This is a genomic window from Lysinibacillus sp. RU7, assembly GCF_057837305.1.
This window is the reverse complement of sequence record NZ_JBYQFK010000029.1, coordinates 13654-58490: the sequence shown is the minus strand read 5'-3', so window position 1 is coordinate 58490 and position 44837 is coordinate 13654. Positions and strand designations below refer to the sequence as shown.

The following is a 44837-nucleotide window of genomic DNA, read 5'->3' as shown; positions in this document are numbered from 1 at the left end:
ACGAGCGACGAGGAGGCTGAAGCCATGCCCGTGGAAAGCGAGCCGAATGGAGCGGAAATCAACGTTTCACACGATTCCATTAACAATAAAAGGTAAATCAACACGCTTGAAAAAAAATAAGAAATAACATGCATCATAGGATAATAAAGTTTGTTTAATTTTAAATTTTTTTGTTCTTTAAGTAGATTTTGGCATCGAAGTTGCTTGTTAAATATTAAGGCATTGTCTAGATGTGAAGAGCTAGCAACTGTCAACATACTAAATATTAAGGGGTGGTTTAATGGGGGCGTTACAAAAATCACTAAAGTCACGGCACATTACAATGATTTCGATTGGTGGGGTAATTGGTACAGGATTATTTGTTGGAACAGGTAAAAATATTTTAAGTACAGGTCCAGCTGCAGTCGTATCATATGCCATTGCATGTTTACTCATTGTGTTAATTATGCAGATGGTAGGAGAAATGGCTTCGGGAGAAATAGCGATGGGAGAGAAATCGAATGGTTCTGCCGAGCTCGGTTCATTTGCCTCTTATGCAGGGAAATATATTGGTCCATGGGCAGGTTTTACAGTAGGGTGGCTTTATTGGGCGAGTTGGGTATTTATCGTTGGCTTAGAGGCAGCATTAATTGGTGGTATACTCAACGGATGGTTCCCTTTTATCCCAGTATGGGCAGGCGGCGTCGGCATTACATTGTTAATGACGATTATCAATATATATTCTGTTAAATCATTTGGAGAGTTTGAGTACTGGTTATCGTTTGTTAAGGTGACGGCAATTATTGTATTTTTAGTTGTTGGTACAGCAATGATTTTAGGCATTTGGCCAAACTATGAACCACAAGGATTCGGCATTTTAACAGCATATGGTGGATTTGCACCAAATGGGATTGTCCCAATATTAACGGCTATTGTTTTTGTTATCTTCTCTATTTGTGGGGCAGAGGTAGCGGCAATAGCGGCTGCTGAATCCGAAAATCCAGCAAAAAATATTGTAACAGCTATTCGGAATGTTGTCTTCCGTTTAGGATTGTTTTTCGTAGGCTCTGTTGCGATTATGGTCATGATTTTACCTTGGAATGATATGGACAATTTAGCTGCACCTTATGCCAATATTTTATCAATGGCGGGCTTGCCAATTGCGGCCCAAATTATACAAGTGGTCATTTTCGTCTCGTTAATATCTGTATTAAACTCTGCACTGTATACGAGCTCTCGTATGCTACTAGAAATGTCGAGACAAGGAGATGCACCGAAAATTTTCTCGCAAATTAAAAATAAACGTGGTGCACCTGTCCCAGCAATTATCGGGAGCACAGTCGTTGCATATATTTGTGCTATGTTATACTTTGTTTCACCAGATGTTATCTTCTATTTTCTTGGAAACTGTGTAGGCGGACTAATGATCGCGGTATATATCTTTATCGCGATTTCACAAATTCGTTTCCGGAAACATTATAATCAAGTTTCTGGAAAGCCGTTAGCGATTAAAATGTGGGCATTTCCATACTTATCGTATGTGACGATTGCGCTATTAGCTGTTGTGTACTTATGTCAGATGCTCATTGAATCTTTACGTGCGCAGTTCTATTTAAGTACAGGGGTACTCGTCGGTTCAATCGTGCTGTTTTTCCTTATGAAAAAATTATCTTCTCCTGTTTCTGAAAAATCTGAAAACATAGAGGAGAATTTAACACCTGAATCGAATTAAATTTTAAGAACTGAACTAGATAAATCATGAATACCCTTAGATAGTTTATCTATCTAAGGGTATTCAAATTTTGCAAGATAGGATGTGGCAAAGGTTGAAATCACTAGAATTATATAAAAAGGAACATTTTTTCGTTGTGAATAATGATGAAATTACAATTTCGAGCCAACTTCCACTCGAGTTGATGAACAAAATTGTGAACAATTATAAAAAGGGGATCGAAATATACGAAGCAGAAGGTTACTTAGTGCATGTAGTTGAATCGACAAAAGGCACGCTATTTACTTTAAGGCCTTTGCAATTATTAAGTGATATACACGCTATCACACGATTATCTAAAAACGTGCTGAATTCTATTTCTGAGGGAATCACTATTTGTGATCGCAACGGGAAAATTTTATTTCAAAACGATATTGATATTGAAATAGTAGGCATTAATTTAATGGGTAGGTATGCTAAGGACGTCATTGAAGAAGGGATCATGAGTGATTCTATTTCTTTAAAAGTAATCGAATTACAAGAAAAAGTAACCATTTTGCAAACGTTCATGAATGGTAGATGCTTTTTAGTCACGGGTAAACCGATATTTGATTCGGAAGGGGCTTTACAATATGTTGTGGCGATTACTCGTGATATGACACAGCTAAAGCGTCTAGAGTCAGAAGTACAAAAGCTAGAAATCCAAAATGAAAACTTCAAAAATAAAATACATGCGTTACATCATAAAGAATCAATGAAAACGAGCTTAATTGCGATATCTCCAGCTATGATACAAGTCGTCAAACGAGTAATGCGTGTGGCTGAAGTAGATTCAACCATTTTAATTGGTGGGGAATCAGGGGTAGGAAAAGAAGAAATTACGAAGCTCATCCATGCGAATAGTAGAAGAAGCGATAAGCAAATGCTAACAATCAATTGTAGTGCCATTCCTGAAACACTGCTTGAATCGGAGCTTTTTGGTTATGAAGCAGGGTCCTTTACAGGTGCCGTTAAAGGAGGGAAGCTTGGGCTATTTGAAATTGCTTCAGGTGGAACGATTTTTCTAGATGAAATTGGGGAGATGTCTTTACCATTGCAAGCTAAATTACTGCGGGTGCTGCAAGAATCTGAAGTTCAGCGGATCGGTAGCACAAAGCCGATTCCGATTGATGTTCGGATCATAGGTGCTACAAATAGAAACTTAGAAGATATGGTAAGACAAGGTCTCTTTAGAGAAGATTTATATTATCGATTAAATATTATTCCGATTGACATCCCTCCTTTGCGTGAAAGACGAGAGGATATTATACCGATGATCAATCATTTTTTAGCACTTATTGAAGAAAAATATGGTATTCATCGCATAATCGATAGTAGGGCATTGAAGATGTTAGAACGTTATAATTGGCCAGGTAATGTAAGGCAATTAAAAAATATGGTCGAACGTATTTGTTTACTCGCTACACAACCAGAAATTGGGGTCAATGTGATACAAGAAGAATTAGACAAGAGTATAGTGATTGCTAAAAATATAGAAAATCATAGCGAACGAAACGAGTGCACGGAAAAGCCCATGCTTGATCATTACGCCGGAACATTAAAAGAGCAGGTGGCTATGTTTGAAAAGGAAGTGATTAAAAAAGCGTTATCTGAAAGTAAAAGTGTGCGACAAGCAGCCAAAGTATTGGGCTGTGACCAATCCACTTTAGTTCGTAAAATCCAACGGTATAAATTAATGAAGCAAGTATCGTATGAGGAATGATAAAATGATGCATTTTTACATCATGTATGCGTAACTACATCAAAGAATGCAATTACGCATTACGGATAATGAATTATTACTAATTAATAAGCAAAAATGCATCATAAAAATGGCTCTTCACCCAAATATATACCTGACCGTACATTTCACTACGGGCGGTTGCTTTCCGTTCAAGGTTATCCCGCAGGAAGCTTTGTTCTGTAGCAAAAGGCGAATGTCGTCAGCTACACTTGCTGCCCGTCACTTCATGTGCTTTTAGAGTGCTCCTCTTTTTAATTAAGAACTCATAATGAGCAAATTCTGAAACAGATATTACCATTTAAGTAACCGTTGCTTTCCGCTGCGGCACTCGCTTTCCACGGGCGAGATCAAGCCTCCTCGTCGCTCATGCTTCGCTCCTGCGGGGTCTTGATTGTCTCGCTTTTCCCGTAGGAGTCTCGTGCCTCCGCTACAAGCAACTAGTGTTCAATACAATAATCGGCTGCTAAAAATAAAGAAAGATGCTCATTCATTACAATAGAGGCTTGACAATTATACTTGCAAATAAAGAAAATGATTTCTTTTAGAGAAGATAAATGTTTGTCTAGCATATTAAGAACTATTCACTTTTGCCGTAGCGCGCCATCGCCACAGGAGCCGGAACAGGAGATCCAAACAGGCCACGCCTGTTTTAGCTCCTGTGTAGGCTGTGGCAAAGCGCGGAGGCTACCATACTACTCTCTTACTAATTCTCTAATATGTTTAGGATATATTTTTACTTATTACAAGTATATAAAAGTACAGTTTATTCTTTACAGAAGTAAGTCCCTTTACATTTGCATTTGCGGTTGGCGAAAATGCTTTCTGACTAAGAATAAATAAAAAAAATTCATAAAAAAATCATTTTTATAAACAGTTGGCATGATAATTGCTTCTATAACAATGTAAAAACTTTTTTAGAAAGAGGGTTGGTTACATTGACGATTCAATTAAAAGAAGATTTAAAAAAATTAGATCAAAAGCATTTTCTACACCCGACTACATCTGTTGCACAACAGCAACTAGATGGACCAGCAGCAATTTTTACAGAAGGTAAAGGGATTTATTTGAAGGATATAGAAGGCAAAACGTACATTGATGGGATGTCCTCTTTATGGAATGTCAACATAGGGCACGGTCGCGAGGAAATGGCCGAAGTCGCAAAAGAACAAATGGCTAAGTTAGCATTCAGTTCATGCTTTGCAACATTCAGTAATGAACCAGCTATTTTATTAGCAACGAAAATTGCTGAATTAGCACCAGGTGATTTAAACACCGTATTTTTCACGTCAGGTGGCTCTGAATCAAATGATACAGCGATTAAATTAGCGCGTCATTACTGGTTACTCAAAGGTCAACCACAACGCCAAAAAATTATTTCCCGTACGCATTCTTATCACGGTGTAGCAATGGGTGCAACAAATGCAACGGGATTACAAGCATTTCGTGATTTTACGAATTCACCTGCACCTGACTTCCATTATGTTTATAAAGATTCACCACAGCATTTACGTGAAACAATTGAAGCTTTAGGACCTGAAACGGTAGCAGCGTTTATTTCTGAACCAGTACAAGGGGCAGGAGGCGTAAATGTTCCACAAAAAGATTATTTTAAAGAAATTCGCCAAATTTGTGATGAATACGGCATTTTATTTATTGCGGATGAAGTGATTACTGGATTTGGTCGTACGGGAAAAATGTTCGGCATGGAGCATTTTGGGGTAGTACCGGATATGATGTCATTTGCTAAAGGCGTATCAAGTGGATATGTCCAGTTAGGCGGTGTCATTATTTCCGAAAAGATGCATAAAGATTTTTGTGAATTATCCAAAGGGACATTAATGCATGGTTATACGTATAGCGGGCATGCCTTAGCTTGTCGAATTGGGCTAAAAAACATTGAAATTGTTGAGCAAGAAGGATTAGTTGAAAATGCAGCTAAAATGGGCGACGCATTGCTCGAAGGCTTTAAAATGCTCCAAGAAAAGTATGATTTTATTAGCGGGGTACGTACGTTTGGCTTACTAGGCGCAATTGAATTAACAAAGAGTCGTGAAACGGGCGAGTTATTTGATACGCCACTAAGCCCGATTTTTGTACAGGAAACGATGAAGCGCGGGCTCATTTTAAGAACGGTCACATACGATCAGGACACAGTCGTATTCTCTCCACCGTTAATATTATCAAAAGCAGAAGTAGATGAAATGTTACGTATATTAGATGAAACATTTGAATATGTACAAAAAAATTATGTTCAGAAAGAGGCGAAGGTTAAATGATTATTGGAATCCCTAAAGAAGTTAAAAATAATGAAAATCGAGTGGCGATGACACCAAGTGGAGTTTTTGAATTAGTAAAAAACGGTCATACGGTAAAAGTGGAGACAGATGCAGGGCTTAGCAGTGGCTTTACGAACGAAGCGTATCAAGAAGTAGGGGCTGAAATTGTGGGCTCGGCTAAGGAAGCATGGGATGTAGAAATGGTCATCAAAGTGAAAGAGCCGTTACCAGAAGAATATGGCTTCTTTAAGAAAGATTTAATCGTATTTACGTATTTACATTTAGCACCAGAGCCAGAGTTAACAAAGCAGTTAATGGAAAAAGGCGTTACAGCCATTGCTTATGAAACAATTCAATTACCAAACGGGGCGCTACCGTTATTGATGCCAATGAGCGAGGTAGCAGGTCGTATGTCGGTACAGTTAGGGGCTCATTTTTTAGAGAAGCATGAAGGTGGAAAAGGGATCTTGTTAGGGGGAGTGCCAGGTGTACCGCCAGCGAAAGTAGTCATTGTAGGTGGCGGAATTGTTGGAACGAATGCGGCTAAAATGGCTGTTGGTGCAGGAGCAGAGGTCACAATCTTAGATACAAACATAGAGCGTCTTCGCCAATTGGATGATCAATTTGCAGGCCGTTTAAAGACGCGCATGTCTAACACATTTAATATCGCGGAAGAAGTGAAAGAGGCTGATTTATTAATTGGTGCTGTATTAATTCCGGGAGCACGTGCACCACGTTTAGTGACAGAGACAATGGTGCAAGACATGCCAAAGGGATCGGTCATTATCGATGTTGCGATTGACCAAGGTGGCTCGATTGAGACGATTGACCGCATTACAACACATAGTCATCCGGTATATGAGAAACACGGTGTTCTTCATTATGCCGTAGCGAATATTCCGGGTGCAGTAGCTCGCACTTCCACGATTGCTTTAACGAATGTCACGGTACCTTATGCATTGCAAATCGCAAATAAAGGGTATAAAACAGCGGCCATGGATAATGAGGCGTTAGCGAAAGGAATCAATGTCGCGAGTGGAAAAATCACATGTGAAGCTGTAGCGAAAGCACATAATTTGCTATATACACCATTAAAAGAGTTATTACAAACTGTAGCAGTGTAAAGGAGGAGTTTTATGACTACGATTGTGAAAGAAATTCGTCAGCAATTTAATCCTGCGCGTCCATCTGAATGTGTAGGGCAAGTAGAGCTCATGTCAATTGAGGAAACAAAGGCAGCTTTAACTTCGGCTCAAGAAGCATTTGAAGGATGGAAAAATACGTCATCTGTTGCAAGAGGAGAAATTTTGCGTGTGATGGCACAATTATTGGAAGAAAATATAGATATCGTTGCAGAAACAGCCTCTAAAGAAATGGGAAAAACAAAAAATGAAATGATCGGAGAAGTAAAACGTGGCGCTTCGATTTTACGTTACTTTGCCCAAGAAGGGATGCGTTCTACAGGTGAAGTACTGCCATCTGTAAGTGAAGCGAAGCTATTATATACAAAACGTGTACCACTGGGCGTGATTGCAGCCATTACACCTTGGAATTTCCCTGTAGCAATCCCGCTGTGGAAAATTGCACCTGCGCTCGTATATGGAAATACGGTTGTATGGAAGCCTTCTATTGAAGTGGCGTTAACAGGAAAGCTACTCGGCGAATTATTTGAGAAAGCAGGCTTGCCAAAACATGTTCTTCAGGTCGTTCAAGGCCGGGGTTCGACAGTAGGGCAAGTGTTAGTGGAAGCGTCTGAAGTAAAAGCGATTACATTTACTGGTTCAAATGGTGTAGGGCAAAATATTTTAAATACGGTAGGTCATACAAAGAAAAAAATCCAACTAGAGCTTGGTGGGAAAAATGCCGCGATTATTTTAGCGGATGCAGATTTAGACGTAGCTGCTCGTTTAACAGTAGAGGGCGCGATGAAGCAAACAGGTCAGCGCTGTACTGCTACGAGCCGGGTGTATATTGAAGAAGCGGTGTATGAAAAAGCGTTAGAAAAAATAATAGCAGAAGCGAAAAAAATTGAAGTCGGCGTAACAATGGGCCCTGTTTCATCGAAAGAGCAGTACACTAATATTTTAGCTGCTATCGACAAAGCAAAAGAGGAAGGAGCCACATTAGTAGTAGGTGGTACTGCTACTAAAGGAAAGGAAGAAGGATACTTTATTGATCCGACGATTTTTACAGATGTTAATCATACGATGTCTGTCGCATGCGAGGAAATTTTTGGCCCTGTGTTAGCTGTGATGAAAGTAAAGGATTATGAGGAAGCAATCAAGCTATCGAATGATACAGAGTTTGGGTTAAGTGCTTCCATCTATACGACGAACATACAAAAGGCATTTGATTTTATAGAACGTAGTGAAGTAGGCCTTGTGCAGGTGAATGATGAAACAGGTGGTGCAGAACCACAAGCACCATTTGGAGGCATGAAAAATTCAAGTACTGGGGCACGCGAGCAAGGGCAAGCTGCAAAAGAGTTCTTTACAGCGATTAAGACAGTAACGATTAATACGCGATAAAGTATAGCCTTTGAATATATAATAAAAACTCATAATGAGCAAATATCAAAACATATATTACCATTTGAGTAACCGTTGCTTTCCGCTCCGGCACTCGCTTTCCACGGGCGAGATCAAGCCTCCTCGTCGCTCATCCTTCGCGCCTGCGGGGTCTTGATTGTCTCGCTTTTCCCGTAGGAAGCTTTGCTCTGTAGCGAAAGGCGCAGGCCGTCAGCTACACTCTCGCGCCTGCGCTACAAGCAACTAGTGTTCAATAAAAAATGAGTTGCTAAAAAATAATGAAATATCCTCATTGATTATAGTAGAAGTTAGGCGACGATATGTGCAAATGGAAAGAAAATGGTTTCTTTTAAAGAAGATAAATGTTTTTCTAGTATATTGAGAAGTATCCACTTTTGCCGTAGCGCGCCATCGCCACAGGAGCCAAGATTTTCTTTGCGACGAAAGCGTAGCGTCAGGAGCAGGAACAGGAGATCCAAACAGGCCACGCCTGTTTTAGCTCCTGTGTAGGCTGTGGCAAAGCGCGGAGGCTACGATACCACTTTAGCTTAATATCTTTTATTACCCTAATGGTATTTTTGCTCATTACCAGTAAAAAGAAAAAACAGTTGGGAGCTACCCCCAACTGTTTTTATACATATTTAATAAGATTCAACAACAGAACCTTCTAGTAAAGCGATAAACTCCTTCATTAAACCTGGTAAATCAGGCCAAGCATGACCACTTACTAAATTTTCATCAACATGCAGATTTGTGTCGATATACGTACCGCCAGCGACTTTTACTTCTGGCTTACAAGCGATATACGCTGTGAGCTCACGGTTATTTAGTACTTCTGGAATCGTAGCGAAAATTTGGGCTGCATGGCAAACGGCTGCAATCGGTTTATTGGCCTCGAAGAAATGCTTGACGATTGCTGGTACATGCTCATTTAAACGAATATATTCAGGTGCACGACCACCTGGGATAATGAGCCCATCATATTGTTCTGGCTTAATGTTTTCAAATGCTTCATGTGCTTCAAGCCCATATGCTGGACGTTCAATATAAGTATCCATACCATCCACAAAGTCATGTAAAACAGTTTGTAGCTTTTTTACTGAAGGTGCAGCAATTGTTACATCGAAGCCTGCTTCTAAGCAGCGGTAATATGGATAATACACCTCTAGTGCTTCTACTGCATCGCCAGCAATAATTAAAACCTTTTTACTCATCATCTACGCCTCCCAATAATATGATACGCTATTTAACTTCTCCATATAATGGAGTAAATCCTGCTGAAATGGACAGAAAATGAAATAAAACTCATGGCGAGTAAATATATTACCATCGAAGAGAACCGTTGCTTTCCGCTCCGGCACTCGCTTTCCACGGGCGAGATCAAGCCTCCTCGTCGCTCATCCTTCGCTGCTCCTGTCGCTGCGCTTTCGTCGCAAATAAATTTCCTGCGGGGTCTTGATTGTCTCGCTTTTCCCGTAGGAAGCTTTGCTCTGTAGCGAAAGGCGCATGCCGTCAGCTACACTCTCGCGCCTACACTACAAGCAACTAATGTTCAATGCAATAATCGGTTGCTCAAAAATAATAAAAGAATTCTCATTCATTATGGTAGATGCTGGGTAATTATACTTGTAAATAGAAAGAAATAGATTTCTTTTAGAGAAGAGAAATGTCTTTCTAGTATATCGAGAAGTATTCACTTTTTGCCGTAGCGCGCCATAGCCACAGGAGCCGGAACAGGAGATCCAAACAGGCCAAGCCTGTTTTAGCTCCTGTGTAGGCTGTGGCAAAGCGCGGAGGCTACGATTACAATATCTTTTACTATTTACCTGGTGTTTTTAGGATGTATTTTTGCTCATTATGAGTTAAAAATTCCATGTGAATGGGTTTGACGAAGTGAAGAGATACTAACGAGGTGATGGATTTCGTTAACGTACAATACAAAATGCTTGTCCTATACGGATCAATTTAAATAGACTAAAGAAAAGGTAGCTATTCGTGTTAGCAGAAAAGAGGATTAAATGACAAATAAAGAAAAAAGTATTGGTTGGCATTTTGACAACAGTTATGTAACATTATCAACGTTTTTCTATTCAAACATCGCGCTAAATCCTGTATCAGCACCATCATTAGTTGTACTGAATGAAGCGGTAGCAAAAGAACTTTGTCTTGATCCTATGCAACTGCAAACAGCAGAGGCAGCCGCTATTTTGGCAGGAAATGAGATGCCAAAAGGCGCCGCGCAAATTGCACAAGCATATGCAGGGCATCAATTTGGTCATTTTACGATGCTTGGGGATGGTCGTGCAGTGTTAATAGGAGAACAATTAACACCAGAAGGAAAACGTTTCGATCTTCAATTAAAAGGTTCGGGGCGAACACCGTATTCGCGTCGCGGGGATGGTCGCGCAGCATTAGGACCGATGCTGCGAGAATACATTATTAGTGAAGCGATGCATGCGCTAAATATTCCAACAACACGTAGTCTTGCCGTAATCGCGACAGGTGAGCCTGTTTTCCGTGAGCAAGAGCTTGAAGGGGCTATTTTAACAAGGGTCGCATCAAGTCATCTTCGTGTTGGAACATTTGAATATGCGGCGAAGTATGGAGAAGTAGAAGATTTACGGAAGTTAGCGGACTATACGATTGCCCGCCATTACCCGGACCTTGCTCAACGTGAAAATCCGTATTTGGCGTTGTTTGAACAAGTGATGCAGCGTCAAGCAGAGCTCGTTGCAAAATGGCAACTTGTCGGGTTTATTCATGGTGTGATGAATACGGACAATGTGACGATCAGTGGTGAAACGATCGACTATGGTCCATGTGCTTTTATGGATACGTATCACCTCGATACGGTTTTTAGCTCAATTGATGCACAAGGGCGTTATGCATATGGTAATCAACCACAAATCACTGGCTGGAATTTAGCGTGTTTTGCGGAAAGCTTATTGCCAATAATGCATGATGATATCGAACAGGCAGCTGACATGGCCCAAAAAAAGCTAGACAACTATTCAAATTACTTTTATACAATGTGGCTTTCAGGAATGCGTGATAAGCTAGGGCTTACGACGGAAGAAAGTGAAGATGCACAATTAATAAAATCGCTATTAGATGCGATGCAAACATATGAAGCAGATTATACAAATACATTTCGTGCATTAGCAGAAAATCATCGTCCTGCTACACCCTTTTTCGTATCCGATGAATTTTTAGCGTGGGAGCAAACGTGGCGAGAACGTCTAACAAGACAAAATACAACGTTTGAAGCAGTTCAAGCAGTAATGAAGCGCAGTAATCCAGCCGTAATCCCTCGCAATCATCGCGTAGAAGAGGCGCTGACAGCTGCTGTTCACGACGGTGATTATACAGTGATGGATAAGCTGCTCGAAGTCTTATCCAATCCTTATGAACTATCGAAAGAAAATGAGCGATTTGCAGCGCCACCTCATACAGATGCAGGTCCGTATCGAACATTTTGTGGTACGTAATTTGATATAGCTAGACAAATGAAGAAGGTTCCGTCTGAAAAACATTTTGAGACCGAACCTTCTTTTTATGTTGTTCTATTTCAATCGATTTGCAAATTTTTGTACTCTAGAATTTCACTAATTGTAAGGCGACTGATGAGATTCGCTAAGTAGTGAATAGAGTAAGGGGTATCTCTCGTTAACCATTCCATAATGGTGCCGACCGTACCATAAGCAATATGGTTTGTCATAATACGCGGTAGTCCATTCCCTTTATGAATAAAATTTGAAAGAATGTTCGTAAATTGCATTTGGAAATGGTGTTGCTTCAGAAGTACAGCATAGAAGTCAGCATTGGCATGAATGTGTTCTAAAAATTGAACGGTAATATCGAGTGGTTTGTTTTGATAATAGTAATCTTTTAGTAACTTTTTAAAGGAATATATATTAGCTCGTTCTAATGTTGTGGAAAGCTCCAACAATAAATCTGCAGCGATGGCATCGTATAAATCGTACTTGTCTTGGTAATGGAGATAAAATGTCGAACGATTAATGAGTGCCTTATCTACAATTTCATGCACTGTAATGTCCTCAAATGACTTCTCCTTTAACAATGTAATGAGTGCGTATCGAATTAATGGTTTTGTAACCGTCTTTTTTTTCATCGTTTTTCTAGACATTATATTCTCTCACTCCTCTAAAACTGTCTATGTATCTTCTTTATATAGACAATTATAAACATTCTGTCTATTTAAAGACAAATATTATGTTATTGATGTTTGAAGAAAACTTAATTTACTGAATATAATGAATTTAGAAACTTGAATGTTACGAAAATATGAACAAATGGGAGGTTTTTCTATGTGGAATCTATCAAGTAAATATGCAATTGCTGGAGTTGGTGAAAGCGAACGCTCTAAAAATTCTGGGACAACGCCTCTTCACTTAGCATTACATGCATCTCGTAATGCACTGGCCGATGCAGGCTTAGAAGCAAAAGAAATTGATGCTGTGATGAGTTATTCAGAGCATGATTCCTGTACATCACATCAAGTAGCTACATACTTAGGTGTCCGTCCACGTTACGTGAAAGACATTGTTGGGGGCGGTAGTAGCACGGAGTTATTAATTGGTGATGCGATTGCATTAATTGAAGCGGGACAAGCGAACACAGTATTAATTTTCCGTGCGATGAACGGTCGTTCTGGTATACGTATGGGTGGAGGCAACTGGAGTACCGATTTGCTGCAAAATGCGATTGACGGGGGAAGCTTCATTATCCCATACGGCATGGCAAGTCCATCTCAGTGGTTTGGGATGTTTGCGACACGCCATATGCATGAGGCGGGTCTTACACAAGAGCATTTAGGGCATGTATGTGTGAGTTTTTATGAGCATGCACAACGTAATCCGAAAGCCATGCTACATGGGAAGCCACTCACGATGGAGCATTACTTACAAACAGCACATTTAAGTTATCCATTTACAAAGCATGATTTTTGTTTAGAAACAGACGAAGCAAATGCCATTATCGTCACAACAGCAGAGCGAGCGAAAGATTGTAAATCGCGCCCTGTCTATATTAAAGGGCTAGTAGCACGTGAAATGCATCCACGTTCACACTATTGGGCTGATTTAACGCAAGTTGCAGCAGATTATGTGGGTGAACGTATTTATGAAAGTGCGGGCATTCAGCCGGAAGATTTAGATGTAGCTTCAATTTATGACTGTTATAGCTGGGTAGTGCTTCGTCAGCTTGAAGCCTATAAAATCGCACCACGTGAAGGCTTAGGGGAGTTTGTGGCACAAGGCAATTTAAAAATGGGCGGTAAACTGCCATCGAATACAGCGGGCGGTATGTTATCAGAAGGTTATACACATGGCATGAATAATGTGTTAGAAATCACGCGCCAATTGCGTCATGAATACAAAGGAACAGACCGCCAAGTGGAAGGGTGCGAACTCGGTTTATGTACAGGATGGTTAGGACCAGATGGCGCGGGTGCGTTAATTTTAAGTAACTAAGGGGGAAAACACAATGACGATTGAAAAAACGAGCACGAAATATGAAAAACCAATTCCGTTAAAAACACCTGATAATCAGCCTTATTGGGATGCAGCGGACAATCATGAACTGGCGATTCAATGTTGTGGGGATTGTCAACAGTCCATTCATCCACCTGGCCCAGCTTGCCCACATTGTGGTTCGCCAACACTGGAGTGGATGAATTATGGCAATGACATTACGGGGGAAATCTACTCCTTTGTCATGACATACGTACCGATGTTACCAGGCTTTCAACATGATTTACCAACGATTATTGCACAAGTAGCGGTGGATCAAGTAGAAGGCGTCCAAATTACAGCGAATATTATTAACGCCAAGCCAGAAGATATCGCCATTGGTAAAGCGGTGAAAATGGCATGGCTTGATATAACTGAAGATCGTGCTTTACCGCAGTGGGAGTTAATCGGATAACAAGGAGGGGTTTTCATGGATTTTGCATTTACAGAAAAAGAAGAAGCGTTTCGTTTAGAGATTCACTCATGGCTTGAAGCAAACTTACCACCAGGATGGTTAGATGGCACATATAAACAACCAGAAACAGAAGAAGACCGCATTCAATTTTTAAAAGATTGGCAGCGCAAGCTTCATGAAGGCGGTTTAGCTGCCATTGCTTGGCCAGAACAATTTGGTGGGCGTAATGCGACATTGATGGAAGAAATTGTTTTCCAACAAGAAATAGCGCGTGTCAAAGCGCCTCCACTCATCAACTATGTAGGTACACATATGGTAGGCCCTATATTAATGCAATTTGGGACGGAACAACAAAAGCAAGAGCATATTGAAAAAATTTTAACAGGTGAAACCATTTGGTGTCAGGGCTATTCTGAGCCGAATGCGGGTTCCGATTTATCCGCCCTTCAAACACGTGCTGTCAAACAAGGCGATCAATGGCTCATTAACGGTCAAAAAATTTGGACGAGTTTTGGACATGTGGCTGATTATTGCTTCTTACTCGCGCGTACAAGCAGTGTGCCCGAAAAAAAACATAAAGGCATTACTGTATTTTTAGTAGACATGCATCAGCCAGGTATTGAAGTTGTACCGATTATTTCGATGAACGGTGAACACGATTTTAATGAAGTGTTCTTTACGGATGTTGTAGCGTATGATCATCAAATTGTCGGGACAATTGATGAAGGTTGGGGTGTTACGATGTCACTGCTTATGCATGAACGTACGGGGATTGGCGGTCAACTCTTCACATTACAACAGCAGTTCGAAGATTTTGTGAAAATGGCCAAAACAACGCCTGCCATTATTGAAAATCCGATTGTGCGTCAAAAAATGATTGAGTTATATGCGAAAACGAAAGGTGCCTTATTTGGTTACTATAAAAACTTAACGAAGCAGTTAAAACAAGGGTATCCAGGTGCGGAAAGTTCAATGGATAAGCTCCTTGTAGCAGAGTTAACGAAGGAATTATTTGCGTTTATTCAATCCGTACAAGGTCCAGAAGCTGTACTTTGGAAAGAAAGTGCACCATATGATACGTATTGGCAAAATGGTTTCTTAACATCATTCGGCATGACGATCGGTGGCGGAACGAGCGAAATTCAGCGCAATACGATTGGGGAACGCATTTTAGGATTACCAAAAGATATAAGCCGTGAAAAAGCAGGCAATCAGGTCGGATAAAAGGGGGGAATGGATATGGATTTCTCATTAACAGAACAACAAGAAGAATTCCGTAGCTATGTGCGGAAAGTATTAACACAAGAAAGTATTACACAAATTGCCCGTCATTTTGCAAGCGGTGATGAAACGACACTCACAAAGGCACACGATAAATTAACGGAGCTCGGTGTCATGGGCATTTCGATTCCTGAAAACTATGGAGGCATTGAACTAGGTGTCATTGACTTGATTCCTGTAATGGAAGAGTTAGGCCGTGCCGTTATGCCTGATATTTATGCAGAGACATTAGCATTTGCCGTGCCGGTATTAGTGGAGCATGGAACAGAGCAACAAAAAGAAAATTATTTATCATCGATTGCAGAAGGTACTAGCTTACTAGCTCTTGCTTGGCTCGAGCCGAAAGGGAAGTATTCATTTGATACAGTGAAAACAACTGTATCAAAGACAGCAAATGGTTTCGTTTTAAATGGAACAAAATCACTTGTCCGTCATACAGCTCAAGTGACTGATTTTATCGTACTTGCGAAAGATGATCAAGATGAACTACGTATGTTTATCGTCCCGAAAGAACAAGTGACGAAAATCGAAGAGCAACAGAGCTTTGATGAGACACAACGATTTGTCCAATTAACATTTGATCATGTCACCCTCTCAGCAGAACAGCAACTGGCGGCAAATGTGAATGCGGAGGAAGTAATAGAAAAAGCGCTAGTATCACTGCTTGTCGCTATCAATTCGATGATGATTGGTAGTATGGACCGCTTAGTCGATATGGCAACAGAGTATGCCAAAATCCGCGAGCAGTTCGGTCAACCAATCGGGCGCTTCCAAGCGATTAAGCACCGCCTTGCCGACTTAAAGGTCATGCTAGAAACTGCACGTGCATTAAGCCATTATGCAACATGGACAGTTGAAAATGGAAGTGAGGACTGCGTAGAAGTTGTGTATAGTGCGAAGGCATTGCTAACAGATAGTTATATAAAAATTGCAGCTGAAAGTGTACAAATTCATGGCGGTATCGGTTTCACAGAAGAATTAGACTGCCATTTATACGTAAAACGTTCACGTGTTTTTGAAAACTATCTAGGTTCTCAGTATGATGTTCGCGAGCGTGCAGCTCTTGCGTTAGGTTGGTAGTTTTGTAGACTTTGCTGCATCGGTTTTGGCAGGCATTTTATGAAATGGAGTGGATAAAATGGCAGGACAAAAGGATCCGAGATTTTTTAATAATGCGCTTCCGGAGAGGATTGATATACCGGAAGTACCAATCGGCAATATGTTAAAAGGAGCTGCCACGGAATATGCAGATCACTGTGCGCTTATTTTCCATGATGTGCGAATTTCATATAAAGAGCTATATGCAGAGTCTTTAAAGCTTGCAAATGCACTACACGATCTTGGATATGACAAAGGCGATGTCATTTCAACGTATTTACCAAATAGCATTCAATACGTGATTGCTTACTACGGTATTTTGTTGTCAGGTGCAACGTATTCTCCGATTAATCCATTCAATCCAGCAAGCGAAGTAGTATACCAAATACAAGATACCAATGCAGTGGCAGTGATTGCACATGAATCTTGTGCAAAAAATTTACTCGACAAAACAGTACAATTGAAGTTAAAGGATGTCATTGTGACAGGTGCAGATGAAATCGATGGCATCAATGGACGTACGGATATCAGCCCATTTAATACAAATTGGTATAGCTTAAACGAATTGAAATCACGCTACGAAGCACGGGAATTACAAGTGGCGATTCAGCCAAAAGAAGATATCGCTACGATTTCGTATACGGGTGGTACAACAGGGAAATCAAAAGGTGTACTAAGTACACATTATAACTTTGTCAGTAGCTGCTTAGCCTCGAGTGCAAGTATGGGGATGTTACCACATATCGATGCAGATGGTGGCGTAACGGTAAAAGCGTATACAGCAGAAGAGGAATTTGTCAAAGAATATCCGATTGTACCAGGTAAAAGCGTCCTGATGAGTCCTGCTCCTCTCTACCATGTTTCAGGTTTAATGGGTTCTATCGGAGTTGGGACAGTACAGGGCTGCACAGTGATTTTAATCGATCAGTTACATCCTGTAACATTCATCGAGAACATTGAAAAATATAAAGTAACACAGGTGGCAGGCGCACCGCAGTTATTTAATGGATTACTATTTATACCACAGCTACAAACAACGGATTTGTCGTCCGTTAGAAATGTTGGTTCGGGCGCAGCACCGATGTCTGCTGAAATGCAGCGTAAACTTCAAAAGTTATTTAAAAATGCCATCGTTTCGGAAGGGTATGGCTTAACAGAAGCTACGGGTTCCTGTGTGCAAACGGTTGCATTTAAATCGGGAGTTCGTAAGCCCGGATCAATTGGTCTACCGATCGTGAATACGGAAGTGAAGCTCGTGCCAGTAGATGGCAGTAGTGAGGAAGAAGTGCCAAGAGGTGAGAAGGGCGAGTTATGGGTACGAGGTCCGCAAATAGCAAAAGGATACTTAAATGACCCTGAAGCAACGACGAAGACATTTAGCAATGGCTGGCTTCGAACAGGCGATATTGCGGTGCGTGATGAAGACGGTATTCTCACGATTGTGGATCGCAAAAAAGATATGCTTATTTATAACGGCTATAATGTGTATCCACGTCAATTAGAAGAATTATTATATGAGCATGAGGCTATTCAAAGTTGTGTCGTCATTGGTGTACCAGATGACCGAGTAGGCGAGACAACAAAAGCTTTCGTTGTCTTAAAGCCTGGTGCGACGGCTTCACTGACAGATATTCAAGAGTTTGTGAATAGCCGTGTTGTACACTATGCAAAAATCCGTGAAATCGAGCAGTTAGATGCATTACCAATGACGGCAGCAGGGAAAATTTCGCGCATTGCTTTACAAAAGCTAGAGGCGTCAAAAGCGAAATAAGGGGGAACAAGTATGGACGTGACAAAGGAACATATCGGTCTTGCAACCGAGCGTTATCAAGTAGAGATTGAAAAAGGTCATATTCGCCGTTTCTGTCAGGCAATCGGCGATACAAATCCACTCTTTTTAGATGAAGAGCACGCTTCGCAAAGTGCCTATGGGGGGATGATTGCACCGCTCACATTTCCGGTTGCTCTAAGCGATGAATCTGCACAGTTACCACTGGAACTAGATTTCCGTCGTATGTTGCACGGGGAACAGGAGTTTATTTATTATAAACCGTTGCGCCCAGGAGAATCATACACAGCGCAAATGAAAGTAGCGGATATATATGAGCGTGAAGGAAAAAGTGGCACTATGCAATTTATCGTATTAGATACGGAACTGCGTGATGCCGATGAGGAACTCGCAGTTGTGAGTCGTACAAATATTATTTACCGTGCACTGTAAGGAGGGGACGATATGGCAATTACAGAACAATCGATTGAGGTTGTCGTTTTTGAAGGGTTACAAGTAGGTCAATTATTACCGAGTTATCAAAAACCACCAATTACGAAAGTGCAACTTGTCAAATATGCAGGAGCATCAGGTGACTTTAATCCGCTGCATACAGATGATGCCTTTGCGCAAAAAATCGGGATGCCAGGTGTGATTGCACACGGTATGCTCGTAATGGGCTTTTTAGGTGAGTATGTAATGAAGCTAGCGGGAGACGTCGCACAAGTGAAACAGTTTTCGATGCGCTTTGGTGCGATGACACTACCAGGGGACGCCATTACATGTATCGCGCAAGTAAAAGAGATACATGAACGTGAAGTGGTATTAGAGCTAACCGCACAAAAGCAGGATCAAACAGTAGTCGGTTCAGGTAAAGCGACACTGTGTTTTTAAAAGAAATCCATGCCGTACAAATGTACTAGTTTGATAAGAATAGAGCCTTCTCTTCAACAAAAAATCATCTTCACAGTCATTTGAGTGAAGATGATTTTCTTTTTAGTTTTGTTCAATTATTTGAGTAATTATCTTAAAACGGTCGACATTGAGCACTCAAAACAACCTGGAGCGAGCAAAACTTTACCGTATCCGAGCAAAAGCCCGCAGTGAACGGTCAAAAAGCTGTCGTATCCGAGCAAAACATCGCTGTATCAGGTCAAAACAACCCAGCCCGAGCAAAACCCTTGAATGCGCGTCTACCCGTAGCGGAATATGCGGTCGAGTACATATCTTGGTGAAGGCCTCATGATGATAAACATTAGTTTAAAACCATTACAGTTGTCATCTGTTTTTAGTGACATGTGGCGGTACTCTGATTCCGCGCATTTTTGCATACTATATGTAAGAGGTGATAGACGATGACACAAGCAATCGTAATGGAATCAGGGTATAGCAGAAAAGAGGAGTTTTGGAATGCTATAACACATGGCTTAGGTTGTATATTAGCGATACCTGCAATCGTACTGTTAATTGTAAAAGCGAGTGGCAACGGATCAGTCATTGAATTGGTCAGCTATATGATATTTGGTATCTCCATGTTACTGTTGTTTTTAAGTTCTACGTTATATCATAGTATTCCAGTGAATAAAAATTTATTTAAAAAGCTTGATCATAGTGCCATTTTTTTATTAATCGCAGGCACATATACACCAATTGCTCTTATTGCGATTGGCGGAAAGCTTGGTTGGACAATTGTAGGGATTGAGTGGGGCTTAACGCTAATCGGCATTATTTTGAAACAATTTTTTGTACATCGTTTTAAAGCCGTATCTTTACTTATTTACATAGGGATGGGATGGCTTGTGATATTTGCGTATAAACCAGTGCTTGCCCATATTGGAACAGAAGGCTTTTTAACATTATTGGCTGGCGGTATTTTTTATACGCTTGGTACGTATTTTTATAAAAATAAACGAATCCCATATAATCATGCAATTTGGCATTTATTTGTCCTTGCGGGTTGCGTGGCAATGTTTATGAGTATTTATCTTTATATTTAATCGAAGGGCTGTTTTGTAAGTATCTACTTACAGGACAGTCGTTTTTATTTTAACTGTCATTTGTTAAAGGGAGTTAGACTATGAAGTTATATTTTGCTTTATAATAGAATGTACATATAACGCAGTATAAAAAGTAGGTGAATTTTATGTCGTTTTTTAAACGTTTGTTTCAAACGCCAGAGGAAGAACTATCGTTTATGGATTATTTAGAGAAAATCGATGCTTTAGTAAGACCAAGCATTAACCCAAAGGATTATCAATATAGTGAATTTTTCTTGCGCAATGATTTTAAATTTCATACGGAGCATGGTTATTCATTGGAGCAAATGCGTGAAAAAACATGGATCACATCACTTGTCATGTATAAGAAAAAGCGGGGTGGCATCGTGTGGAAAGGATCTATTAAAGAACTTCGTGATGTTTATGCGTCGCCAATCATTCAGTTTGCGATGAATGAACTAACGCCACTATTGCAAAAAATGAAAACAACGAAGCACGATATAGAGCATTTTGAAAGTGTAATTGAATACGAGGAAACAATTCAAAATATTTATCATGTGCTAAATGAAGCGGAACAGAAAGAAGGCGCTAACGCCGTATTCATGAAGTCGATTGAATTACTTCAGTATGTGATTCGTACTATCCAAGCAGAGTTCCGTCAATTAGAGCAAGAAGAAACAAATGAATTACTCGAACGTCTCACATTAGAAGAAAAGTATATGAACCGAAATGATAAATAATGAGGAAGCTAATGCAAAAGGAACTAAATTAGAGGGAATTTCTCATCTATTTAAGTGCGAACAATAGTTAGCAGCTACTATTGTTCGCTGAATGCTGTAGGAGGCAAAATTACAGCATTCTTATGTTCCATTTTAGCTTCCTCATCTACTTATACAGCTGAAGCTTCTTGTAATTGTTCTACTTGCTGTTTCTTTTTAGCGACATCACGACGAATCCATAATGAAATGCATAGGGAAATCGCAATTAAAACTGAGAATGTATAGAACACTGGTGTATAGCTATTTGTTGCATTGCGAATCGTTGATACAATGAGTGGACCGAAAATGCCACCAAGTGACCATGTTGTTAATAAGTAGCCATGAATAACACCAAGTTGCTTTGTACCAAATAAGTCACTCGCAAAAGCAGGCAAGTTGGAGAATCCGCCACCATAACAACTAACAACTAAGAAAATCAATGCTTGGAATACTAACACATTCGTTGTAAATGGTAATGACACGAATGCAACGAGTTGAATGATAAAGAAAATAACAAATATATTATGACGACCGATATAGTCTGAAGCCGCTGCCCATAATAAGCGACCACCACCATTAAATAGACCCATTAAGCCAACCATTGCTGCTGCTCCTGCAACAGATAAACCAACAACTTCTTGCGCCATTGGAGAAGCTACTGAAATCATCATGAGCCCTGCTGTTACATTAATTAAGTGCATTGCCCAAAGCATCCAAAAATGTTTTGTACGAACTGCTTCACGAGCAGATAGTTGTGCAAGTGCTTTGCCTGTTGTACTGTATTTCGATACGTTTAATGCTCCTTCTTGCTTTGGTGGTGCAATATATAAAGCACCTAGTAACATTAATGTAAAATAACTAATTCCTAAAATAAAGTATGTGTTTGAAATACCGAATTGTTCCATTAAACTTGTTGCCACTGGTGCTGTAATCAGGGCCCCTGAACCAAATCCTAAAACGGCCATTCCTGTCGCTAAACCACGGCGATCTGGGAACCACTTCACAAGCGTTGATACAGGTGAGATATAACCAATCCCCATCCCAAGACCACTTAGTAAGCCGTAAGTACACCAGTAAAGTACAACGGAATCAATCGCAATCGCTACACCAGCTCCTGCTTGCCCTAAACCAAATAATACAGCAGCAAGCATTGCAGATTTTCGAGGACCTTGTTTTTCAACGAAGCTACCAAATAGAGCAGCAGAAAACCCTGCAAGTCCCATCATAATTGTGAAGGCGATTGTTACATTTGTTTCGCTCCAACCCATTTGTGTTGTAATTGGATTTTTATAAACGCTATATGCATAAGCCCCACCGATTGACAAATGGATGGCGATAGCCGAAAGCGCAATTAACCATCTATTTTTATTCATAATTTCTCGTTTTCCCCTTTATTTTATAGTTGCCTGAATTTTTTCGCGAATAATTCTAGATATCAAGATACCATCAAGTGTAATAATTGCGCAATAGTTTTTTTACATAAAATAGTTTCGTGGAATAGAAAAAAATGATCTTTTTGTAGAATAATTTGAGTGTCTAGTTGTTTTATAACAGAATAGATACAGGGCTTTAAAATGCTGAATTTAAAAGGGTTTAGTTGTTACATAGGGGGTATATAACAGAGGTGGTAATAATAAAAAAACAAAAAAATGGAACGAAAAAAATTTTTTCTGAATAAAAGAGAAAATAATGTCTTTATATAAAAAATAAATTTTTTTTAAAAGGTATAGGTAGGAGAGACATATAAGTAAGATGAAGTTTATAAAAGGTTGTGTATAAAAATGCGTTAACAGAAAACTGTAAAAAATTTCGAAAAGAATTTGAACAATTTTTTTGATTATGATCGTCTAAGCAGTAAAAGCAAAGGTGGTGACATGATTTGAGAGTGCTAATCGAAGAATATGGTGAGTATATTTATCACCTTGCTTACCTATATGTAAAAGATAAGCAAGTCGCAGAAGAGATTACCCAAGATGTATTTTATACATACAGTGTGAAAAGAAATCAGTTTCGTGGGGATGCATCGATTAAAACATACTTAACGCGTATGGTGATCAACAAAAGTCATGATGAATTGCGGAAGATGAAAAGACAAACCGTGCTACAGGCTATCTTGCCATTTATGAAAACTGCGCGTTCAGCAGAGCAAGAAGTATTAGCCAAAGTTCAGGGGGAGTCATTAAAGGAAGCGGTTTGGAATATGCCTGTGCATTATAGAGAAGTAATGATTTTTTATTATTATGAGGACTTTACGATAAAGGAAATAGTAAGTCTACTTGGCATTTCAGAAAATACGATTCGGACGAGGTTAAGAAGAGGGCGCAAGCTATTGAAGCAACAATTGACAAAAGAAGGGGAAGTGTTACTAGATGGGCAATTTTAAAGAACAGTTACGCCATGAATTGCGGCAAGATGCCCCATTTACAGAAGAAGTAAAAGGGCGAATCCTGCTGAGAAAGCCACTACGAAAACGTAGATGGCATATTCCAGCGGTTTCCTCTATGTTTATCGGAGTGATTGCTCTATTTATTTTCCTTACGATTAATCGGCAACCAGTCACACCGTATACTGTTTCAGCACTACCTAGTGACATAGGTGAACTGGTGGGGTTATTAAAGAAAAACGAAACTATTCTTCCATATATGGAAGAAACTTATAATAAGGAAGTAATCACACCTGTGACCTCCTATATAAATGGTTATCAGCAAAAGTTTGGACATTTACCGATGATGGTAGAAAGGTCGTTAACCTATAAAATTGGTGACTATGTGATGTTGGACGAACAGGGAATGATGAAGGTAGCGCAAATCGTTGGAACAGCTGGAGATACAGTGACATTGGAAGAAGGGCGGGTAATCGTGAATGGTCAACCACTTGCTTTGCCGAATCTAGTGGGAAAAGTTTCTTATGAAAAAGAGATTACAGGAACAGAATGGCATGTTTATTTAAGTCCGTTAGCTTCTATAAATGAACAGCATGTAACTTTTGACAAATTAGCGAGCGATGAATTCGTTATTGTAACAGATAGAACATTAGAAAAGTGGACATTAAATCATGTGAAAGGGAAAGTTGTAGCCATTCAGCAAATTACACCAACGTATACACTAACAGCAGAAGAGCAACAAATTTATACACAATTTAAAGAAAGCCATCAGCTTGAATTATTACGTGATATGTCTCCTCTTACTATTGCCAAAATGCATATCATTGCTAATTCAGAACACGATTGGAGAACAAATTATGCATTGTTGCAAAATAAAAAAGGAGACTTTACACAGTGGCTAGAGGAGATTGTGGGGCCTGATGAGGGTCGACCGCTCTTTAGTCCACTTGAGACAAAACTGTCGAATGCGTATAAATATAATGGACTAGAAAATGGGAAGTTCAGTGAGGCGAAATATGGTCACGGCTATATTAAATTCACACCAGCTTATAACGCTCCTGGACAAATGAGTCTTCATATGATGCAAAATGAGGATGGAATTTGGCAGCCAACTTTTATGCCGTAGTCATCATAAAGAAGTTGCGTAGAATTTCTACGCAACTTTTTTAATGTTTCTTCGTACACTAAAGATGTACTTTTCTAACCTATTAATATCACGTTATAATAAAATAATTAGATTGTTTGATAGACGGAAGGAAAGGAAATCAACGATGAAAAGATTTGCTACGATTTTATTTTTAGCGTTTAGTCGCTGGGGGCTTATTGCATTTACTCTATATTACGCTATATTCTATATAATTATTTTAAACGTATTTCCTTCTCAATTCGTGGACTTTGTGGCAGAGGCGGTTCATCCGTATTATGTGGCGATTCGTTACGTAAGTATAGTTGTAAATATCGTGATGTGTTTCATAGTATTTCGGTTTTTATGGAAGTATTTACAATATCAAAGTTATGCCATTCGTAAAAAAACATTATCATTTGTCATGGCAGCTAGTTTGATTCAGCTACTGAGTTTCTTTTGTTATACAAACATACCACTAGAGGCATTTACCAATACAGCCCAATTAACAAATCTACAACAAGTATTTTTCGGTTATAAATTATACATTGTAGAATTAGTCGCATTATTTTTTACAGGCTATGTATTAGCCTTTTACATCGGTGCATTATCCCGCGTCAAGTTTTTAACGGATGTTATGCTGGCACCGAAGAAACGTTAAGTTGTGTTTTCTTTTTGGTGGGTTAATTATTGTTTGAATGCACGGGTGTAGCGGTGAACCCCGTTTTTGTGCAAAAGCTGATAACTGTTTTATATATAAAATACACGTTCATTGTTAAAAACGTTTAACGATGAGCGTGTATTTTTTTGGGGGAAAATAACTTATACGTGATAGGAGTACGAAAAACTAGGTCCAATTTCTTTTTCTTATGCATAATGCAGGAGCTTTCATTAAAAAATAGACATAGAGGTCATGAAGTTCTTTCGTTTCATAAAAATAGAAAGAAGGTGTGAAGCAAGTGAAGAGAGCGATTTTTTTAGATCGTGATGGTGTCATAAATGAAGTGCTAACAAACCGAGTAAAATTCGTCAACAAGCCAGAAGATTTGTATTTTTTACCGGGCGTTCCGGAAGCGATAAAAAGGCTAAATGAACATTTTGATTATGTATTTGTCGTGACCAATCAAGGCGGCGTTGGTTTAGGATTTATGAAGGAGTCACAGCTACAAGAAATTCATCAGTTTATGATGGGCCAATTAAAAAAGAAAGGCGCGATTATCGATGAAGCGGTATATTGCCCGCATAAGCCCCGTGCTAATTGCGAATGTCGCAAACCTAAAAGTAAACTCATTGTCGATCTTGCCCAGAAATACGAGGTCGATTTATCGCACTCTTACATGGTGGGGGATACAGATACTGATATTATTGCGGGGAAAAATGCAGGGACAAAGGGTGTGTTTTTAGGAAAAAGTGATCCGCTGGCAGATGCCGTCTTTCCGAGTCTTATCGATGCAGTCGATTGGATGATCGCAGATGCAAAGTAAGTAGCTACTGAATAGGAGTCACACTAAATCGCGAAAGGCCGCTATTCATGTATGCTAGTTGATTTTTGGTATTTCGAATATTATCTCCATGTATTGACAATACTAAAACGAAAATGAATGTTAGGTAGATAATATGGAAAAATCAGTTAAATTCAGTGTGTTGCACGTTATTTTTTTATGTATGACTGTAATTGGGCTAAAAAATCATGTAACCATTTTACCCCCTATTTTAGAACAAGCAAAGCGTGACGGGTGGATGAGTGTCTTAATCGCGGCGGGCATTCTCGTTCCGTGGTTGTTGCTTTTATCGCTCATTACAAAAAGGTTAGAGAATCAATCATTTATGAGCTTGTTAGAAAAAAAAAGTGCGCTTATAGCGGTAGCTATAAAATGGATAATTAGTTTACTCCTCTTACTTTTAGGCGCTTTTACGATGGTGGAAATGCTTCAATGGATCAACACTACATTTTTGCCGACAACACCGATGTTAATTTTATTTGGTGTATACTTTATTCTTTGCATAACACTTGCTACAAGAGGCTTACAAACGATGGTAATCTTAAATGTCGTCGTATTGTTTGGCGTTATTGTATTCGGATTTCTAGTCGCCTTTGTCAATATTAAAGTAAAGGACTATAGCTTGCTGCAACCGATGCTAGAGCATGGCATGGAGCCGGTGTTAGTAGCTGTTGTTTTTCCGGCGGCGGGTTTTACGGAGCTTTTATTGTTAATTTTTATTCAGCACCATGTTAAGACCCAAATCAAGTATAAGCATTTTATCCTGATGTTATTTATCCTTGTTGGTCTTACGATGGGACCATTAATTGGGGCCATTGTTGAATTTGGTCCTGAAGAAGCATCTAAACAGCGCTATCCTGCTTATGAAGAATGGGGATTAGCGAGTATTGGTCAATTTATTAGTCATATGGATTTCTTGTCCGTTTATCAATGGATGACAGGGGCTTTTATACGGATTAGTTTTTATTTATATATTGTGACAGAGCTGTGGGGTGTACAGAAACAAACGAAACAGGTGTGGTATTATATAGCACCTCCCTTTGGTATTGTTTGTCTCATGTTAATGCTCGTAGATGAGCAAACATTTTTAAACATCAATAATTATCATATTTTAATTTCAACCTGTATTTTATTACTACTGCTAGGCTTTATTTTTGCTTTACTTACGAGGCGTAAAAAGGGACGTAGGCAGGAGGATATGAGTGATGCAAAACCAAAACAAGGCGATTACGTTCAATGAGCTGAAGCAAACATTTCAACATTCGGGTGATGTGAAGTTCCAACATTTTGTTTTTCAAAATGAAACCGTGCATATCGTGACGTGTGAAGCAATGATTGATGAACGTTTACTGTACGAATTTGTCATTCCTGAGTTAAAAAAAACGGTAGAAAGTAGTAGCGACCAACAAAATCAATCTACCGCAGAAGAAAGTAATCACAATAATAAAGGCACTCAAAAGATTGAAGAAATACTACCACTTCCTCAATTGCAGAAAGTATCAGATATTGAAAGCTGTATTTCCCTAGTATTTAGCGGGCATTGTTTAATTATGCTGACAAGCAAGCAATTATTATTAGCTACTAACATTGCAAACAAACCAAATCGAAGCCCTGAAGAGACGAATCTTGAAGTAGCAATCAATGGGCCACGGGATAATTTTATTGAAGATGTTGGTACGAATATCGCCCTTGTTCGAAAGCGACTTCCTACCAATTCCCTTGTCGTTGAAAAAGTTCAAGCTGGGGCAAGATCAAAGACAAATATCGCTATCTTGTATTTTGATGATGTGGTCGATAAAAAAATTTTAACAGAAATTAAACAGCAAATACAAAAGATCGATGTAGATGTTATTTTTTCAGGTAATATTTTGATGGAAAGTATTAATAATGGGATGTTTGCTTTCCCGCGCTGTGATTATACGGGTCGTCCGGACTCTGTTGTACAAGCGTTAACAAGGGGGCGCTATATTATCTTCGTTGATGGCACAGCATACGCTATTGTTTTGCCAGTGAATTTTTTCCTGCTCCTTAAATCAGGGGAAGATAATGAAACGACCGTTCTTTATAGCTCATTTGAACGTATGTTACGTCTCATTGGGTTATTTATCGGATTGTTACTTCCTGCTTTTTGGTTGGCACTTACGACATTTCATCAAAATCAAATTCCACTTCAGTTACTAGCGACCATCGTACAAGCAAATACAGGTTTGCCGTTTCCATCTGCCCTTGAAATGCTCATCATGCTGTTATTCTTTGAGTTATTCCGAGAGGCGGGCTTGCGGTTACCATCCGTGATTGGTGGAACGATTAGCGTTGTAGGAGGGTTAATTATTGGAGATGCAGCGATTCGCGCGGGTGTTACGAGTCCTGCGATGGTTGTTATTATAGCCATTTCGACCATTGCTGTTTTTACTCTTTCTAATCAATCCATCATGGCTACGGTAAGTTTGCTGCGAATTGCCTTTGTCATCATTACCGCATTTTTTGGGCTTTTTGGGTTTTTCACTTCGCTGTTTTTTACATTAATGTATGTAAGTCATATTAAGGTATTCGGTGTGCCGTATATTAACATCACAGCAGATTTAAGTATACAGTCCATCGCTAAGTCATTCTTTCGCTTAGGAGCAACAAGCTATAAAAAGCGACCGAGTATGTTAAAGCCAAACGATAGTACGAGAAGCGATGATGCAAAATGAAAAGATGGTGGCTTATTTTTGTCAGTACAGTCATGCTCGCAGGCTGCTGGGACGTAAAAGAACCTGAAACAATGTATTATATTTACGGTGTAGGCGTCGATTATGTTGATAGTCAATATAAAATTTATGTACAGTTAATCGATTTTACAAATGTAGCTAAAAGTGAACAACCTAATCCAGAAGCAACCCAAACGGAGATTGGGGTAGCATATGGCGAAACAATGTATGAGGCGTTTTTTAATTTGTATCATTCGTTGGATCTGCGCTTATTTTGGGGGCATTTATCCTTTGTTGTATTGTCAGAAGCGGCTCTTCAACAAGGGGGAGCGAATACAGTTGTAAATGCCTTCAATCGTTACCGGGAAACAAGGTATCAAATTTGGATATATGGTACAAGGGATGATGTATCAGAAATCATGTTAGTGACACCTGTGTTAAATAAATCGATTTCTCTTTCTAAATTAACGATACCACACAATTCTTTCTCCCAAGAATCCTTTCTTGTACCGATTAATTTTCGGCAATTTATTATGGCGTTGACTGAGCCTAATTATAGTGTAGCTATACCTTATATAAAATTATCTGAAAATTGGGCATCCGAAAAGGGAAAGCAAAAGCAAATCAAGTTTGAAGGGGTTGCCGTTACGGGAAGAGACCGGCTAAAAGTAATTTTTAAAGAGGAAGAAATTGAAGGTTTACGGTTTATGAAGAACGAAACAGAGCGAGGGATTTTAACATATTCCATTGAAAATAAGCCGGTAACCGTAACCGTAGAGAATATTAAAGTAGATGTGAAGGCAACAGCCAAAAATGACAAATTTGTATTTGATATTACGATTAAGCTGAATGCGATTGCAAGTGACTTTCATACAGAAATTACAAAGACACAAATCGAGGAAACGGTCATAAAAGAAATTCGAAAAAAAGTAGAGGAAACATATGAAAACGGGCTAAAAAAGAATATCGATATTTACAATTTATCTAATTATGCGTATAAACAACATGTGAAACAGTGGAAACAAGTAGAAAAAGATGGGCAAGTACCACTTGATAAGGATTCGATCGCCTCGATTGATATATATATTGAAAAGCTTAGCGCAGCACGTAAAGAATTTACAGAAACAATTAAGGAAAAATAAACGTTTTTCGAAGTAATTAATCCAAAAGTTTGTATCGTAAAACAAGATTTCAATTAGGAACAGAGGGTTTATAAGAAACGGACCTAGTATGTTAAAACTAAAAGACTTTATAAGAAGTGATGATGCAAAATGAAGAGATGGTGGATGATTATTCTAAGCATAAGCATACTAACAGGCTGTTGGGACGTGAGAGAGGCTGAAAGAATGTATTATGTTTTAGGTGTAGGTGTAGATTATGTGGACGAAGAATACGTGCTCTATATGCAGTTAGGTAATTTTACGAATGTCGCGAAAACGGAACAGCCTAATCCGGAAGTAGTGCAAAATGAGCGAGGAATTGCTCGGGGTAAAACATTAGATGAGGCGATTTTCAATTTGTATCAGACGTTTGACATGCGCTTATTTTGGGGCCATTTAACCTTTGTTGTATTATCGGAAGCCGCTCTTCAGGAAGCGGGAGCGAATACAGTGGTTAATCTGTTTAATCGGTACCGGGAAACAAGGTATCAAATTTGGATATACGGAACAGGGAGCGACTTAACAGAGGTGATGTTGGCAACACCTGTGTTAAATAAATCGTTTGCTCTTTCTAAATTAATTATACCGCTTAATTCCTTTTCCCAAGAGTCTTTTCTTGTACCCGTCAATTTCCGGCAATTTATTATAGCGCTTAATGAACCGAGTTATAGTGTAGCGATTCCGTATATTAAATTATCTAAAAATTGGAGAACGGAAAAAGAAACACAAAAGGCAATCGAATTCGAAGGTGTGGCGATTACAGCACGAGACGGACTAAAAGGCATTTTTAGACAGGGTGAAATTGACGGTTTACGGTTTATGAAGAATGAAACGAAACGAGGAGAATTAACGTATTTCACTAATGGAGCGCCTGTCACAGTAGTCATAGAAAATGTGAAAGTGGATGTAAAAGCGACAGTGAAAAATGAAAAGTTTCTGTTTAATATTACAATCAAGCTAAATGCGATTGCGAGTGACTTTCATACAGAAATTACAAAGAAGCAAGTGAAGGAAAAAGTGACAGAAGAGGTAGCAAAAAAAGTGAAGGAAACATATGAAAAAGCGGTAGAAAAGGAAATCGATATTTATAATTTATCTAACTATGCATACAAACAACATGTGAAACAGTGGGGAAAAGTGGAAAAGGATGGGCAAGTACCGCTTGATGAAGACTCCATCGCTTCAATTGATGTATACATTGAAAAGCTCAGCGCAGCACGTAAAGAATTTACAGAAACGATCAAGCAAAAGTAACTTTGTTGCTTCTCCTTACGCCAACTGATGATCAATCGTAAAAAATTTGTGTCATGCTCCGTATGTTAACATTCCAAAGGTTTAAGGGGAAATTTTATTGTAAAAAAGACAGCAATAACTGTCACCTGTGACTGCCCCACGACATCCTGCAAGTCTGAGCATAAAGCCGAATAATAACATTAAGGGATAATGGGTTTCGTATAGATGGGGCTATCAAAAAGATTGATGATGTTTAAAATAAAAGCCAATATAAGAAGTGATGATACAAAATGAAGAAATGGTGGAGTATTGTACTAAGTGTAATGATACTGGCAGGTTGCTGGGATGTAACGGAGCCAGAAAGAATGTATTATGTTTTTGGTGTAGGCGTAGATTATGTGGATGAAGAGTATGTAGTGTATATGCAACTAATTGATTTTACAAATGTTGCGAAAACGGAACAGCCTAACCCAGAAGCAGTTCAAACGGAGATTGGGATTGCTCGTGGTGAAACGATAGCAAAGGCATTTTTTAATATGTACCATTCATTAGATATGCGTCTGTTTTGGGGGCATTTATCGTTTGTTGTATTGTCAAATGAGGCACTTAAAGAAGGTAGAGCTAATTTAGTAGTGGATTCTTTTAATCGCTACCGAGAAACAAGGTATGAAATTTGGGTATATGGAACAGGCGATGATTTATCAGAACTGATGTTAGTAACTCCTGTTTTAAATAAACCAATTTCTCTTTCTAAATTAACGATACCACTTAACTCTTTCTCCCAAGATTCGTTTCTTGTACCGATTGATTTTAGACAATTTAATATAGCATTAAACGAGCCAAATTATAGTATTGCGATACCATATATAAAATTATCTAAAGATTGGAAATCTCAAAAGGAAACACAAAAGGCAATCGAATTCGAAGGTGTGGCGATTACGGCACGAGACGGACTCAAAAAAACCTTTAAAGAGGAAGAAATTGAAGGTTTACGGTTTATGAACAACGAAATAAAGCGAGGACAGTTAACATATTCCATTAATGATAAGCCTGTAACTGTAGTCGTAGAAAACATTAAAGTGAACGTGAAAGCAAAGCCCAAAAATGAAGAATTTGTGTTCGATATTACAATTAAGCTAGATGCAATTGCAAGTGACTTTCACACAGAAATTACGAAAAAACAAATACAAGAAACCGTAATACAAGAAGTTAAAAAGAAGGTAGAGGAAACGTATCAACGTGCATTGAAAAGTAATATCGATATTTATAATTTATCCAATTACGCATACAAGCAAAACGTCAAGCATTGGAAACAGGTAGAGAAAGATGGGCAAGTACCGCTTAATGCGGATTCGATTGCCTCGATTGAAGTATATATTGAAAAGCTCAGTGCAGCACGTAAAGAATTTACAGAGACGATTAAAAAAGATTAAAGCTTTTTTGACGTAATTGAATGAAATTTTTACAATGTTTTTGTGCCTACAAGCTTTAATAACAGAAGTAGATTTTGTTACGACCATTTATCGAAACACATGATTTTACATGACATGATTATGGCACATCGCAAAATTCATATACAACTTAATTTTAAATAAGTGTTAAATTAGGTCTATTTACCTAAATGGCGCTTATTCTTAATTAAGTTGTATATCCAAAACGATGAATGTACATTTTAGCGTTTTTTTAAAACAAGTTTATAATTTTTTTTGATTTATTTTAATCGTTATAGAGAAAAGATTATGATTTTAATAGATGCTTGAATTATAAAGGCCTATCTTAACTATGGTGAAGGACGCCGTATATTTCCCAAAAATAGTTTGATTCTTTTCATGTTGCATCCGAAAAGATACTTATTTGCACTGATTTTTCCCTTCCACAAGCGTTCTCTTTTTAGTATATTTCTATCTTTTTTATCATAACAGCTAGTCGTAAAATGGCCTGTTTTTAAATAAAAACGCTCATTTTTAACTAAAACTGAGGTAAATTGGACGGATTTGACCCGCCATTAGTAGGGGAATACAGTTTCTATCGTGATGAAAACTAAAAGGGGGATGTTCCGAAAGTAAAAACTTTCAGAACACCCCCTAATGATCATTCATTAAGAAATATTGCTCCTATGTTAGTCGCAAAATGCCTTTTTAAACGGCAACTGGTCTTTATGAAAGGCGGTTACGATAATCTTCATAGTGGAATGTACGAATGACTTTCATGCCTTCTTCTTCATTGTATAGACAAATACTTGGTAAGTTAACACCATTAAACATATGCGTTTTTACCATTGTATAGTGCGCCATATCTGTAAATACTAAACGATCGCCAGGCTTTAATGGTTCGTCGAATGAATAATCCCCAATTACATCACCAGCAAGACAAGTCATACCACCTAAACGGTATGTATACTTTTTCTCGTTTGGCATGCCAGAACCGATAATCATCGGACGGTACGGCATTTCAAGCGTATCTGGCATATGGCAAGTAGCGGATGTATCTAAAATTGCTAAATCCATCCCATTTTTTATCGTATCAAGCACAGTAGCAACAAGGTACCCTGTATTTAAGGCACAAGCTTCACCAGGCTCTAAAATAACCTTGACATCATATGTGTCCTGAATACGGTTAATCAGTTGGACTAATAATTCTACATCATAGTCTTCGCGCGTAATATGGTGACCACCACCAAAGTTTACCCACTTCATTTGATGTAAGTACTGCCCGTATTTTTCCTCGAAGTGTACTAAAATACGCTCTAGTACATCTGCACCTTGTTCACACATTGCATGGAAATGAATGCCTTCAACACCATCAAGCTCATCAGGGCGAAACGACTCGAACGGAATCCCTAGACGAGAGTTAACATAACAAGGATCATAAAGTGGCGTTTCTACCTCGGAATATCCAGGGTTTACGCGTAAACCAATTGAGATATTTTTTTCATGATTTAAAACTTTTTCTTTATACTTGTTTAATTGGTCGAATGAGTTGAATACAATGTGGTCAACATAAGTTAAATATTCATCAATTTCATGCTCAGCGTATGCAGGTGCATAGGCATGAACTTCCTTACCGAATTCCTCAAACCCTAGTCGCGCTTCAAATAAAGAAGACGATGTAATACCAGCAAGATAATTACGTGCTAGCGGAAAAGTAGACCACATTGAAAAGCCCTTTAGAGCAAGTAAAATATCGCAGCCTGTTCGATCTTGTACAGATTTTAAAATTTCCCAGTTGCGTTTTAATAAGCGCTCATCTACTACGAAAGAAGGAGATGGAGCTGCTTTCCAATCGATTTGCTTCATCTTATTTAGCCTCTTCTTTTGAAGTGAAGTCTAAGTCGACTAGTTCAGGGTTTTCAGTTTCTTGCCATGGTAGACCCCATTTGTTTAACGCATCCATGAATGGGTCTGGATTGAAATCTTCTACATTCCACACGCCAGGTTTTTGCCACTCGCCATTCATCACAAGCATTGCACCAATCATTGCTGGTACACCTGTTGTGTAAGAAATCGCTTGCGAACCAACTTCACGGTAACATTCTTGGTGGTCACATACGTTATAAACATAGTAAGTTTTTTCCTTGCCATCCTTAATACCGCGAACGATACATCCGATGTTTGTTTTACCTTTTGTAAGTGGTCCAAGTGTCGCTGGGTCTGGTAAAACCGCTTTTAAGAATTGAATTGGTTGAATCATTTGACCTTCAAATTCGATTGGCTCAATTGAAGTCATCCCAACGTTTTCTAACACGCGTAAGTGCGTTAAATATTTTTCACCAAATGTCATCCAGAAGCGGATTTGTTTTAAGCCTTTAATGTTTTTCGCTAAAGATTCTAATTCCTCATGATATAGAAGGTAGCAATCTTTTGGACCAATCTCTGGTAAATCGTAGACCATTTTGTATTCTAATGGCTCAGTTTCTACCCATTCGCCCTCTTTCCAGAAACGGCCGTTTGCTGTAATTTCGCGAATGTTAATTTCTGGGTTGAAGTTTGTTGCGAACGGAAGACCATGGTCACCACCGTTTGCATCAACGATATCGATGTAGTGAATTTCATCGAAATGGTGTTTTTGTGCATGCGCTGTGAATACGCCTGTTACACCTGGGTCGAAACCAGAGCCTAAAAGTGCAGTAATACCTGCTTCTTCAAAGCGCTCTTTATAAGCCCATTGCCATTTATATTCGAATTTAGCAGTATCTAACGGCTCGTAGTTTGCAGTATCTACGTAGTGCGTTTTTGTTGCTAAACATGCATCCATAATAGTTAAGTCTTGATATGGTAAAGCTACGTTAATTACCACATCTGGTTTAAATCCATTGATTAGTTCAATTAGCTCGTCCGTATTGTCCGCATCCACCTGTGCAGTATGGATGATTGTTTTACCGCCGTCTAATTTTTCTTTTAAAGCATCACATTTTGATTTTGTTCGACTCGCGATCATAATCTCTTCGAATACTTCAGAGTTTTGCACACATTTGTGTACCACTACGCTAGCAACACCGCCAGCTCCAATAATCAATGCTTTACCCAATTTCTTGTCACGCTCCCTAGTGTGTCAGTATTTAAAACAAGATTGATTATACAGAATACTTACGGTGCTAGCAATGATTTTTTACCAACAAAAAATAGGTGTATTTTTAGTAGTGAAAAGCCAATAATAAAAAGAAAAACAACTGGAAAAATTTTAGAAAAATATTGTATAATACAGAAAAAAACGTACATAAAGAGCGAAAGTGAAAATGTTCGTTTTCGGCTTTTGTATAGTCATATGAGTTGTTGAAAAAAGCAGTAGAGCATAAAGTGTAAAATAGCATGAAAAAGAATACCCCATATGTAACCTATTAATACGAAAAGAAGGTGATGAGGATGTCAAGAGTGTTTATGTTAGGTTTTATTTTAAGTCGAATGCTTAACCCTTTAAGTTACACAGTTTTTATTTTATTTTTTGTCATGGTTAGTGTAAGTACGGGAAATATTATTCCGAAAATAGCACTTCAAGGCTTTGCTGAGGTAATGCATCCCCTGTATTTACCGCTGTTACTGATGAGTATATTAGTACATGTCATTGTCATGATATTAATGGTTAACTTTATTTATCGGGTCATCGTAGAGGGGAAGTATATTGTTAAATTATCAACATTTGGATTTTTAATTGCCCTTTCGACGGTTCAACTCTTTACGTATTTTTGCATGAACGCATTACCGCAAGTAGGTGTACCAGGAAGGGTTGAAAGACAAATTGTAGATTTTGTCCAACACACTGCACTCAGTTATTTTGAACTCTCTTCTCTTCTATTTATGGGATTATTACTCGCGCTATATGTAGGTATTTTAGGGCGTGAAAAATTCAAGAAAAATATTGGCTTTATTGATGATACATTATACGAATAATGATGGATATTTTCTATCTGTCTAAAATTAGGGTGCACTTCGTGATTGAAGTAGCATCCTTTTATTTATCGTGTATTAACGGGTAGCTATTTATTGTAAATGATCGTCTTTTTTCATTACCGCTGTTACAGCAATGTGCAAGTTTGAATTGCATCAGTTTATATGAATGTTTCGAAGTTCTTACTATAATTTAAACATGCCTTTTATACTGACTATTACAATATTACTCGTAATGAGCAAAAATGCATCTTAAAATATCATTTAAATAGTGAAAGGTTGGTATCATAGCCTCCGCGCTTTGCCACAGCCTACACAGGAGCTAAAACAGGCGTGGCCTGTTTGGATCTCCTGTTCCTGCTCCTGACGCTTGCGCTTTCGTCGCAAAGAAATCTTGGCTCCTGTGGCTATGGCGCGCTACGGCAAAAGTCAATGCTTCTCGATGTGCTAGAAAAATATTTCTCTTACTAAAAGAAATTATTTTCTTCCTATTTGCAAGTGTAATTACCTAGCCTCTACCGTCATGAATGAGTATCTTTATTTATTTTTAGCTAGGTGTGTTGATTAACAAAATATTTCCTTTATAGAAGCGTATTTTTAGCAAAACGTGATCAAAAATGACTTGCCAGTTGATTGAAGTGGAATCGGCGAGACTCCTACGGGAAAAGCATGAGCTGAAGACCCCGCAGGAGCGAGGTACGAGCGACGAGGAGGCTGAAGCCATGCCCGTGGAAAGCGAGCCGAATGAAGCGGAAATCAACGGTTAATACAATGGTAATATATGTTTCAGGATTTGCTCATTCTAAGTATATTATTAAAACCAATAAATCCGTAATGTATTGTTTTGCTCCTTCTAATCTCGTAGACTATAGCACAGTAATATTTTTGCCTGTATACCAAATACGAAGCGTTGAGGGAAATAAAAAGAACGAGATTGTGACTAATAATTGTTCAATCGGGCATTCCTTTGTAAAATGGGTACATATAAAGGTCAGGACCGGGAGTGAAGACGTTTTGAAGAAGAAGAAAAAAGGGCTGCAAGTGTTTGAAAATGTCGTAATGTTTCCTGGCACAGTAGAGCAATTGTTGTCACAAGCACATGAATACGTAGAACAATATCAATATGATTTAGCGAACCAAAAATTTGCTGAAGCTTTGCAGTATACGTACGGAGATGAAACGACGTTAAGTGTGTATGCCTATTCATTATATGAGGCGCGTGATTTTGAGAAGGCAAAAGAAATTTGTGAACGCCTTTTAGAAATAGGTCCTTCTATGTACTTTGAGGCGATGGAGTTATACTTAACGATTTGTATGCAATTACGCCAATTTCAACAAGTAGAAAAAATTATTGAATCGTTGTTAGAAGAAGAAGTAATTCCAGACGAACAACTTGACAAATTTCTACGGCTCAAAAATTTAAATGCTGATATTGTGGAAAAGAAGCGCGTGCAAGAAGAACAACTAATCGCGCAAGAAATGATCGACAATGAGTTGTCAACAGCACAATTTCTTGAAAAAACGACCGAGGAACAGCTTGTCATGGCGCAAGAGTTAACAATGATCAATGTTCGACCCATTGCACAGATACTAAAGGAAGTAATTGAACATGAAAAGACCCACCCGTTTATTAAAAGTTTGCTTCTTATTTTATTAGTCGAGCAAGAGGTGGTAATAGATGTGGAGGTTAAAAAGTTTAATCGAGCCCGAATAGTCAATCCAGTTGAGCTTGAATTGCCGACAGGGTTACCTCATTTTCAGGCCATTACAACGATTATTTTAGAAAAATTACATCAAGAGCCATCTACATTAGAACTTGTGCAACATCTCATCACAAAACATGCCATTGCAACGTATCCATTTGAATGGCTCGATTACGATGATGAAGACGTGGCGATAGGTTATATTGATTTTGTTCGACAAATGTTCGGCAAAGTACAGGAGATGGATTATGAGATAATCGACTTTCTCCAACAGTTAGAAAAGTTAACAGAATTACAACATATGTGAAAAAAGTTGAAACTCAGCTCATCTATGTTATACTAAAATGGTTGTCAAATCGTATAAAACGAAACAATTGGTACACAACCTTAAACTTATTTTGGAGGTCATCTATATGTCAGTAAAATGGGAAAAACAAGAAGGAAACCAAGGGTTATTAACAATTGAAGTTTCTGCTGAAGAAGTAAATAAAGCTTTAGACAAAGCATTCAAAAAAATCGTAGTACAAATCAACGAACCAGGTTTCCGTAAAGGAAAAATGCCTCGTCCACTATTCGAGAAAAAATATGGCGTAGAAGCGCTTTATCAAGATGCTTTAGAAATCGTTATTCCAGATGCATACTCAAATGCAATTGATGAAGCAGGTATCGAGCCAGTTGACTACCCAGAAATCGCTGGAACAGAAAACTTCGAAAAAGGTAAAGCATTCACTTTCACAGCGACTGTAACAGTGAAGCCAGAGCCAAAATTAGGCGCATACAAAGGTTTAGAAGTAACAAAACTTCCAACTGAAGTAACGGATGAAGAAGTAGAAGCACAAATTCAAGATCAATTAGCGAAAAAAGCTGAACTTGAAATTAAAGAAGACGGCGCGATCGTAGAAGGCGACACAGCTGTAATCGATTTCGAAGGTTTCCTAGGTGAAGAAGCATTCGAAGGTGGTAAAGGTGAAGATTACGCACTAGAAATCGGTTCTGGTTCATTCATCCCAGGCTTTGAAGAGCAATTAGTAGGTGTTAAAGCTGGCGAATCTAAAGACGTAGTTGTAACATTCCCAGAAGAATACCACGCTGCTGAACTTGCAGGTAAAGAAGCTACGTTCAAAGTAGCGGTTAAAGAAGTAAAAACAAAAGTACTTCCAGAATTAAACGATGAGTTTGCTAAAGAAATCGACCCAGAAGTTGAAACTTTAGAAGCGTTACGTGCTAAAATTAAAGAGCAAACTGCTGAGCAAAAGAAAGCTGAATCAGAAGGTGCATTACGTGATGATTTAGTAGAAAAAGCAGCAGAAAACGCTGAAATGGAAATTCCAGCTGGTATGATTAACACGGAATTAGATCGTATGGTTCAAGAATTCGGTCAACGCCTTCAAATGCAAGGTATGAACCTTGACTTATACTTCCAATTCTCAGGTCAAAATGAAGAAGCTTTACGTGAGCAAATGAAAGCTGATGCTGAAAACCGCGTACGCGTTGCATTAACTTTAGAAGCAATCGCAAAAGCAGAAAACGTTGAAGTAACTGAAGAAGACATCACTGCAGAATTAGATGCAATGGCTACTCAATTCGGTATGACAGTTGAGCAAATCAAAACAGCTTTAGGTGGCACTGCTATCTTAGAAAACGATATCAAAACAAAGAAAACAGTTGAATTATTAGTAGAGAACGCTAAAATCTCTGAGTAATTGATTGGAAATATACGACAGCTAGTATCAAGTTGTATAAAATGGACTTTATAAGTAAAAACAAGGTACGGAGTTCCCGTGCCTTGTTTTATCACATTTATCTTCAATTTTTATACATAATTTTTAACAGTATACATAGAGGCAATGATTTTGACAGTCAATATATTTGATAAAGGTCACAGAATCTTGTAAGATTGTTGCTTGAATAGGGGTGAAACAAATTGTTTAAATTTAATGATGAAAAAGGCAATTTAAAGTGCTCTTTCTGTGGAAAACCACAAGAACAAGTTCGTAAACTGGTTGCAGGTCCAGGGGTATATATTTGTGATGAATGTATCGAGCTATGCTCTGAAATCGTCGTTGAAGAGCTAGGTGTGGAAGAAGAGATTGAGTTTAAAGATATTCCAAAACCAAAAGAAATTCTTGGTATTTTAGATGAGTATGTAATTGGACAAGAACGTGCCAAGAAAGCGTTAGCCGTTGCCGTGTACAATCACTATAAACGCATTAATTCGAATTCAAAAATCGATGATGTAGAGTTATCAAAATCAAATATCGTGTTAATCGGGCCAACTGGTAGCGGTAAAACATTACTAGCACAAACATTAGCACGAATTTTAAATGTACCTTTTGCTATTGCTGATGCAACTTCTTTAACAGAAGCGGGTTATGTAGGAGAAGATGTAGAAAACATCCTATTAAAACTAATCCAAGCAGCAGATTATGATATCGAGCGTGCAGAAAAAGGGATTATTTACATCGATGAAATTGATAAAGTAGCGCGTAAATCAGAAAATCCATCCATTACACGGGATGTGTCTGGTGAAGGTGTACAACAAGCATTATTAAAAATTCTTGAAGGTACAGTAGCAAGTGTGCCTCCACAAGGTGGACGTAAGCACCCACATCAAGAATTTTTACAAATCGATACATCAAATATCCTATTCATCGTAGGTGGTGCATTTGATGGTATTGAGGGAATTATTAAGCGTCGTCAAGGCGAAAAAGTAATTGGTTTCGGATCCAATCCGAATAAGCAAGAGGAAGTAGAAGGTTCATTACTTTCTCAGTTGATTCCTGAAGACTTATTAAAATTTGGTTTAATTCCAGAGTTTATTGGTCGTCTGCCAGTATTAGCTTCTTTAGAGCAGTTAAATGTAGATGCATTAGTACGTATTTTAACAGAGCCGAAAAATGCATTAGCGAAGCAATATCAAAAAATGTTGGAATTAGATAATGTTGAACTAGAGTTTGAAGAAGAAGCTTTAGTAGAAATCTCTAAACTTGCTATCGAACGTAAAACGGGAGCACGTGGACTACGTTCGATTATTGAGGCAACAATGTTAGATGTAATGTATGAATTACCATCGCGTGATGATATTGTAAAATGCATTATTACGGCTGAGACAATTACGAACAAAGCTGAACCGAAACTTCTTTTAGCAGATGGGACAGTATATAAAAAAGATAATGAAAAAACTTCTGCATAAATAAACAATTATGATTTATGCCAATCGATTAGTGGATGGATATGGCAGTAAAAAAGGCAATGCATGAATGCAAAAGTAATTTTACTCCAATCTTTCTTTAAAAAATGGACATTATAAAAAGCTGGCTTCGTACGTGTCGCTTTTAGCACAGTCGACGTCAGCTTTTTGTTAAAGTCCGCTATACATAGTTTGATTATGAAAATCGTATTTACACACATACTACAATTGCGGGTTGTTGCGTATTGATTTTGGATGGAGGTGAATACCCGCGTGAAAAAAATCGAAGAAAATGTTCCGTTACTCCCTTTAAGGGGATTACTAGTATTCCCATCAATGGTGCTACATATTGATGTTGGCCGTGAACGCTCAGTAGCAGCGCTTGAACATGCAATGTTAAACGATAGCCGCATATATTTAGCTACACAACAGGATATGCGTGTAGAGTCTCCGGAGAAAAATGATTTGTATGATGTAGGGACAGTGGCAAATGTAAAGCAAATGTTGAAATTGCCAAATGGTACTTTACGTATTTTAGTTGAAGGCATTGTACGGGCGAAGATGGTAAATTATCAAGACGGAGATCAATTTACATCTGCTGATATTGAACTGTACGAAGATTCAACAACGAAAGATGCAGAAATAGAAGCATTAATGCGTACATTAGGTGGCTATTTCGAGAAGTACGCTAAAATGTCCAATAAGATTACAACTGAAACAATTGAATCTGTGAAAGATATTGAAGAGCCGGGTCGTTTAACAGATGTTATTTCTTCTCATTTACCATTGAAAGTAGCGGAGAAGCAAGAAGTTTTAAGTATTTTTAATATTAAAAAGCGTTTGGACTACTTAATTATTCGTTTGCACGATGAGCAGGAAGTAATGGCGCTTGAGAAGAAAATTAATACAAAAGTAAAGCAAGCGATGGAACGTACACAAAAAGAATATTTCCTTCGCGAACAAATGAAGGCAATTCAACAAGAACTTGGAGATCGGGATGGTAAGACAGGCGAGGTCTCTGATTTACGTAAGCGTATTGAAGCAGCAAATATGCCTGAATCAACACGTCAAGTGGCGTTAAAAGAATTAGACCGCTATGAAAAATTACCAGCTGCAAGTGCAGAAAGTGGCGTAATTCGAAACTATGTAGAATGGTTAGTATCCATTCCATGGGACGTAAAAACAGAAGACCGTTTAGATATCAACTATGCTGAAGAAATTTTAAATCGTGACCATACAGGTTTAGATAAAGTAAAAGAGCGTATTTTGGAATACTTATCTGTACGTCAATTGATGAATTCATTGCGTGGTCCGATTATTTGTTTAGCTGGGCCTCCAGGTGTTGGTAAAACAAGTTTAGCGCGCTCAATTGCGGAAAGTTTAGATCGTAAATTTGTGCGTATGTCACTTGGTGGCGTGCGCGATGAGTCTGAAATTCGCGGGCATCGACGCACGTATGTTGGGGCAATGCCAGGTCGAATTATTCAAGGCATGAAAAAAGTAGGGACGATCAATCCCGTATTTTTACTTGATGAAATCGATAAAATGTCAAATGACTTCCGTGGTGACCCATCAGCAGCGATGCTAGAAGTACTGGATCCAGAGCAAAATAATACGTTTAGCGATCATTATATTGAAGAACCATACGATCTATCAAATGTATTATTTATTGCGACAGCAAATGATTTAAGTACAATTCCAGGCCCACTTTTAGACCGTATGGAAGTCATTTCGATTGCTGGCTACACAGAAATTGAAAAGACAGAGATTACGAAAAATCATTTAATTCCAAAGCAAATGAAAGAACATGGCTTGAAAAAGGCTCAATTAACGGTGAAGGATGAAGCAATCCTTGATTTAATTCGCTATTATACGCGTGAAGCAGGTGTGCGTGGCTTAGAACGTCAAGTCGCAACGGTTTGTCGTAAAGCGGCTAGAATTATTGTGACAGGGGAAAAGAAGCGTATAACGGTTTCTTCCAAAGTGCTTGTTGACATGCTTGGTAAGCATCGTTTCCGTTACGGGCAAGCTGAAACAAAAAATCAGATTGGTGTAGCAACAGGTTTAGCCTATACGACAGTTGGTGGCGATACATTGCAAATCGAAGTTTCGTTAACGCCTGGTAAAGGGAAATTACAACTAACAGGGAAACTGGGGGATGTGATGAAAGAGTCTGCGCAAACAGCTCTTTCGTATGTGCGTTCATTAACAGATCAACTCGGTGTAAAACCAGAATTTTTTGATGAGCATGATTTACACATCCACGTGCCAGAAGGAGCAGTGCCGAAGGATGGGCCATCAGCTGGGATTACCATTGTCACAGCTATCGTTTCAGCTATCACGAAAAAGCCGATTAAACGTGAAGTGGGTATGACAGGGGAAGTGACGCTGCGCGGTCGTGTATTACCGATTGGTGGCGTAAAAGAAAAATCGTTAAGTGCACACCGGGCAGGCTTAACAACCATTATTTTACCAAAGGACAATGAGCGCGATATTGATGATATTCCAGAAATTATTCGCGAGCAGTTGTCATTTAAATTAGTGTCACAAGCGGAGGATGTGCTTGAACTGGCGCTTGATGGAGGGTTTTAGAAAAAATGAAAGTCCATAATGTCGAAATGGTCATTAGTGCCGTTAGACCAGAGCAATACCCTGAAGATGGACTTCCTGAATTTGCGCTAGCAGGGCGCTCTAACGTCGGGAAATCTTCATTCATTAACCGTATGATAGGGCGTAAGGCATTAGCGCGTATATCTTCAAAACCGGGTAAAACACAAACATTGAACTTTTACAAAATTGAAGAACAGTTATTTTTTGTGGACGTACCGGGTTATGGTTATGCAAAAGTATCAAAAACCGAGCGAGCAGCTTGGGGCAAAATGATCGAAAAATATTTTACAGGCCGTGATTTATTAAAGGCGGTTGTACTCATTGTTGATTTACGTCATGAACCAACGACCGATGATTGCATGATGTATGACTTTTTAAAGCACTATAATATTCCATGTATTGTGATTGCAACAAAATGTGATAAAATCCCGAAAGGTAAATGGGATAAGCATAAAAAAGTGGTGCGAGAAACATTGCAGATGGATAAGCAAGATCCATTAATCGTGTTCTCATCTGAGAAGGGGATTGGCTTCGAACAAGCATGGGCTGAAATCGAAGGCCGCATGTAACCTTGAGTTTTTCTTATAAGGAAGTCAACCTAAAAGCGCCACATCCATGTGGCAACGGTTGACTGACTCATATCGTATGAGCCCTCGAACAAGCATGGGCTGAAATCGAAGGCCGCATGTAACCTTGAGTTTTTCTTATAAGGAAGTCAACCTAAAAGCGCC

Annotated in this window: 36 protein-coding genes; 30 read left to right on the top strand and 6 right to left on the bottom strand. The window is 38.7% G+C overall.

The features are described 5' to 3' along the window. The first annotated feature begins 280 nt into the window (after positions 1-280). The 5 genes from AC3II9_RS17955 (at position 281) to AC3II9_RS17935 (ending at position 8277) form a co-directional block, all read left to right on the top strand. Positions 281-1711 carry an amino acid permease gene (locus tag AC3II9_RS17955; RefSeq protein ID WP_489157641.1) on the top strand — a complete coding sequence of 477 codons (1431 nt, stop codon included), beginning with the start codon at positions 281-283 and terminating at the stop codon, positions 1709-1711. Positions 1712-1805: 94 nt separating this feature from the next. Further along, positions 1806-3452, top strand: coding sequence for a sigma-54 interaction domain-containing protein (locus AC3II9_RS17950; RefSeq protein ID WP_489157640.1), 1647 nt, complete (start codon positions 1806-1808; stop codon positions 3450-3452). A gap of 956 nt (positions 3453-4408) precedes the next feature. Then, positions 4409-5749, top strand: a complete 1341-nt coding sequence (locus tag AC3II9_RS17945) for an aminotransferase family protein (protein WP_391369166.1) — start codon at positions 4409-4411, stop codon at positions 5747-5749. Continuing rightward, the gene (gene ald, locus AC3II9_RS17940) at positions 5746-6873 is read left to right on the top strand and encodes an alanine dehydrogenase (protein ID WP_489157638.1); all 1128 of its coding nucleotides are present in this window, start codon (positions 5746-5748) and stop codon (positions 6871-6873) included. The genes AC3II9_RS17945 and ald overlap by 4 nt, the downstream gene beginning before the upstream one ends. Before the next feature lie 12 nt (positions 6874-6885). Beyond that, positions 6886-8277, top strand: coding sequence for an aldehyde dehydrogenase family protein (locus AC3II9_RS17935; RefSeq protein ID WP_489157636.1), 1392 nt, complete (start codon positions 6886-6888; stop codon positions 8275-8277). Positions 8278-8585: 308 nt separating this feature from the next. Here the strand turns inward: AC3II9_RS17935 and AC3II9_RS17930 are convergent, their stop codons facing one another. Continuing rightward, a complete protein-coding gene (locus tag AC3II9_RS17930; protein WP_489157634.1) occupies positions 8586-8765 on the bottom strand; it encodes a hypothetical protein in 180 nt (59 codons plus the stop codon). Between the two features lie 153 nt (positions 8766-8918). Next, the gene (locus tag AC3II9_RS17925; RefSeq protein ID WP_489157633.1) at positions 8919-9491 is read right to left on the bottom strand and encodes a DJ-1/PfpI family protein; all 573 of its coding nucleotides are present in this window, start codon (positions 9489-9491) and stop codon (positions 8919-8921) included. 804 nt (positions 9492-10295) lie between these two features. Between AC3II9_RS17925 and AC3II9_RS17920 the strand changes: the two genes are divergently transcribed. Continuing rightward, positions 10296-11765, top strand: a complete 1470-nt coding sequence (locus AC3II9_RS17920; RefSeq protein ID WP_489157631.1) for a protein adenylyltransferase SelO — start codon at positions 10296-10298, stop codon at positions 11763-11765. A gap of 80 nt (positions 11766-11845) precedes the next feature. On the opposite strand, the gene AC3II9_RS17915 is transcribed toward AC3II9_RS17920, so the two are convergent. Next, positions 11846-12424, bottom strand: coding sequence for a TetR/AcrR family transcriptional regulator (locus AC3II9_RS17915; protein ID WP_489157630.1), 579 nt, complete (start codon positions 12422-12424; stop codon positions 11846-11848). Between the two features lie 181 nt (positions 12425-12605). Between AC3II9_RS17915 and AC3II9_RS17910 the strand changes: the two genes are divergently transcribed. The 9 genes from AC3II9_RS17910 (at position 12606) to AC3II9_RS17870 (ending at position 21107) form a co-directional block, all read left to right on the top strand. Continuing rightward, positions 12606-13769 carry a thiolase C-terminal domain-containing protein gene (locus AC3II9_RS17910; protein ID WP_431027386.1) on the top strand — a complete coding sequence of 388 codons (1164 nt, stop codon included), beginning with the start codon at positions 12606-12608 and terminating at the stop codon, positions 13767-13769. A gap of 13 nt (positions 13770-13782) precedes the next feature. After that, positions 13783-14223, top strand: coding sequence for a Zn-ribbon domain-containing OB-fold protein (locus AC3II9_RS17905; RefSeq protein WP_489157628.1), 441 nt, complete (start codon positions 13783-13785; stop codon positions 14221-14223). Between the two features lie 15 nt (positions 14224-14238). Beyond that, on the top strand, positions 14239-15447 hold the full coding sequence (locus AC3II9_RS17900; RefSeq protein ID WP_489157626.1) for an acyl-CoA dehydrogenase family protein: 1209 nt from the start codon (positions 14239-14241) through the stop codon (positions 15445-15447). A gap of 15 nt (positions 15448-15462) precedes the next feature. After that, positions 15463-16584 carry an acyl-CoA dehydrogenase family protein gene (locus AC3II9_RS17895; protein WP_489157624.1) on the top strand — a complete coding sequence of 374 codons (1122 nt, stop codon included), beginning with the start codon at positions 15463-15465 and terminating at the stop codon, positions 16582-16584. A gap of 58 nt (positions 16585-16642) precedes the next feature. Beyond that, positions 16643-18373, top strand: a complete 1731-nt coding sequence (locus tag AC3II9_RS17890) for a class I adenylate-forming enzyme family protein (RefSeq protein ID WP_489157622.1) — start codon at positions 16643-16645, stop codon at positions 18371-18373. 12 nt (positions 18374-18385) lie between these two features. Next, positions 18386-18823 (top strand): FAS1-like dehydratase domain-containing protein, encoded by a 438-nt coding sequence (locus AC3II9_RS17885; protein WP_391369199.1) that lies wholly within the window; start codon positions 18386-18388, stop codon positions 18821-18823. Between the two features lie 12 nt (positions 18824-18835). Next, positions 18836-19264 (top strand): MaoC/PaaZ C-terminal domain-containing protein, encoded by a 429-nt coding sequence (locus tag AC3II9_RS17880; RefSeq protein WP_489157620.1) that lies wholly within the window; start codon positions 18836-18838, stop codon positions 19262-19264. Between the two features lie 461 nt (positions 19265-19725). Next, positions 19726-20367 (top strand): PAQR family membrane homeostasis protein TrhA, encoded by a 642-nt coding sequence (gene trhA / locus AC3II9_RS17875; RefSeq protein WP_489157619.1) that lies wholly within the window; start codon positions 19726-19728, stop codon positions 20365-20367. A 146-nt stretch (positions 20368-20513) separates the two neighbouring features. Then, a complete protein-coding gene (locus AC3II9_RS17870) occupies positions 20514-21107 on the top strand; it encodes a hypothetical protein (RefSeq protein WP_489157618.1) in 594 nt (197 codons plus the stop codon). Between the two features lie 149 nt (positions 21108-21256). Here AC3II9_RS17870 and AC3II9_RS17865 read toward each other — a convergent pair whose 3' ends face one another. Beyond that, complete coding sequence (locus tag AC3II9_RS17865; RefSeq protein WP_489157616.1) at positions 21257-22498, bottom strand: L-lactate MFS transporter; 1242 nt, start codon at positions 22496-22498, stop codon at positions 21257-21259. Between the two features lie 512 nt (positions 22499-23010). Here AC3II9_RS17865 and AC3II9_RS17860 point away from each other — a divergent pair. The 9 genes from AC3II9_RS17860 to AC3II9_RS17820 all read left to right on the top strand — a co-directional run bounded on the left by AC3II9_RS17860 (position 23011) and on the right by AC3II9_RS17820 (position 32652). Further along, positions 23011-23508 (top strand): sigma-70 family RNA polymerase sigma factor, encoded by a 498-nt coding sequence (locus tag AC3II9_RS17860; protein ID WP_489157643.1) that lies wholly within the window; start codon positions 23011-23013, stop codon positions 23506-23508. Next, a complete protein-coding gene (locus AC3II9_RS17855) occupies positions 23495-24634 on the top strand; it encodes a hypothetical protein (protein ID WP_489157614.1) in 1140 nt (379 codons plus the stop codon). The genes AC3II9_RS17860 and AC3II9_RS17855 overlap by 14 nt, the downstream gene beginning before the upstream one ends. Positions 24635-24779: 145 nt before the next feature. Next, positions 24780-25292: a hypothetical protein gene (locus tag AC3II9_RS17850; RefSeq protein WP_489157612.1), complete on the top strand. Its 513-nt coding sequence runs from the start codon at positions 24780-24782 to the stop codon at positions 25290-25292. A gap of 298 nt (positions 25293-25590) precedes the next feature. After that, positions 25591-26115, top strand: coding sequence for a D-glycero-alpha-D-manno-heptose-1,7-bisphosphate 7-phosphatase (locus tag AC3II9_RS17845; RefSeq protein ID WP_489157610.1), 525 nt, complete (start codon positions 25591-25593; stop codon positions 26113-26115). Between the two features lie 133 nt (positions 26116-26248). Then, the gene (locus AC3II9_RS17840; RefSeq protein ID WP_489157608.1) at positions 26249-27373 is read left to right on the top strand and encodes a GerAB/ArcD/ProY family transporter; all 1125 of its coding nucleotides are present in this window, start codon (positions 26249-26251) and stop codon (positions 27371-27373) included. After that, a complete protein-coding gene (locus AC3II9_RS17835) occupies positions 27339-28829 on the top strand; it encodes a spore germination protein (RefSeq protein WP_489157607.1) in 1491 nt (496 codons plus the stop codon). Before AC3II9_RS17840 ends, AC3II9_RS17835 begins: the two co-directional genes overlap by 35 nt. Further along, complete coding sequence (locus AC3II9_RS17830; RefSeq protein WP_489157606.1) at positions 28826-29968, top strand: Ger(x)C family spore germination protein; 1143 nt, start codon at positions 28826-28828, stop codon at positions 29966-29968. The genes AC3II9_RS17835 and AC3II9_RS17830 overlap by 4 nt, the downstream gene beginning before the upstream one ends. Before the next feature lie 129 nt (positions 29969-30097). After that, positions 30098-31240, top strand: a complete 1143-nt coding sequence (locus tag AC3II9_RS17825) for a Ger(x)C family spore germination protein (RefSeq protein ID WP_489157604.1) — start codon at positions 30098-30100, stop codon at positions 31238-31240. A gap of 269 nt (positions 31241-31509) precedes the next feature. Beyond that, positions 31510-32652 (top strand): Ger(x)C family spore germination protein, encoded by a 1143-nt coding sequence (locus AC3II9_RS17820; RefSeq protein ID WP_489157603.1) that lies wholly within the window; start codon positions 31510-31512, stop codon positions 32650-32652. A gap of 723 nt (positions 32653-33375) precedes the next feature. On the opposite strand, the gene nspC is transcribed toward AC3II9_RS17820, so the two are convergent. Beyond that, positions 33376-34515 carry a carboxynorspermidine decarboxylase gene (gene nspC, locus AC3II9_RS17815; RefSeq protein ID WP_489157602.1) on the bottom strand — a complete coding sequence of 380 codons (1140 nt, stop codon included), beginning with the start codon at positions 34513-34515 and terminating at the stop codon, positions 33376-33378. 1 nt (position 34516) lies between these two features. After that, positions 34517-35746 (bottom strand): saccharopine dehydrogenase family protein, encoded by a 1230-nt coding sequence (locus AC3II9_RS17810; protein ID WP_391369233.1) that lies wholly within the window; start codon positions 35744-35746, stop codon positions 34517-34519. A gap of 335 nt (positions 35747-36081) precedes the next feature. Between AC3II9_RS17810 and AC3II9_RS17805 the strand changes: the two genes are divergently transcribed. The 6 genes from AC3II9_RS17805 to yihA all read left to right on the top strand — a co-directional run bounded on the left by AC3II9_RS17805 (position 36082) and on the right by yihA (position 44675). Further along, positions 36082-36606, top strand: a complete 525-nt coding sequence (locus AC3II9_RS17805; protein ID WP_489157600.1) for a hypothetical protein — start codon at positions 36082-36084, stop codon at positions 36604-36606. A gap of 1011 nt (positions 36607-37617) precedes the next feature. Then, positions 37618-38613 (top strand): tetratricopeptide repeat protein, encoded by a 996-nt coding sequence (locus AC3II9_RS17800; RefSeq protein ID WP_489157598.1) that lies wholly within the window; start codon positions 37618-37620, stop codon positions 38611-38613. Between the two features lie 106 nt (positions 38614-38719). Then, complete coding sequence (gene tig, locus AC3II9_RS17795; protein ID WP_489157596.1) at positions 38720-40009, top strand: trigger factor; 1290 nt, start codon at positions 38720-38722, stop codon at positions 40007-40009. Positions 40010-40230: 221 nt separating this feature from the next. Next, complete coding sequence (clpX, locus tag AC3II9_RS17790; RefSeq protein ID WP_391369248.1) at positions 40231-41499, top strand: ATP-dependent protease ATP-binding subunit ClpX; 1269 nt, start codon at positions 40231-40233, stop codon at positions 41497-41499. Positions 41500-41751: 252 nt separating this feature from the next. After that, on the top strand, positions 41752-44088 hold the full coding sequence (gene lon / locus AC3II9_RS17785) for an endopeptidase La (RefSeq protein ID WP_489157594.1): 2337 nt from the start codon (positions 41752-41754) through the stop codon (positions 44086-44088). A 5-nt stretch (positions 44089-44093) separates the two neighbouring features. Next, positions 44094-44675, top strand: a complete 582-nt coding sequence (yihA, locus tag AC3II9_RS17780) for a ribosome biogenesis GTP-binding protein YihA/YsxC (protein WP_489157592.1) — start codon at positions 44094-44096, stop codon at positions 44673-44675. Positions 44676-44837 lie beyond the last annotated feature (162 nt).

Excerpts from the sequence above, each read along its gene's own strand:
- AC3II9_RS17955 (WP_489157641.1), top strand. The coding sequence starts at position 281 with ATGGGGGCGTTACAAAAATCACTAAAGTCACGGCACATTACAATGATT.
- ald (WP_489157638.1), top strand. The coding sequence starts at position 5,746 with ATGATTATTGGAATCCCTAAAGAAGTTAAAAATAATGAAAATCGAGTG.
- AC3II9_RS17935 (WP_489157636.1), top strand. The coding sequence starts at position 6,886 with ATGACTACGATTGTGAAAGAAATTCGTCAGCAATTTAATCCTGCGCGT.
- AC3II9_RS17925 (WP_489157633.1), bottom strand. The coding sequence starts at position 9,491 with ATGAGTAAAAAGGTTTTAATTATTGCTGGCGATGCAGTAGAAGCACTA.
- AC3II9_RS17920 (WP_489157631.1), top strand. The coding sequence starts at position 10,296 with ATGACAAATAAAGAAAAAAGTATTGGTTGGCATTTTGACAACAGTTAT.
- AC3II9_RS17915 (WP_489157630.1), bottom strand. The coding sequence starts at position 12,424 with ATGTCTAGAAAAACGATGAAAAAAAAGACGGTTACAAAACCATTAATT.
- AC3II9_RS17910 (WP_431027386.1), top strand. The coding sequence starts at position 12,606 with ATGTGGAATCTATCAAGTAAATATGCAATTGCTGGAGTTGGTGAAAGC.
- AC3II9_RS17905 (WP_489157628.1), top strand. The coding sequence starts at position 13,783 with ATGACGATTGAAAAAACGAGCACGAAATATGAAAAACCAATTCCGTTA.
- AC3II9_RS17900 (WP_489157626.1), top strand. The coding sequence starts at position 14,239 with ATGGATTTTGCATTTACAGAAAAAGAAGAAGCGTTTCGTTTAGAGATT.
- AC3II9_RS17895 (WP_489157624.1), top strand. The coding sequence starts at position 15,463 with ATGGATTTCTCATTAACAGAACAACAAGAAGAATTCCGTAGCTATGTG.
- AC3II9_RS17890 (WP_489157622.1), top strand. The coding sequence starts at position 16,643 with ATGGCAGGACAAAAGGATCCGAGATTTTTTAATAATGCGCTTCCGGAG.
- AC3II9_RS17885 (WP_391369199.1), top strand. The coding sequence starts at position 18,386 with ATGGACGTGACAAAGGAACATATCGGTCTTGCAACCGAGCGTTATCAA.
- AC3II9_RS17880 (WP_489157620.1), top strand. The coding sequence starts at position 18,836 with ATGGCAATTACAGAACAATCGATTGAGGTTGTCGTTTTTGAAGGGTTA.
- trhA (WP_489157619.1), top strand. The coding sequence starts at position 19,726 with ATGACACAAGCAATCGTAATGGAATCAGGGTATAGCAGAAAAGAGGAG.
- AC3II9_RS17870 (WP_489157618.1), top strand. The coding sequence starts at position 20,514 with ATGTCGTTTTTTAAACGTTTGTTTCAAACGCCAGAGGAAGAACTATCG.
- AC3II9_RS17865 (WP_489157616.1), bottom strand. The coding sequence starts at position 22,498 with ATGAATAAAAATAGATGGTTAATTGCGCTTTCGGCTATCGCCATCCAT.
- AC3II9_RS17855 (WP_489157614.1), top strand. The coding sequence starts at position 23,495 with ATGGGCAATTTTAAAGAACAGTTACGCCATGAATTGCGGCAAGATGCC.
- AC3II9_RS17850 (WP_489157612.1), top strand. The coding sequence starts at position 24,780 with ATGAAAAGATTTGCTACGATTTTATTTTTAGCGTTTAGTCGCTGGGGG.
- AC3II9_RS17840 (WP_489157608.1), top strand. The coding sequence starts at position 26,249 with ATGGAAAAATCAGTTAAATTCAGTGTGTTGCACGTTATTTTTTTATGT.
- AC3II9_RS17835 (WP_489157607.1), top strand. The coding sequence starts at position 27,339 with ATGCAAAACCAAAACAAGGCGATTACGTTCAATGAGCTGAAGCAAACA.
- AC3II9_RS17830 (WP_489157606.1), top strand. The coding sequence starts at position 28,826 with ATGAAAAGATGGTGGCTTATTTTTGTCAGTACAGTCATGCTCGCAGGC.
- AC3II9_RS17825 (WP_489157604.1), top strand. The coding sequence starts at position 30,098 with ATGAAGAGATGGTGGATGATTATTCTAAGCATAAGCATACTAACAGGC.
- AC3II9_RS17820 (WP_489157603.1), top strand. The coding sequence starts at position 31,510 with ATGAAGAAATGGTGGAGTATTGTACTAAGTGTAATGATACTGGCAGGT.
- nspC (WP_489157602.1), bottom strand. The coding sequence starts at position 34,515 with ATGAAGCAAATCGATTGGAAAGCAGCTCCATCTCCTTCTTTCGTAGTA.
- AC3II9_RS17805 (WP_489157600.1), top strand. The coding sequence starts at position 36,082 with ATGTCAAGAGTGTTTATGTTAGGTTTTATTTTAAGTCGAATGCTTAAC.
- tig (WP_489157596.1), top strand. The coding sequence starts at position 38,720 with ATGTCAGTAAAATGGGAAAAACAAGAAGGAAACCAAGGGTTATTAACA.
- lon (WP_489157594.1), top strand. The coding sequence starts at position 41,752 with ATGGAGGTGAATACCCGCGTGAAAAAAATCGAAGAAAATGTTCCGTTA.
- yihA (WP_489157592.1), top strand. The coding sequence starts at position 44,094 with ATGAAAGTCCATAATGTCGAAATGGTCATTAGTGCCGTTAGACCAGAG.